The sequence below is a fragment of the Kitasatospora sp. NPDC056181 genome, assembly GCF_042266225.1.
Taxonomy (GTDB): Bacteria; Actinomycetota; Actinomycetes; order Streptomycetales; family Streptomycetaceae; genus Kitasatospora.
The window spans coordinates 1-50,704 of sequence record NZ_JBHJUK010000057.1 but is presented as its reverse complement, the minus strand read 5'-3'; the positions used below and the strand labels follow the sequence as shown (position 1 = coordinate 50,704).

Below are 50,704 nucleotides of genomic sequence, written 5' to 3'. Positions count from 1 at the left end.
GGCTCCCAGTAGACGACTGGGTTGATAGGCCGGATATGGAAGCCCTGTGAGGGGTGGAGTTGACCGGTACTAATAGGCCGAGGGCTTGTCCTCAGTTGCTCGCGTCCACTGTGTTGTTCTGAAACAACGACCCCATGACATGGCCTGTCATGGTGCGGCCGACAGTTTCATAGTGTTTCGGTGGTCATAGCGTGAGGGAAACGCCCGGTTACATTCCGAACCCGGAAGCTAAGCCTCACAGCGCCGATGGTACTGCAGGGGGGACCCTGTGGGAGAGTAGGACGCCGCCGAACAATCATTCCAAAAAGACCCCCTTCCGGACGGAAGGGGGTCTTTTTGCGTTAACGTCTCTGCCAGCACACCCCGGCCGGCGGAAGGCACGAACCGTTGCAGAACCTGACCCTTACCTGGCAGTCCGCCGGGGGCACCGCGGCCGCTCTCTACGGCGGTTCGTACGCGGCGTCGAGGTGGCGGCGGGCCCCGCTGTCGTCGCTGCTTCGGGAGGCCGGCACGCTGCTGGCGCTGTTCGCGCTCTGGCAGTTGGTCGGACACCTCTCCCTGATGAGCAGCGAGCACGCGCTGGACCGGGCGCGTTGGATCCACCGGACGGAGCTGGCGGTCGGATTGCCGGACGAGGCGTCCTGGCAGGCGGCGGTCACGCCGTACCCGGTGGCGGTGAAGGCGGCGAACTACTACTACGCCGTGATGCACTTCGCGGTGATGATCGCCGTCCTGGTCTGGGTCTTCGTGCGGCACCGCGAGCGGTACGCCTGGGTGCGGAACACGGTGGTGATCACGACGGCGATCTGCCTCGCCGTCCAGTTCATCCCGGTGGCGCCGCCCCGGATGCTGCCGCAGAGCGGGTTCGTCGACGTGGCCGCCGAGTACGGCCAGTCGGTGTACGGGGGCGCGGTCGGCGGGGTGGTGGTCGCCGCACAGCTCTCGGCCATGCCGTCGGTGCACGTGGCCTGGTGCGTGCTGGCGGCGGTGGCGGTGATCCGGGTGTCGACGAGTTCGCTGCGCTGGCTGGCGGTGCTGCACCCGGTGCTGACCGTCGCGGTCGTGGTGGTCACGGCGAACCACTTCTGGGCGGACGGCCTGGTCGCGGTGGCGATCCTGCTCTTCGCGTACGCCGCTCAGGCGGCCTTCGCCCGTTGGCGGGCCCGCCGGGCCTCCCGTGCCGTGTCGGCGGCGGTCGACGCACCGGCCGCGGAACGGGCGGGCAGCCGGCGCTAGCCGGACGGACGCGCCGGCGGGCCGGCCTCCCCACCCGGGGGAGGCCGGCCCCTGTGCGTGCCTGCCGTCGGATCCTCGGCCAGGCCCTTACTTGACCGGCAGTACGGCCCGGCCCCAGGCGCTGTTGGTCAGCGACGAGGTGGCCCAGTACCAGGCGACGAGCCCGGAGGCCGCGGCGACCCAGCCGGCGAACTTCGCGAGGCCGCCGGAGGTGTTGAAGGTGGCGAAGGCGGAGAGCACCAGCGAGACGGTCAGCAGACCGTAGACGAGGCGGCTGAACAGGCCCGCGTTCCAGCTGGCGGCGGTGAGGGTGAGGGCGAGCAGGGCCCACAACAGCAGGAACAGGCCCGCCGTGTTCTTTCCGGCCCCGCCGGCCGCGGACCAGGTGGCCCAGAAGGCGCCGAGGCTGGTGAAGGCCGTGCCGCTGAAGCCCTCGCCGCCGCGGAGCTGCCAGAGACCGGCGATGAAGAGGGTGACTCCGCCGAGGAGGTGGGCGAGATGTGCCGAGTCCCCGACCCCGGTGCCGCTGAGGATCCCGGTGGAGAGGAGACCGTAGGCGAGGAGTGTCAGGCCGAGGGCGAGGTAGCCGAGGTTGACGGCGTCGGCACCGGTTGAACGGGCGTTCTGTGCCCCGGAAGCTTCGTTGCTCACCGGAGGCTCCTTTCGGTTTGGGCGCGCGCAGGGCGCGGTCGACCGCAGGTGGGATGTTCGATGAGGTGGATGCGCGCGACCGCGCCGAGGGCGCACGGCTGGAGCGTGCGACGGCTGCGGTCAGAATGACGGCCCAGCGGAGGAACCGCTGGTCGTGTCCCCGCCGGGGGATTCCCCGGTGAGATCGGTGTACCCGGTCGGCAGAGCTTGTACCCTTGTGAATCGTACAATTTGTGCCGTCGTCAGCTGTCGAACGCTCACGGTTGGCTTCCGAGTCGCCCCGGTACGGGCAGCACCGCTCAGACTTCGGACAGCGGCGCTCAACCCGCGTGCGGCAGTGCTCAACTCACCTGCGGCAGTGCTCAACCCGCGTGCGTTGCTCAACCTGCGGGTGGCAGCGCCCGGCCCGCAGCCGGCACCGGTCAGCCCACGCGCTGGGCGGGCACCCGCAGGGTCAGGATGGCCATGTCGTCGGACGGGGGCTCCGGGGCGAACCGCTCGACGGCCCGCTGCACCCGCAGGGCCACCGCACCCGCGGTCAGCCCGGTGCAGCCGGTCAGCACCTCGGCGAGGCCGTCGTCGCCCAGCATCCGCAGCCCCTCCCGGCGTTCGGTGACGCCGTCGGTGACGCAGAGCAGTACCTCGCCGGGGGCGAGCACCAAGTGCTCCGCGGTGAGGTCGAGTTCGTCCATCACCCCGAGCAGCGGCTGCGGGGTGGCGGCCCGGTCCACCTGGCCGTCGGTGCGCAGCCGCAGCGGCAGCGGGTGGCCGGCGCAGACCAGCGACAGCTCGGTGCTGCCGTCCGGGCGCGGCGTCAGCTCGCCGTACAGCAGGGTGAGGAAGCGGCTGCGCGAACCCTCGTCGAGGATGGCGGCGTTGAGCCGGCTGAGGACCTGCGGGGCGTCCAGGCCCTCGCGGGCGAGCAGGCGCAGCGAGTGCCGGGCGAGGCCGGTGACGGACGCCGCCTCGGGGCCGGTGCCGCAGACGTCGCCGATGGCGAAGCCGTAGGTGCCCTCGCGGATGGTGAACAGGTCGTAGAAGTCGCCGCCGACCTCGTTGCCCTCGCCGGCCGCCTGGTAGTAGACGTCGACCTCGACGCCGGGGATCTCGGGCAGGTCCGGCGGCAGCAGGCTGCGCTGGAGGGCCTGGCTGGTGGCGGTGCGCTCGGAGTAGAGGCGGGAGTTGTCGAGTGCGAGGGCCGCCCGGCGGGAGAGGTCCTCGGCGAGCTCCAGGATCTCCTGGCGGAACCGGACGCCGGCCGGGGCGCCGAGGACGAGCAGGCCGATGACGCGGTTGCGGGCGGTGAGCGGCAGGACGACGGTCTCGCCGAGCAGGCCGGAGAGTTCGGGGCTGTCGGTCAGTCCGCCGGCCCGGGCGGTGTCGACCGGGGCGGTCCAGAAGCGGACGCCGTGGGTGGGGCCGGACTCCGGGGCCGGGGTCTTGTCGAGCAGGGCGCGCAGCGGGTCGATGCGGTCCTCGTCCTCGTGGAGGACGAAGGCGAGCGAGGCCGGGGCGCCGTGGTCGCCGTTGGTGTAGACGGCGCACCAGGAGGCGAGGGTGGGGACGGCCATCTGGGCCATCAGGGCGAGCGTCTGCTCGTGTTCCAGGGTGCCGGCCAGCAGGTCGGAGGCCTCGACGAGGAAGGAGAGCGAGCCGCGGCGCAGCCGGTCGAGTTCGGTGAGCCGGGTGCTCTCGATGGCGAGCGCGACGCGGTCGGCGGCGAACTGGAGGCGCAGCGCGTCCTCGTTGTCGTACCGGCCGGGGGCGGCGGCGGCGATGCCGAGGGAGCCGATCAGCCGGCCCTCGACCTTGAGCGGGACGGTGAGCAGGGAGCGCAGGCCGCTGCCGGTGAGCAGGGCGGGGCCGTTCGGGCGGGTGGCGAGGTCCTCGTGGACGGAGGGCAGCCGGGCGGAGTCGTAGCGGTTGCCGGTCTCGACCGGGAAGCGGCTGTGCCGGCGGTGGCCGGTGGTGAGGCCGGTGGCGGCGCGGACCTCGAACTCGGTCTCGTCCTCGGTGGTGAGCAGGACGTAGGCGGCGTCGGCGTCGAGCAGGTCGCGGGCGCGTTCGACGGTGCGCTGGAGCAGGGTGTCGAGGTCGTCGGAGGCGGTGGGGCCGGCGAGCAGGTCGAGCCGGCCGGCGGCCTGGTCGGACCTGTCGCCGGGCAGGGCGCGGGCGGGGGAGCGGAGCACCGCCCGGTCGGAATCGAGCACGAGCAGACAGAGGGTGGACGGGGTGCCGTCGGTGTCGCGGATCCGGACCTGGAGGCCGTACACGTCGACGGTGCGGCCGTCGGCGTGGCGCAGGCCGTAGCCGCCCTCCCAGCGGGCCAGCCGGAGCGTCGCGGCCAGGCCGAGGCCGGGGCCCTGCGGCCAGACGGCGAGGTCGGCCCAGGGGCTGCCGAGGACGGCGTCGGCGGGGTGGCGGAAGAGGGCCTCGGCGTCGGCGTTCCAGGCGAGCACGCGGCCGTCGTCGTCGAGTTGGACCACGGCGACGTGCACCGGGCCGCTGCTGCTGGGCAGTTCGCCGCCCGGGGTGGCGGGGACGGCGTAGCGGGTGCCGGCGACGTGGGCGGGCAGGGCGAGGCGGAACCAGACGGTCTTGCGGCCGGCCGCGTACTCGACGCCCCAGCGTTCGGCGAGGGCGGAGCACATCAGCAGGCCGCGGCCGCCCTCGCCGTCGGGGTCGGCGTAGCGGTCGGAGGCGGTGACGGGGACGTCGGCGAAGGACGGCAGTCCGCGTTCGGGGTGGTGGTCGGTGACCTCGATCCGGACGGTCCCGTCCTCGCGCAGGCAGCAGACCTCGGCGGCGGTGCCCGCGTGCACGACGGCGTTGGTGACGAGTTCGCTGACCAGCACGACGGCGTCGTCGACGACCTCGGGCAGGCCCCACCCCAGCAGGGCGTCCCGGACGAACGAGCGGGCGGCTCCGGCCGACCGGCCGACGGGTTCGAAGGTGGCGGCTGCGCGCGCGGTGACCACGTTGCCACTTCTCCTCTGCTCTGGCCCTGGCTGTCCGGGTGCGGCGCCGACTCCCCGTACGCGCCGGCGGGGTGAGCGGCGGCGCTGGGCGGGGTCGTGGCCCGGTGCAGCGCTCCACCCTACTTTCCGGTTGGTTCCCCGTGGGGGCGGGGCGCCGAAACAGGCACCTGAGGGTGATTCTGCCCACCTGTTTCGGCCGGGGCGGTAACAACCGAGCGCAACCGGCCGTATACCCGGCGCCCGTGCTGCCAGACTGGGGGGTCCGCGACGGCCGGTCGGAGCAGTACGGTCGTGTGGGTTCCGGTGGGCCGCGAGGCCCGCGGGGACGCAGTTGCGCCGGGCCGGTGTCCGGTTGCGGGCCCCGGAAGGGGCGCGGCCGGTCACCGGACATTTCACGATCTGGGAGGGGCCCGTTGAGTTCGGCCACCAAGGACGCAACCGGTACGACGCCGCCCGCTCAGCGTGGTGCGCGGTCCGGGGCCGCGCCGCGGAGCGCGGCCGGCCGGCGAGCGAACCACAACCGGGGAGCCGAGCCGGCCGAGCTGCGCAAGCTGCTGGCCGCGCTGACCGCCATGCGGGACGGCAACTTCCGGCGCCGGCTGACCGTGCCGGGCGACGGGCCGCTGGCCGAGATCGCCGCGGTGTTCAACGAGGTCGCCGAGCGCAACCAGCACCTGACCGGCGAGCTGGCCCGGGTGCGGCGGGCGGTGGGCCGCGAGGGCCGGCTGAACGAGCGGCTGGAGACCGGCGCCGGCGAGGGCGCCTGGATGGCCGCCGTCGACAACTGCAACGCGCTGATCGACGACCTGGCCCGGCCGATGGCCGACGTGGGCCGGGTGCTGGCCTCGATCGCCGAGGGCGACCTGGACCAGAAGATGGAGCTGCGCTCGCTGCACGGCAACGGGGTGAGCCACCCGTTGCGCGGCGAGTACCTGAAGATCGGCCGGACGGTCAACGGCCTGGTGGACCAGCTCTCCGAGTTCACGGACGAGGTGACCAGGGTCGCCATCGAGGTCGGCACCGAGGGCAAGCTCGGCGGCCAGGCCAAGGTGCGCAGCGTCTCGGGCAGTTGGAAGGACCTGGCGGACTCGGTCAACACCATGGCCGGCCGGCTGACCGCGCAGGTGCGCAACATCGCCCAGGTGACGACCGCGGTGGCCAAGGGCGACCTGTCGCGCAAGGTCACGGTCGAGGTGGCCGGCGAGATGCTGGAGCTGAAGAACACCGTCAACACGATGGTGGACCAGCTCAACGGCTTCGCCGCGCAGGTGACCAGGGTGGCCCGGGACGTGGGGACCGAGGGCCGTCTCGGCGGTCAGGCGCAGGTGCCGGGTGTCGCCGGCGTCTGGCGGGACCTCACCGACTCGGTCAACTTCATGGCCGACAACCTGACCGGCCAGGTGCGCAACATCGCCCAGGTGACGACGGCGGTGGCGCGCGGGGACCTCTCGCAGAAGATCGAGGTGGACGCGCGCGGCGAGATGCTGGAGCTGAAGAACACCATCAACACGATGGTCGACCAGCTCTCCGGCTTCGCCGAGCAGGTGACCCGGGTGGCCCGTCAGGTGGGCACCGAGGGGCGGCTGGGCGGTCAGGCGCAGGTGCCCGGCGCGGCCGGCGTCTGGCGGGACCTCACCGACAACGTCAACTTCATGGCGAACAACCTCACCGACCAGGTGCGCAACATCGCCCAGGTGACCACCGCGGTCGCCAAGGGCGACCTGTCGCAGAAGATCCAGGTGGACGCGCGGGGCGAGATCCTCGAACTCAAGAACACCATCAACACGATGGTGGACCAGCTGGGCGCCTTCGCGGACGAGGTGACCAGGGTCGCCCGGGACGTCGGCACCGAGGGGATCCTCGGCGGCCAGGCGAGCGTGCCGGGGGTCTCCGGCACCTGGAAGGACCTGACCAACAGCGTCAACCTGATGGCCAACAACCTGACCAGTCAGGTCCGCAACATCGCCGAGGTGACCACCGCGGTGGCCCGCGGCGACGTGTCGAAGAAGATCACCGTCGACGCCCGGGGCGAGATCCTGGAGCTGGTGACGACCGTCAACACGATGGTCGACCAGCTGTCGGCGTTCGCCGACGAGGTGACCCGGGTGGCCCGCGAGGTGGGCACCGAGGGCATCCTCGGCGGCCAGGCCCGGGTGCGCGGGGTGTCGGGCATCTGGAAGGACCTGACCGACAACGTCAACCTGATGGCCAACAACCTCACCGGCCAGGTCCGCAACATCGCCGAGGTGGCCGGCGCGGTAGCCCGCGGCGACCTCTCCAAGAAGATCGCCATCGACGCGCAGGGCGAGGTCGCGGCGCTCGCCGGCACCCTGAACACCATGGTCGACCAGCTCTCCTCCTTCGCGGTGGAGGTGACCCGGGTGGCCCGCGAGGTGGGCACCGACGGCACCCTGGGCGGCCAGGCGAGCGTGCCGGGCGTGGCCGGCATCTGGAAGGACCTGACCGACAACGTCAACCTGATGGCCAACAACCTCACCGGCCAGGTCCGCAACATCGCGCTGGTGATCACCGCGGTGGCCCGCGGCGACCTCTCGCAGAAGATCGACGTGGACGCGCGGGGCGAGATCCTGGAGCTCAAGACCAGCATCAACACCATGGTCGACCAGCTGGGGTCGTTCGCGGACGAGGTGACCCGGGTGGCCCGCGAGGTGGGCACCGACGGCCGTCTCGGCGGCCAGGCCAGGGTCCCCGGCGTGGACGGCACCTGGCAGGACCTCACCGAGTCGGTGAACGAGCTGGCCAACAACCTGACCCGGCAGGTGCGCGCGATCGCCCAGGTCGCCACCGCCGTGACCAGGGGCGACCTGAGCCTGCGGATCGACGTGGACGCCGCGGGCGAGCTCGACGAGCTCAAGGACAACATCAACCAGATGATCGCCAACCTGCGCGAGACCACCCGCACCAACCAGGAACAGGACTGGCTCAAGACCAACCTGGCCCGGATCTCCGGCCTGCTGCAGGGCCGCCGGGACCTGGAGGCGGTCGCGTCGCTGATCATGACCGAGCTGACGCCGGTGGTCTCCGCCCAGCACGGCGCGTTCTTCCTCGCCCAGCCGGCCGGCCGCACCGCCGAGCTGATCACCGAGGACGACGACGAGAACGACACCGTGCTGCGGCTGATCGGCAGCTACGGCTACCAGCGGCGGGCGATGCCGACCATCTTCCGGCCCGGCGAGTCGCTGATCGGCCAGGCCGCGGTGGAGAAGCGGGCGATCATCCTCAAGGAGGCGCCGCCCGGGTACCTCAAGATCGCCTCGGGCCTCGGGGAGGCCTCGCCGGCCCACATCGTGGTGCTGCCGGTGCTGTTCGAGGGCCGGCTGCTGGGCGTGATCGAGCTGGCCACGTTCAGCTCCTTCACCACCGTGGCACTGGACTTCCTCAACCAGATCGCCGACCTGATCGGCGTCACCGTCAACACCATCAGTGTCAACACCAAGACCGAGGGCCTGCTGCTGGAGTCCCAGCGGCTGACCGCGGAACTCTCGATGCGCTCCGCCGAGTTGGAGGCGCGCCAGGAGGAGCTGGAGCGCACCAACGAGGAGTTGCAGGAGAAGGCCTCGCAACTCGCCCAGCAGAACCGTGACATCGAGATCAAGAACGGCGAGATCGAGGAGGCCCGGCAGGTCCTGGAGGAGCGCGCCGAGCAGCTCGCCCTGGCCTCCCGGTACAAGAGCGAGTTCCTCGCCAACATGTCGCACGAGCTGCGCACCCCGCTCAACTCGCTGCTGATCCTGGCCAAGCTGCTCTCCGACAACAACGAGGGCAACCTCTCGCCCAAGCAGGTCGAGTTCGCCGACACCATCCACGGCGCCGGCTCCGACCTGCTCCAGCTGATCAACGACATCCTCGACCTCTCCAAGGTCGAGGCCGGGAAGATGGACGTCCGCCCGGCCCGGATCGCCCTGGTCCAGCTGGTCGACTACGTGGAGGCCACCTTCCAGCCGGTCGCCCTGGACAAGAGCCTCGACTTCGCCGTCCGGGTCTCGCCCGCGCTGCCGGTCACCCTGCACACCGACGAGCAGCGGCTCCAGCAGGTGCTGCGCAACCTGATCTCCAACGCGGTCAAGTTCACCGACGCCGGCGCGGTCGACTTCTCGATCAGCCCGGCCGGCCCCGAGGTCCCGCAGCACGTCCGGGAGCAGCTGCTGGAGGCGGGCGCGATCCAGGGCCCGGACGACGAGCTGATCGCCTTCTCGGTCTCCGACACGGGCATCGGCATCCCCGGCAACAAGCTGCGGGAGATCTTCGAGGCGTTCAAGCAGGCCGACGGCACCACCAGCCGCAAGTACGGCGGCACCGGCCTCGGGCTCTCGATCAGCCGGGAGATCGCCCGGCTGCTCGGCGGTGAGATCCACGCCGAGAGCGAGCTCGGCAAGGGCTCCACCTTCACCCTCTACCTGCCGCTGCGCACCGAGGCCGCGGGCGTTCCCGCGGGCGCGCAGCCGCCGGCCGCCGGCAGCCCCGCGGTCCGGGCCACGGTCGCCGTGACCCCGGCGGGCACGCCCGTCCCGGTCGGCGAGAACCCGGCCGACCACTGGGCCCAGGAGGTCCGCGAGCTGGCCGAGGAGCGCCGCCGGGGCGCCGTCGAGCGGCGCCGCGCCGCCGCCCTGGACGCCTCCGCCGAGGGCCGCGCCCAGGCCGTCGGCCCCGCCGTCCGTCCGGCCGGGCGGGTGGACGCCCGCTTCGACGGCCAGCAGGTGCTGATCGTGGACGACGACGTCCGCAACGTCTTCGCGCTCACCAGCGTCCTGGAGCAGCACGGCCTGACCGTCCTCTACGCGGAGAACGGCCGCGAGGGCATCGAGATGCTGGAGCAGCACGAGAACGTCGCGCTGGTCCTGATGGACATCATGATGCCGGAGATGGACGGCTACGCGACCACCGAGGCGATCCGCCGGATGCCCCAGTTCGCCGGTCTGCCGATCATCGCGCTGACCGCCAAGGCGATGAAGGGCGACCGGGAGAAGTCCCTGGAGGCCGGCGCCACCGACCACATCACCAAGCCGGTCGAGACCGACCACCTGCTGACGGTCATGCACGAATGGCTGACGGCCCGGAAGGGATAGCCGCCGCGACGCCCCCGCCGGACCGGGAGGACCGGCGGGGGCGTGCGGTACCCGGCCCGCTCCGGGGTTCACGCCCGGGGGGCGGACAGTTTTCTGGCGGTCGGGGGCGGGAACCGGGTAGGGTCACCGATCGTTGCGAACAGTGACCGGACGGCGACTCGCTGCTGAGCGTGCGCCGGGGCACCGGTTGCGTGTCGTTCCGGATCAAGTCCTGACGGAGCGGTGTGCCGGGCGAGGGGGTGCGGCTAGCATGACCGGGGTAGTGGTGGGCAGTACGCGGGTGCCTTCCCCAGGCAGGCAGACGACAGGAGGGCGGGCCGGAATGCAGAAGGCGAAGATCCTCCTGGTCGACGACCGGCCGGAGAACCTGCTGGCGCTGGAGGCGATCCTCTCCGCGCTGGACCAGACGCTGGTGCGCGCGGCCTCCGGCGAGGAGGCGCTCAAGGCGCTGCTCACCGACGACTTCGCGGTGATCCTGCTCGACGTCCAGATGCCGGGCATGGACGGCTTCGAGACGGCCGCGCACATCAAGCGGCGCGAGCGCACCCGGGACATCCCGATCATCTTCCTGACCGCGATCAACCACGGGCCGCACCACACCTTCCGCGGCTACGCGGCCGGCGCGGTGGACTACATCTCCAAGCCCTTCGACCCCTGGGTGCTGCGCGCCAAGGTGTCGGTCTTCGTCGACCTCTACATGAAGAACTGCCAGCTCAGGGAGCAGGCCGCGCTGTTGCGACTGCAACTGGAGGAGGGCGGCGGGCAGCCGGCCATCGGCGGCGCGCTGCTGGGCGAGCTGTCGGCGCGGCTGGCCTCGGTGGAGGAGCAGGCCGAGGCGCTGGTCAAGCAGCTGGACGGCACCGAGGACGGCGGGGTCGCCGCCACCGCGGTGCACCTGGAGCGGAAGCTGACGGGCCTGCGCAGGGCGCTCGACGCGCTGCGCCCCGGTACGGACTAGACGGCGGCCGCCCGCTTGCCCCGTCCGGGTGAAACCGGATCAGCGTGACGGTGTGTCTGCGACACGTCCGGGCACCCCGTACCAGGCGCATGGGCACTGGTGGTCGGCCCCGGTAGGCTGCTGAGCCATGGCCACACGTACGCCCGGAAGCGCGGCACGCAGTTCGAGTCCGGGACCGTCCAAGAAGGCCGCGGCGAAGGCTCCGGCCAAGCCGCCCGCGAAGAAGGCGGCGGCCAAGAAACCGGCCCCGGCGAAGAAGGCCCCGGCCAAGCCCGCCCCGGCGGCGCCGCCCCCGCCCCCGCCGATGCTCTTCCGCGCCGTCCGGGCCGTCTGGCTCGGCCTGGCACACGCGGTCGGCGCGGTCTTCCGCGGCTTCGGCGACGGCGCCAAGAACCTGGACCCGGCGCACCGCAAGGACGGCGTCGGCCTGCTGCTGCTCGCGCTGGCGCTGGTCACGGCCGCGGGCACCTGGTTCAGCCCCCAGGGCTGGCTGGGCGAGGCGGCCACCAACGTGGTCTCCGGGCTGTTCGGCCGGCTGGACGTGCTGGTGCCCTTCCTGCTGGCGGCCGTCGCGATCCGGCTGATGCGCCATCCGGAGCTGCCCGAGGCCAACGGGCGGATCATGATCGGCCTCAGCGCGCTGGTGGTCGGCGTGCTCGGCCTGGTCCACATCGGCTGCGGTGCGCCCATGATGGGCAGCGGTGCGTCCCGGATAAGGGCGGCCGGCGGCATCGTCGGCTGGGCCGTCTCGACCCCGATGATGGCCGCCGCCGGACCGCCGCTCGCGGTGCCGCTCCTGCTGCTGCTGGCCTTCTTCGGCCTGCTGGTCACCACGGCCACCCCCGTCAACCGGATCCCCGAGCGGCTGCGCGCGGCCGGGGTGCGCCTCGGCGTGGTCGAGCCCGGTCCGGACGACGAGCCGACCGGGGGGCGCACGCCGGAGCGCGAGTTCTCCACCGCGCCGCCGGAGGACGCCGACCCGTCGGCGCTGCCGTTCACGGTGGACGCCGACGGCGACTCCCCGCAGGACGAGGTCGCCGCCCGCCGGCGCCGCCGCCGGCGCAAGCAGCCGGACGACCCGGAGCAGGACTCCGCCGCCGCCGCCGCACCGGGCAGGGACCCGTTCGTCAAGGACCTGGCCGACCCGTACGCCACCCGGGACCTCGCCGCCGGCGCCGCCGCCGACCTGGACGGCGCGCTGGTCTACGGCGTGCCCGCCTCCTCGGCGGTGGCGAACATGATGCACCAGGTGCAGGACCGCACCGCCCCGCCCGAGGAGCCCGCCGTCCCGGCCGCCCGCAGCGCCGGGGCCGGCCCCGGCGCACCGGAGGAGCACGGCCCGGCGCCGGTGCGGATGGAGCAGCTCCAGCTCTCCGAGGGCATCACCTACGCGCTGCCCTCGCTCGACCTGCTGGAGCGCGGCGGCCCGGCCAAGGCCCGCAGCGCCCTCAACGACGAGGTGGTGGCGCAGCTCACCAGCACCTTCGGCGAGTTCAAGGTGGACGCCAGGGTCACCGGCTTCACCCGGGGCCCGACGGTCACCCGGTACGAGGTCGAGCTGGGCCCGGCCGTGAAGGTGGAGCGGATCACCGCGCTCGCCAAGAACATCGCGTACGCGGTGGCCAGCCCGGACGTGCGGATCATCAGCCCGATCCCGGGCAAGTCCGCGGTCGGCATCGAGATCCCCAACCGGGACCGGGAGATGGTCAACCTCGGCGACCTGCTGCGCTCGCGCACGGCCGCCGAGGACACCCACCCGATGGTCGTCGGCATGGGCAAGGACGTCGAGGGCCACACCGTGATGGCCAACCTCGCCAAGATGCCGCACATCCTGGTGGCCGGCGCGACCGGCGCGGGCAAGTCGTCCTGCATCAACTGCCTGATCACCTCGGTGCTGGCCCGGGCCACCCCGGACGAGGTCCGGATGGTCCTGGTCGACCCGAAGCGGGTCGAGCTGACCGCGTACGAGGGCATCCCGCACCTGATCACGCCGATCATCACCAACCCCAAGAAGGCCGCCGAGGCCCTCCAGTGGGTGGTGCGCGAGATGGACCTGCGCTACGACGACCTCGCGGCGTTCGGGTTCCGGCACGTGGACGACTTCAACGCGGCGGTGAAGGCCGGGAAGGTGACCCCGCCACCGGGCAGCGAGCGCGAGCTGAAGCCGTACCCGTACCTGCTGGTGATCGTCGACGAGCTGGCCGACCTGATGATGGTCGCCCCGCGCGACGTCGAGGACTCGGTGGTCCGGATCACCCAGCTCGCCCGGGCCGCCGGCATCCACCTGGTGCTGGCGACCCAGCGGCCCTCGGTGGACGTGGTCACCGGTCTGATCAAGGCCAACGTGCCGTCCCGGCTGGCGTTCGCGACCTCGGCGATGGCCGACTCGCGGGTCATCCTGGACCAGCCGGGCGCCGAGAAGCTGATCGGCAAGGGCGACGCGCTCTTCCTGCCGATGGGCGCGAGCAAGGCGATCCGCATGCAGGGCGCGTTCGTCACCGAGGCGGAGATCGCCGCGGTCGTCCAGCACTGCAAGGACCAGCTGACCGCCGTCTACCGGGACGACGTCACCGTCGGCGGCGGGCCCAGGAAGGAGATCGACGAGGAGATCGGCGACGACCTGGACCTGCTGATCCAGGCCGCGGAGCTGGTCGTCTCCACCCAGTTCGGCTCCACCTCGATGCTCCAGCGCAAGCTGCGGGTCGGCTTCGCCAAGGCCGGCCGGCTGATGGACCTGATGGAGTCGCGCGGGATCGTCGGCCCGAGCGAGGGCTCCAAGGCCCGCGACGTCCTGGTGAAGCCCGACGAACTGGACGGCGTGATCGTCGGCATCCGCGGCTGACGGAGCGTCCCGTTCCGGGGTGTTCACCCGTTCGGAGGGGGGTAGGCGCGGTGTACGGAACCGATCGGACGTGCACCGCGTCACACGGCGAAAGCGGCGGCTCCGGTGAACGGCGGCCGACGCCCTGACGGCCGGTCAGTGGCCGTTCGGGAGCGGGACCGGGTGGGTGTGCGCATTCGGGCCTGTTCCGCTTGAGAAACGATCCGCCCGCGCCCCTAGACTGTTCCCCAGCAGGTGGCCATCCGCTCGAAAGGCGTGCCCCGTGACCATCGGCAAGTCCCGCGACCGCGAGAACGCCCCGTCGTCCGCCCAGCCTTCCGGCGGCGCGGAGCAGGCGGCCGATGCCGTGAGCATCGGCCGGGTGCTGTCCGCTGCCCGGATCGACGCCGGACTCACGGTGGACCAGGTCAGTAGCGCCACCCGCGTGCGGGTGCCGATCGTGCATGCCATCGAGGAGGACGACTACGGCCGCTGCGGCGGCGACTTCTACGCCCGCGGCCACATCCGCTCGATCGCCCGCGCGGTCGGCGTGGACGGCGAGGCGCTGGTGGCCCAGTACGACGCCGCGCACGGCGGCGCCCCCGCCACCAAGCGGCCGACCCAGCTGATCGAGAGCGGGCCGATCAAGGTTCCCGGCCGCGGCCGGCCGAACTGGACGGCCGCGATGGTCGCCGCGATCTTCGCGGTGGTCGCACTGATCGGCTTCAACCTGGTCAGCGGCAAGACCACCGGCTCGACCACCGGCTCGGCCAGCGCACCGCTGCCCAGCGGCTCCGGCACCGGCTCGGTCGCCGCGGCGCCCTCGCCGAGCGTGCAGCCGCCCGCCCCGGCGCCCAGCGTCGCGGCGATCGCGGCCGCGCCGGCCGACAAGGTCACCGTGAAGCTGGTCGCCGAGAAGGACACCAGCTGGGTCTCGGCGCTGGACGGCAACGGCAAGTCGCTGTTCCAGAACAACATCGAGGAGGGTCAGGACCAGACCTTCACCGACCCCAAGCAGATCAAGCTGGTGATCGGCAACGCCGGTGCCGTGCACGTGTACGTCAACGGCAAGGACCTCGGTCCGGCGGGCAAGAACGGCCAGGTGGTGCATGTCACGTACACCCCCGGCGACCCGCAGGCTGGCTGACCACGGGCGGTCTGCGACCGGGCGAAGGTCCGGTGAAGATCCGGTAATCCGGGGCGCGCGGCCTCCGGGGCGAACGGCCCCGGCGGCCGCGCGTTAATCTTGGCCCTATGCCTGAACGCCGTACTGTCGCCCTTGTCACGCTCGGATGCGCCCGCAACGAGGTGGACTCCGAGGAACTCGCCGGGCGACTGGAGGCCGACGGCTGGTTGCTGGTCGACGACGCCGCCGAAGCCGACGTCGCCGTCGTCAACACCTGCGGCTTCGTCGAGGCCGCCAAGAAGGACTCGGTCGACGCCCTGCTGGAGGCCAACGACCTCAAGGGGCACGGTCGCACCCAGGCCGTCGTCGCGGTCGGCTGCATGGCCGAGCGGTACGGCAAGGAGCTGGCCGACGCGCTGCCCGAGGCGGACGGCGTGCTCGGCTTCGACGACTACTCGGACATCTCCGACCGCCTCCAGACCATCCTCTCGGGCGGCCACCACGCCCCGCACATCCCGCGTGACCGCCGCAAGCTGCTGCCGCTGAGCCCCGTCGAGCGCCAGGCCGCCGCCGCCGATGTCGCCCTCCCGGGCCACGGCGGCGCCGAGAGCGCGCCGGAGGACCTCCCCGAGGGCGTGGCGCCCGCCTCCGGGCCGCGCACCCTGCGCAAGCGGCTGGACGACAGCCCGGTGGCCTCCGTGAAGCTCGCCTCCGGCTGCGACCGGCGGTGTTCCTTCTGCGCCATCCCGGCCTTCCGCGGCTCGTTCATCTCGCGCCGCCCCTCCGACGTGCTCCAGGAGGCCCGCTGGCTGGCCTCGCAGGGCGTCCGCGAGGTGGTGCTGGTCAGCGAGAACAACACCTCGTACGGCAAGGACCTCGGCGACATCCGGCTGCTGGAGACGCTGCTCGGCGAGATCGCCGCGATCGAGGGCGTCGAGCGGGTCCGGGTCTCCTACCTCCAGCCGGCCGAGATGCGGCCGGGCCTGATCGACGCGATGACCGGCACCGCCGACGTGGTGCCCTACTTCGACCTCTCCTTCCAGCACTCGGCGCCCGCGGTGCTGCGCCGGATGCGCCGCTTCGGCTCCACCGACCAGTTCCTGGAGCTGCTCGGGACGATCCGCGGCAAGGCCCCGCAGGCCGGCGCCCGCTCCAACTTCATCGTCGGCTTCCCCGGCGAGACCGAGGAGGACTTCGCCGAGCTGGAGCGCTTCGTCACGCACGCCGGCCTGGACGCGATCGGCGTCTTCGGCTACTCCGACGAGGACGGCACCGAGGCCGCGACCTACGACGGCAAGCTGCCCGAGGACGTGGTGGCGGACCGGCTCGACCGGCTCACCCGGCTCGCCGAGGAGATGACCGCCCAGCGGGCCGAGCAGCGGATCGGCACCGAGGTCGAGGTGCTGGTCGAGTCCGTGGAGGGCGACCTGGTCGAGGGCCGCGCCGCCCACCAGGCGCCCGAGACGGACGGCCTCACCACGCTCACCGGCGTGGAGGACCCGCAGGTCGGCCGGTTCTACCGGGCCCGGGTGGTCGCCAGCGAGGGCGTCGACCTGGTCGCCGAGGCGCTGGAGCAGGTGCGGGTCGGCCAGGCCCCGGGAGCCGGGGAATGACCAAGGGGCCCGGCGCCCCGGCCGCGGCCCACCCGGGCAGACCGGCGGCCGCGGCGCCGCCGGCGCCGGGGATCTGGAACATCGCCAACATGCTCACGATGCTCCGGCTGCTGCTGGTGCCGGTCTTCGTGGCGCTGCTCTTCGCCGACGGCGGCCACGACCCCAAGTGGCGGGCGGTGGCCTGGGCGTCGTTCGCGGTCGCGATGATCACCGACCTGTTCGACGGCGAGCTGGCCCGGCGCAAGGGCCTGGTCACCGACTTCGGCAAGATCGCCGACCCGATCGCCGACAAGGCGATCATGGGCTCGGCACTGATCGGCCTCTCGGTGCTGGGCGACCTGCCGTGGTGGGTCACGGCGGTCATCCTGGCCCGCGAGCTCGGCATCACCCTGATGCGGTTCTGGGTGATCCGGTACGGGGTCATCCCGGCCAGCCGGGGCGGCAAGCTGAAGACGCTCACCCAGGGCATCGCGGTCGGCATGTACGTCCTGGAGCTGACCGGCTGGCTCGCCACCGCGCGGGCCGTGCTGATGGGGCTGGCGGTGCTGCTGACCGTCGGCACCGCGCTGGACTACATCGGGCAGGCGCTGCGCCTGCGCCGCGAGGGGCTGGCCGCGGAGCGCGCGGGCCGGTGACGGGGGAGGACGGGGTGGAGCGCGTGGTGGACGCCGGGGCGGGGCACGGGCCGCAGGCCGCTGCGGACTACGCGCTGGCGGAGCGGGCGCACGCCGCGCTGCGCGGCGAGGGCAGCACCGTGGCGGTGGCGGAGTCGCTCACCGGCGGGCTGCTGGCGGCGGCGCTGGTGGACGTCCCGGGGGCGTCCGCGACCTTCCGCGGCTCGGTCACCGCGTACGCGACCGAGCTGAAGGCCTCGGTGCTCGGCGTCGACGAGGGCCTGCTGGCCGTGCACGGACCGGTGCACCCGGTGGTGGCGCGGCAGATGGCCGAGGGCGTGCGCCGGCTGCTGGGCGCCACCTACGGGGTGGCGACGACCGGCGTGGCCGGGCCGGATCCGCAGGACGGACAGCCGGTGGGCACCGTACACCTCGCGGTCGCCGGTCCGGGGGGAAGTCTGGTCACTTCGCCCCGGTTGTCGGGCGGGCGTGCCACAATCCGTCGCAGAGCGGTGACCGCCGCTCTGGAGCTGCTCGTCGGGCGGCTCCCGGCCGGTGCGTCCACGCACTGAGCCGTCGCCCGCCCACCGCAGAGGCGTCACGCAGGCCCCGCCCGTCGAGATCTCCACCGAACCGAGATCTGCCGAACTGGCGTACGGGTATGGGCCGGCTGGAGGATCGTGTTACATCGGAGGGCCTGGTTGGGCAGAAACCAGGTGGCGAACGAGTGGCTTGGCGGTGGCCGGGCGCCGCGCGGAGGGTACGACGAGGTGCCAGCCGACCCGGGTACGACACCGAAACAGGGGAGGGGACAGCCTTGCAGCCCAGAGTGAACACGACCATGGTCCCCGCACGCGAAGCGGGCAAGGCGGTACGGTGGGGGCGTGACATCTCGATCCGCAGTCCGAGGAGGGAGGCACCGATGATCCTGCTCCGTCGCCTACTGGGCGATGTACTGCGTCGGCAGCGCCAGCGCCAGGGCCGCACACTCCGCGAGGTGTCGGCAGCCGCCAGGGTTTCGCTCGGTTACCTCTCCGAGGTCGAGCGGGGACAGAAGGAGGCCTCCTCGGAGCTGCTCTCCGCGATCTGCGACGCACTCGATGTCCGCATGTCCGAGGTCATGCGCGAGGTCAGCGACGAACTCTCGCTCGCCGAACTTGCGGCGATGGCCACCCTCTCCGAAGGTGAACTGCTGAGGCCGGTGCTCGAACCGGTACCGCTGCCCGCCCCCGGCACCGACCGGGCGAACCTCTCGCCCAAGGCCGCCGCGATGGACGTGGTCGCCGCCTGACCTGGCCTCGACGCCCGGGCGCCTGGTGCCCGGGGCGAGCGAAGGAGGGCGGTCGTGCGGAGAACCGCGACGGCGTACGCCGAAGGCCGAATACGGATACGGCTGGGGCGTCTGGTGCCCCGGCCCTTGCGTGCGGGCCTGGTGATCCTTGCGGGCGGGCTCGGCTGCTGGGTGCTGGTGGTCCGGGGACAACCGGCCGACGGTGCCGCGCTGGGGCTGCTCGCGGCCGGCGGCTGGGGCCTCGGGCTGATCCCGGTCCACGCCGACCGGTGGGCCACCGGACCGTCGCCGCGCCGGACGGGTGATCCGGCGGCCCGGGTGGAGGCGGAACCTCCGATCGGGTGACGTGCCCGGGTGATCCCCCGGGGAGCCCTCCGGCGTTGCGGGCGGAACGAGTACCTGAGTGTTGCGGTCCGAAGGCCGCGGAGCGGGAAACCCGCCCCGCGGCCTTCGCCGTGTCCGGGGCCGTCGGTCCGGGACGCCCGGGCGTCCCGCGGGGGCCGTCCGCCGGGCCCGTCCGCCGGTGGCCGTCCGTCAGGGCCTCAGCCGCAGGCCGCGCGGGGTGGCGTGGAAGCCGGCCTCCTCCAGGGCGGCGCCGAGCGCCGACCCGAGCGCTGGCTCGCCGTTGGCCCGTTCGACGGTGACACTGCCGAGCGCGCCCGCCCGGACGGCCGAGGCGAGGGCCGAAGCGGCCAGCGCGCGGGTGGCCTCGTCCTCCGGCCAGGCCAGCAGCGACTTGCCGCCGCGTTCGACGTAGAGGGCCAGTTCGCCGTCGACCAGGACCACCAGGGCACCCGCCTTGCGGCCGGGCCGGTGCGCCTTGGCCGCCCTGCTCGCCTTGGCCCCCTCCGCGGCCCCCGCGGCCCCGTCCCGCCCGTCCGCTGCCCCGGGCGGCTCGGGCCAGGGCAGTGCGGCGCCGTAGGCGTTGGCCGGGTCGGCGGCGGCCAGCACCAGCACCTGCGGCGGCTCGGCCGCCGGGCCGGCCGACCATTCGTTGGCCCGGGCGCGCTCCAGCCGGCCGTTGACCGACCGCAGCCGGTCCGCAGCGCCCTCCATAGCGAACTGGGCGCCGCCCAGCCCCTCCACGAAGTAGCCCCGGCGGGCCCGGCCGCGCTCCTCCATCGCGGCCAGCACCCGGTACACCCCGGCGAACCCGCCCGGGACCCGTTCGGCCACCACGGTGCCCCGGGTGAGCAGGCCGTGCCGGTCCAGCAGGTTCTGCGCCCGGGCGGTGGCGCGGACCGTCGGGTCGGCCTCGAAGGCGGGCAGCACCGACCAGCGCCCGGCCACCGTCGGCGGGCCGCTGCGCAGGGCGCCGCCGATCCGGCCGAACGGGCGGCCGGCGCCGCCGTAGCGGCCGCGCGGGGTGGCCCTGGGCGCCCGGTGCGCCGTCGCGCCGGCCGTCCGCCCGGAGCCGAGCAGGGCGCGCAGCGGAGCCAGGGTGTCGTTGCTGACGTACCCGGCCCAGACGAGGTCCCAGAGCGCCTCGACGAGCTCGGCCTCGGGGGTGTCCGGCAGGTGCGCGACGAGCTGGCGGAAGAAGAGCCCGTAGCCGCCCGCCAGTGCCTCCATCAGCGCGGTGTGCACGGGGGTGACGGCCGGCGGGACGGGCTCGGGGCGCAGCAGGTGGGCGGTCTCGGCGAGGTGCAGGCTGATCCAGCCGTCCTTGCCGGGCAGCGCGCCGGCGCCGGACCAGCCGATCTCGCCGGCCGCCATCAGCTCGTCCAGCAGGTTCGGGGAGTAGTCGGCGAGCCGGGCCGGGAGGATCAGCTTCTCCAGTGCGGAGGCGGGCAGGGCGGTGCCCTGGAGCTGCTCGACCACCCGCAGCAGGCCGTCGGGGCCGCGCAGCCGGTGGCCGGCCAGGTGCTGCCACTGCGGGAGGAAGGCGGCCAGCGCACGCGGCGGGACGGCCTCGACCTCCTGGCGCAGGGCGGCGAGCGAACGGCGTCGCAGTCGGCGGAGCACCTCGGCGTCGCACCACTCGACGGTGGCGGTGTGGCCCTCCACCGGTCTGAACTCGCCCTGGACGAGGCGGCCGGCGGCGGTGAGCCGGTGCAGGGTGCCGGTGACCACGGCCGTCCCGAGCCCGAAGCGGGCCGCGGCCTCGGCGGCGGTGAACGGGCCGTGCGTGCGGGCGTGCCGGGCGAGGAGGTCGCCCAGCGGGTCCTTGACCGGTTCGGTGAAGGCCTCGGGCACGCCGACCGGCAGCGGGGTGCCGAGGGCGTCGCGCAGCCGGCCGGCGTCCTCGACGGCCGCCCAGCGCTGCTCGCCGGCGATCCGGACCGCGATCACCCGGCGGGCGGCCTCCAGCTCCAGGGCCCAGAGCGGCTCGGCGCCGCGGACGGTGAGCTCGGCCTCGGTGAGCGGGCCGAGCAGGCGCAGCGCGTCGGCGACGCCCTCGGCGTCCCTGATCCGGCGCTCGGGGGTGAGGCGTTGGAGCTCGGCCTCCAGCTCGGCGAGGACCTGCGGGTCGAGCAGTTCGCGCAGTTCGGCCTGGCCGAGCAGCTCGGAGAGCAGCCGGGAGTCGAGCGAGAGGGCGGCGGCGCGGCGCTCGGCGAGCGGGGAGTCGCCCTCGTAGAGGAACTGGGCGACGTAGCCGAAGAGCAGTGAGCGGGCGAACGGGGACGGCTCGGGGGTGGTGACCTCGACCAGGCGGACGGCGCGGGATTCGAGGTCCCCCATCAGCTCGACCAGTCCGGGCACGTCGAAGACGTCCTGGAGGCACTCGCGGACGGCCTCCAGCACGATCGGGAAGGAGCCGTACTCGGAGGCGACCTCCAGGAGCTGGGCGGCGCGCTGGCGCTGCTGCCAGAGCGGGGTGCGGCGGCCGGGGCTGCGGCGGGGGAGCAGCAGGGCCCGGCCGGCGCACTCGCGGAAGCGGGAGGCGAACAGGGCCGAGCCGCCGACCTGGTCGGTGACGAGCTGTTCGATCTCGCCCGGGTCGAACAGGGCGGCGTCGGCGCCGACCGGGGCGTCGTCGGAGGCCGCCCCGCCGCCCGGGCTCCCGAAGTCGAAGTCGGGGGCCAGCAGGTCGGCGTCGGGCAGGCGGAGCACGATGCCGTCGTCGGCGTGCATGACCTGCGGGTCGAGGCCGTGCTTCTCGCGCAGCCGGGCGGCGAGGGCGAGGGCCCAGGGGGCGTGCACCTGGGCGCCGAAGGGGGAGTGGATGACGATCCGCCAGTCGCCCAGTTCGTCCCGGAAGCGCTCGACCACGATGGTGCGGTCGTCCGGGAGGTGGCCGCAGGCCGTGCGCTGCTCGGTGAGGTAGTCGAGCAGGTTGCCGGCGGCCCAGTCGTCCAGACCGGCCTGCCGGAGCCGGGCGGTGGCGGCCGCGGGCTCCATGGAGCCCAGCTCGCGGGTGAACGCGCCGAGAGCGCGGCCGAGTTCGAGCGGGCGGCCGAGGGTGTCGCCCTTCCAGAACGGGAGCCGGCCGGGGATGCCGGGGGCCGGGGTGACCAGCACCTTGTCGTGGGTGATCTCCTCGATCCGCCAGGAGGTGGTGCCGAGGGTGAAGACGTCGCCGACCCGGGACTCGTAGACCATCTCCTCGTCGAGCTCCCCGACCCTTCCGCCGCCCTTGCGCCCCGTCGTCGAGTCGGCCGCGGTCGAGCCGGCGATGAAGACGCCGAACAGGCCGCGGTCGGGGATGGTGCCGCCGGAGGTGACGGCGAGCCGCTGGGCGCCGGGGCGGCCGGTGACGGTGCCGGCCACGCGGTCCCAGACCAGGCGGGGGCGCAGCTCGGCGAAGGCGTCCGAGGGGTAGCGGCCGGCCAGCATGTCGAGCACGGCGTCGAAGGCGGACTGCGGCAGGCCGGCGAACGGCGCGGCCCGGCGGACCACGGCGAGCAGGTCGTCCACCGGCCAGGTGTCCAGCGCCGTCATCGCGACCAGCTGCTGGGCCAGCACGTCCAGCGGGTTGCGCGGGATGCGCAGCGCCTCGATCCGGCCGGCCCGCATCCGTTCGGTGACCACGGCGGACTGGACGAGGTCCCCCCGGTACTTGGGGAAGAAGACGCCGGTGGAGACCGCGCCGACCTGGTGGCCGGCCCGGCCGACCCGCTGGAGGCCGGAGGCGACCGAGGGCGGTGACTCGACCTGGACGACCAGCTCGACGGCGCCCATGTCGATGCCCAGCTCCAGGCTCGAGGTGGCGACCACGGCCGGCAGCCGGCCCGCCTTGAGCTCCTCCTCGACCAGGGTGCGCTGCTCCTTGGAGACCGAGCCGTGGTGGGCCCGGGCGATCACCGGCGGGGCGCCCCTGGCCGCGCCGGAGCCGCCCATCAGCTGGGCGGGCGCGTGCGCCTCGGCGGGGGCGGTGCCGGTGGCCCGTTCGACGGCGATCTCGTTGAGGCGGTTGCAGAGCCGCTCGGCGAGGCGGCGGGAGTTGGCGAAGACGATGGTCGAGCGGTGGGCCTGGACCAGGTCGACGATCCGCTCCTCGACGTGCGGCCAGATCGACGTTTGCCGGGCCGGATCGCCGTCGGGGGCGCCGCCGACGCCGGGGGCGGCCGGGAGGTCGTCCAGGTCGGGGACGGGGACGACCACCGAGAGGTCGAACTCCTTGGCGGAGGCGGGCTGGACGACGGTGGCGCCGCGCTGCGGGCTGAGGAAGCGGGCCACCTCCTCGACCGGGCGGACGGTGGCGGAGAGGCCGATCCGGCGGGCCGGGCGTTCCAACAGCTCGTCCAGCCGCTCCAGCGAGAGCGCGAGGTGGGCGCCGCGCTTGGTGCCGGCGACGGCGTGCACCTCGTCCAGGATCACGGTGTCGATGCCGCGCAGGGCTTCGCGGGACGCGGAGGTGAGCAGCAGGAAGAGCGACTCGGGGGTGGTGATCAGGATGTCCGGCGGGTGGGTGGCGAAGCGGCGGCGGTCGGCGGCCGGGGTGTCGCCGGAACGGATGCCGACCTGGACGTCGGGCTCGGGCAGGCCGAGCCGGACGGAGGCCTGGCGCAGGCCGGCCAACGGGGCGCGGAGGTTGCGCTCGACGTCGACGGCGAGGGCCTTGAGCGGCGAGATGTAGAGGACGCGGCAGCGGCGCTTCGGCTCGGCGGGCACCGGGGTGCTGCTGAGGCGGTCCAGGGCGGAGAGGAAGGCGGCGAGCGTCTTCCCGGAGCCGGTGGGGGCGACCACCAGGACGTCCGTCCCCTGCCCGATGGCGTGCCAGGCCTCGGCCTGGGCGGTGGTGGGCGCGTGGAAGGCCCCCGTGAACCAGGCCCGGGTGGCCGGGGCGAAACCGGCCAGGGGGTCGGCGGGCGGCTGGGGGTGGGTCTGCGGCGCCATGCCCCCATGGTGCCGGGTGGCACTGACAACGGGCGGGCCGGCGGGCGGTGGGCGGCCGGGGCGTCGTCCGCGCGCCGTCCGGTGGAGTTAAAAAAGGCAAAGAAGACTATCAACTCATATGGTGATGATTCAGACAGAGGGCTCTTCGAGGACAGCCACACCCCCGTGACCACCGGGCCTCCCGTGACCGACCGGGACCGACGAGCGGAGACCGTGCCATGGCGCAGGCGCACCCGTCCGGCAGCGGTCCCGCCCAGGCCGGACCGCACCGGGCCCGCGGCCCCCTGCGGGCACTGCTCGCCATGCTGCTCACCGCGCTGGTGGCCGGCGGCGCCGTCCCGTACGTGGCCGGACCCGGCCGGTCCTACCTCAGCTACCTGGTGCTGGCCGAGCAGGAGGACGCCGCGGGCGCCGCCAGGGCGGGGGCCGAGGCGCGGGCCGCCGGCGGACAGGTCGTCCAGGAGTACCCGCAGATCGGGGCCGTGCTCGCGTACGCCCCCGGCGGCTTCGCCGACAAGGTCCGGTCCCGGCCGGGGGTGGCCGCGGCCGGTGCCACCCGGACCGCGCCGGTACCGAGCCCGCCCCGGCCGCTGGACGGCGCGGGGGACTTCGGCGCGGGGACCGGCGCCGACCGGGCCGGCGGCGACCGCAGCGCCGACGGCGGCCCCGGAACGGGCGGGCGCCGCAGCGCCGACCTCGGGGACGACGCCACCGCCACCGTGGCAGACCCGGGCGAGCACGACGCCTGGAACCTCGCCATGCTCGGCGCGCCCGTCGGCTCGGCCGGCGACACCCCGCCCACCCTGCTGCGCACCCCCTCCCCGAGCCCGGGGGAGCCCTCCGCGGACGCGCTGCGCAAGGTGCTGGTGGCGGTGCTCGACTCCGGCGTCGACGACAGCCACCCGGACCTGCGCGCCGCCGTCGACCCGAAGAGCTCCGCCTCCTGCGCCGACGGCCGCCCCGACGCCCGGACCGGCGCCTGGCGGCCCGACCCCGGCGTCGGCGAGAGCGGCCACGGCACCCACGTCGCCGGGATCGTCGGCGCCGCCCGGGACGGCCACGGCGTCAGCGGCGTGGCCCCCGGCGTCCGGATCGCCGCCGTCCGGCTGCTCGGCCCGCTCGGCCAGTACTACGCGGAGAACATCGTCTGCGGCATGCTCTGGGCCGCCGACCACGGCGCCAAGGCGATCAACAACAGCTACTTCGCCGACCCGTGGAAGTACAACTGCCCGCAGGACCCCGACCAGGCCGCGCTGACCGCGGCGGTCGACCGGGCGGTCGGCTACGCCCGGCGGCAGGGCGCGGTCGTGGTGGCCTCGGCCGGCAACGACGGACAGGACCTCGGCGCCCCCCGCGCCGACGACCGCAGCCCCAACGACCGCGTCTCCGGCCCGGCGCAGTCCCGGTACCTCGGCACCGAGTGCATCCGGCTGCCCGGCGAGCTCCCCGGGGTGGTCACGGTGACCGCCGTCGACCGCGACGGCGGCCCGTCGGCGTACTCCAACTACGGGCGCGGCAAGGTCTCCCTGGCCGCCCCCGGCGGGGACCCGGACGCCGGGGCGCACGGCGCGATCGTCTCGGACTGGCCCGGCGGGCAGTACGCGGCGCTGGCGGGCACCTCGATGTCCGCGGCGCACGTCACCGGCGCGGTCGCGGTGGCCGCCGCGCTCCACCCGGACTGGGGCTCGGACCAGCTCGCGTCCCTGCTGGCCGCCACCGCGGCGGCCGCCTGCCCGCCCGGGCCGCTCGGCTGCGGCGACCGCCAGTACTACGGCGCGGGCCTGCTCGCCCTGCCGCACTGAGCCCGCCCTGCCGCACTGGGCCCGCGCTGCGTACCGGGCCCGCGCTGCGCACTGAGTGCGGGTGCGGACGGCCGGTGGAAAACCAGGTGACGGGCGGGGCACGCCGGGCGAGGATCGGGGGATGACCGTATACCTCGCCACCGAGCGGCTGGTCCTGCGCCGCTTCACCTCCGCCGACACCGACCGCCTGGTGGAGCTCGACGGCGACCCCGAGGTGATGCGCTACCTCACCGGCGGCCGGGCCACCCCGCGCGAGGTGGTCGAGGAGAAGGTGCTGCCGCTCTACCTCGCGCACTACGAGCGGTACGGCGACCTCAGCTGGTGGGCGGCCGAGGAGCGCGACGGCGGGGCCTTCCTGGGCTGGTTCGAGTTCCGCCCGACGGATCCCCAGGACCCGACGGGCCGGAGCGAGGTCGAGCTCGGCTACCGGCTGCGCCGGCCGGCCTGGGGGCACGGGTACGCCACCGAAGGGGCGCGGGCGCTGGTCCGCCACGGCTTCACCGAACTCGGCGTGCGACGGGTGGTGGCCTACACGATGGCGGTCAACAGCGGCTCGCGGCGGGTGATGGAGAAGAGCGGGCTGCGCTACGTCCGGACGTTCCACGAGGACTACCCCGAGCGGATCCCCGGCAGCGAGCACGGCGAGGTCGAGTACGCGCTGGAGGCGGGCGACTGGAAGGCCTGAGCCTGCGGAGCCCGGTCCGGGATACTGGTGGGCATGAGGCTGACGGAGTTCTGGCGACGGATGTACGAGCACTTCGGTGAGGTGTACGCGGAGTCCTTCGCCGCCGATCACGTGATGACCGAGCTGGGCGGGCGGACGGTGCGTCAGGCGCTGGAGGCGGGCTGGGAGGCCAAGGACGTCTGGCGGGTGGTCTGCGACACCCAGGGGGTGTCGGCGCTGCTGCGCTGAACGGGTGACCGGTGCCCGGTGCTCGGACGGGTGTCGGGGATGGGACAGACTGTCCGGGTGACAAGCAGCCCAGAAGCACAGAATTCGGACAGGTCGGCGCGCGCCGTCGACGAGGCCGCGGGCCCGCCGCCCGCCACCGCGCCCGCGGCGGACCCGGCCCGGGGAGTGGCCGACGGGCTCTGGGGCACCGGGATGCCGCGCTGGCTGCCCCGCGCGATGGTGCTGGCGCTGCTCCTGGTCGGACTGTTCCAGCTCGCCGACTGGGCCTTCCACCAGCTGATCGACCTCTTCGTGATGCTGCTGGTCGCCTTCTTCCTCTCGCTGGCCCTGGAGCCGGCCGTGGACCGGATGGCGGCCCGCGGGGTGCGCAGGGGCGTCGGCACCTTCCTGGTCTTCGTCGCGCTCGCGGTCGCGGTCGCGGGCTTCCTGGCCGCGCTCGGCACCCTGCTGGTCGACCAGGTGGCGAAGATCGCGGTGGACCTCCCGCACCTGCTCGACAACCTGATCAACTGGATCAACCGGACCTTCCAGCAGGACCTCTCGCTGGACGAGCTGCAGAAGAAGCTGCTCAAGGACTCCGGTGCCATCGAGACCTACGCCCAGCAGGCGGCCGACAACGTCTGGGGCGTCTCCTCCACGCTGATCGGCGGGCTCTTCCAGGCCTTCACGGTCGGCCTCTTCACCTTCTACTTCACCGCCGAGGGCCCCCGGGTGCGCCGCACGGTCTGCTCGCTGCTGCCGCCCGCCAAGCAGGGCGAGGTGCTGCGGGCCTGGGAGATCGCGCTGGCCAAGACCGGCGGCTACCTCTACTCCCGGGCGCTGCTCGCGGTGGCGTCGGCGCTCGCGCACTGGGTGATGTTCGCCGCGCTGGACCTGCCCTACTCGGTGGCGCTGGCGGTCTGGGTCGGCGTCATGTCGCAGTTCGTGCCCACCATCGGGACGTACCTGGCGGGCGCGCTGCCGGTGCTGGTCGCGCTCACGGTGGAGCCGGTGGACGCGCTCTGGGTGCTGGTGTTCGTGGTCGTCTACCAGCAGGTCGAGAACTACCTGCTGCACCCGCGGATCACCGCCAGGACGGTGGACGTGCACCCGGCGGTGGCGTTCGGCGCGGTGATCGCCGGGGCGGCGCTGCTCGGAGCGGTGGGGGCGCTGATCGCCATCCCGGCGGCGGCCACCCTCCAGGGGTTCGTCGGAACGTACGTGCGCCGGTACGAGGTGGCCACCGACCCGCGGATCGACCGGGGGGCGCAGCGGCGCGCGCGGCGGGAGCTGCGCCGGGAGGCGGCGCGCCGGCTGCGGCGGATGGTCGGGGCCGGGGCGGGCCCGGACGACACGGACCAGGCCTCCGACCAGCGGCCGGGCGCCGACCGGGGGCCGGAGGGCGGGGCCGGGGAGCGGTAGGTCGAACGGGCGAGGTTGAATCGAACAGATGTTCTTTGTACTCTCCGGCGAGGAGTTTTCCACAGGCCGAGCCCGGTCTGGGCCGTTTGTCAGTGGGACGCGCTAGCGTCGAGGACGATGAAGCGCACAGCACAGAACCCGAGGGTGGAAGCCATGGCAGGTACGGACCGCGAGAAGGCCCTTGAGACCGCACTCGCTCAGATCGAGCGGCAGTTCGGCAAGGGCTCGGTGATGCGCCTGGGCGAGAAGGCCAACGAGCCGATCGACGTGATCTCCACCGGATCCACCGCACTGGACGTCGCCCTCGGGGTCGGCGGCATCCCGCGTGGCCGGGTGGTCGAGATCTACGGCCCCGAGTCCTCCGGCAAGACCACGCTGACCCTGCACCTGGCGGCCAACGCCCAGCGGGCCGGCGGCACGGTCGCCTTCGTCGACGCGGAGCACGCGCTCGACCCCGAGTACGCCAAGAAGCTCGGCGTGGACACCGACGCCCTGCTGGTCAGCCAGCCGGACACCGGTGAGCAGGCCCTGGAGATCACCGACATGCTGATCCGCTCCGGCGCGATCGACCTGGTGATCATCGACTCCGTGGCGGCGCTGGTCCCGCGTGCGGAGATCGAGGGCGAGATGGGCGACTCGCACGTCGGTCTGCAGGCCCGGCTGATGAGCCAGGCGCTGCGCAAGATCGCCGGTGCGCTGAACCAGTCGAACACCACCGCGGTGTTCATCAACCAGCTCCGCGAGAAGATCGGCGTCATGTTCGGCTCGCCGGAGACCACGACCGGTGGCCGGGCGCTGAAGTTCTACGCCTCCGTCCGCCTGGACATCCGCCGGATCGAGACCCTGAAGGACGGCACCGAGGCGGTCGGCAACCGCACCCGGGTCAAGGTCGTCAAGAACAAGGTCGCGGCGCCGTTCAAGCAGGCCGAGTTCGACATCCTCTACGGCGTGGGCATCAGCCGCGAGGGCGGCCTGATCGACATGGGCGTCGAGCACGGGTTCATCCGCAAGTCGGGCGCCTGGTACACCTACGAGGGCGACCAGCTCGGCCAGGGCAAGGAGAACGCCCGCAACTTCCTGCGGGACAACCCGCAGCTGGCCGACGAGATCGAGCGGAAGATCAAGGGCAAGCTGGGCATCGGCCCGAAGACGGAGGAGCCGGCCGCCGAGGGCGAGGCACCGGCCGCCGAGGGCGCCGCCAAGCCGATCACCGCGACCGCCGCCAAGACGGCCGCGGCGAAGAAGACGGCGGCGGCCGCCAAGGCCTGAGCCGTTGATGCAGGACGACATGGTGAGCGGAGGCCCGGCGGGCCCTGAGGGCGACGACTACGGCCCGCCGGACTGGTTCGCCGCGGTGGCGGAGCCGGAGCCGGTCTCGTGGTCGGTGCGGCCCGAGCGGCCGGAGCGTCCCGCGCGGCGGGAGCGGCCCGAGCGGTCGGCGGGTCCGGGGGAGCCGGTCGACGGGCTCGGCCTGGTGTCCGCGTCCGAGCTGCCCACCGGGCGGCGCCGGCGTCGCTCGGCGCTCGCGGAGGGGGAGCCCCCCGGCCACCGGGCCGGGGAAGGGGCGGCCGGTCACGGGGGTGCGGCCGCCCCCGCCTCCTCCGCCGCCGGGCCACGCGGTCGTCGCGCCCGGACACGGGCCCGGACGGACGCGGCGGCGCCTGGGGAGGCGTGGGAGCCGGGCCGTGACGGCACGGCGGAGAAGCCGCGCCGGGCCGCGCGTGGGGCCAGGGCCGAGGAGCCGGCCGACCCCGAGGCCCGCGCGCGGGACATCTGCCTGCGGCTGCTCACCGGGGCGGCCAAGAGCCGCAAGCAGCTCGCCGACGCCCTGCGCAAGCGGGAGATCCCGGACGAGGTCGCCGAGCAGGTGCTGACCCGGCTGGAGGAGGTCGGGCTGATCGACGACGCGGCCTTCGCCCGGGCCTGGGTGGAGTCCCGGCACGCCGTCCGGGGCCTCTCCCGGCGGGCGCTGGCCCAGGAGCTGCGGACCAAGGGCGTGGCCGGCGAGCTGGTCGAACAGGCCGTGGCGCAGCTCGACCACGACGACGAGACCGAGGCGGCCCGGGCGCTGGTCGAGCGCAAGCTCCGGGCGACCCGCGGGCTGGAGCGGCAGGCCCGGATGCGCCGGCTGGTCGGCGTGCTGGCTCGGCGCGGCTACTCGGAGGGCCTCGCCTTCCGGGTGGTCCGGGAGGTGCTGGACGACGAGGCCTCCGTGGCGGGCCCGGAGGAAGAGGACGTGGACGGAGCATCCGCCGACGGCTGGGAGTGAGGGCCGCGCGGCGGGGGAGTTCGCCAAGTCCCAGGCCAGTCTTGACCGTTTCGTAACCTGCGCTTAGCCTCGCACTCAGTGCGGGAGCGCGTCGATCACGCCCCGGTCGCGCCGCGGGCAGGCATGCCCGCGCCCGGTCGCGGTTGGTCCCGGACGGCGTGCCGTGCAGGGACGGGGAGTGGCCAGGATGAGGATCGCGCTGAGCACCGCAACGGTCGCCTCCCTGCTCTCGGCGGTGGTGCTGGTCACCGTCGTCGTGTCGGCCTGGCTGATGGTCAGACGCCTCCAGGGCGCGCAGCGGCGCGCCGCGGCCGAGGCCGAACGGGCCCGGCGCTGGGCCGAGGAACAGGCCGGGCGGCTGCGGGCCGAACTCGACCGGCGCGAGCAGCGGTTGACCGAGGAGCTGCGCCGGCTCGCCGCGCGGGAGGGCGAACTCGCCGAGCGGTCGGCCGCGTTGGAGCAGGCCGGGCGCGAGGCGGCCGAGCTGGTGCGGCGCCGTTCGACGGCGCTGGAGCAGGCCGCCGGGCTCTCGGCCGACCAGGCCAGGGCCCAACTCGTCCGGGAGGCCGAGGCGCAGGCCCGGCGCGAGGCCGCCGTCACCGTCCGGGAGATCGAGCGGGCGGCCAAGGAGGAGGGCGAGGAGCGGGCCCGGGGGATCGTCGCCGGGGCCGTCCAGCGGCTGGCGGCCGAGCAGACCGCCGAGACGGCGGTGTCGGTGTTCCGGCTGCCGAACGAGGAGATGAAGGGCCGGATCATCGGCCGCGAGGGCCGCAACATCCGCGCCTTCGAGGCGGTCACCGGCGTCAACCTGATCATCGACGACACCCCGGCCTCGGTGCAGCTCTCGTGCTTCGACCCGGTCCGCCGGGAGACGGCCAGGCTGACCCTGGAACAGCTGGTCGAGGACGGCCGGATCCACCCGCTGCGGATCGAGCACATCCACGAGCGCAGCCGTGAGGAGGTCGCGCGGCGCTGCGTCCGGGCCGGCGAGGACGCGCTGCTGGCGGTGAAGGTCGGCGCGATGCACCCGGAGCTGGTCCGCACCCTCGGCACCCTGCGCTACCGGGCCTCGTACGGGCAGAACGTGCTCGGGCACCTGGTGGAGTCGGCGCACCTGGGCGGCATGATGGCCGCCGAGCTCGGGGTGGACCCGGAGCCGGTACGCCGTGCGGCGCTGCTGCACGACATCGGCAAGGCGATGACGCACGAGGCCGAGGGCAGCCATGCGGCGGTGGGGGCGGAGTTCGCGCGGCGGCACGGCGAGCCGGCGGACGTGGTGCACGCGATCGCGGCGCACCACGGCGAGGTGGAGCCGCGGACGGTCGAGGCGGTGCTGACCCAGGCGGCCGACGCCTGCTCGGGCGGTCGGCCGGGCGCGCGCAAGGAGTCGCTGGAGCTGTACGTCCGGCGGCTGGAGCGGCTGGAGGAGATCGCCCGGGCGCACGACGGGGTGGCCAAGGTGTACGCGATGCAGGCCGGCCGCGAGGTGCGGGTGATGGTGCGGCCGGAGGAGGTGGATGACCTCGGGGCGCAGGTGATCGCCCGCGAGGTCGCCAAGCAGGTGGCGGAGGAGCTGACCTACCCGGGGCAGATCCGGGTCACGGTGGTCCGGGAGAGCCGGGTCACCGAGGTGGCCCGCTAGGCGAGTCCACCGGCCGGACGGCGGGCTCGGCGGAGGGCTCCGGCCCGGACTCCGCGGCGCCGGTCAGCGGCTGCGGCCCGCCCCGGGCACCGTCGGCCAGCGCCTGGAGGTCCTCGGCGGCCGCGCCCTGGGTGACGCCGACCAGGTGGCCGTCGGGCCGGATCAGCAGCACGGTGTGCGGCCCGGCACCCGGGTACTCCTCGGTGACCAGCACCTCGGCCGGCACCGGCAGCGCCGCGGCGACCTCGGCGAGCCGGGGCATCAGCCCGGCGCCCAGCCAGTGCTCGGCGGACCAGACCGCGGTGCCGGGGGCGACCAGCAGCAGGAGGAAGGTCGAGCCGAGCCGGGCGTGCAGCTGGTCCGGCGTGCCGTCGGTGGCGAGCACCGGCAGGTCCGGGACGAGGACGCCGGGGGCGGTGGCGGGCAGCAGTTCGCTGAGCGAGGTGGTGCCGCGTGCGCCGCGCTGGACGGGCACCCGCCCGGGGACGCCGGAGGGGGCGGCCGGGTAGGCGGGGGCGCCGCCGAAGCGGCCGGTGCCGAGCTGGCCGTCGGAGAGCAGCGGCGCGTGCTTGCGGAACGAGCCGCTGATCAGCGAGCGGCGGGTGGCCTGCCAGCCGCGCAGCGGGCGCAGCAGCGGCATGGCCTGGTCGACGGCGCGCAGCCGGGCGCCGACCGCGCCGCGCCGTTCGGCCTCGTACCCGTCGAGCAGGGAGCCGCCGGGCTGGGGGCCGCCCGAGTGGAGGTGCCAGGCGAGGGCCAGCCGCCAGGCGAGGTTGTCGGCGTCGCGCAGCCCGTCGGCGAGGTTCTGCATGCCGAGGGCGCCGTGCAGGTGGGCGGCGTCGCCGGCGAGGAAGCAGCGGCCGTTGCGGAACCGGGCCGCGAGGCGCTGCTGGGCGGTGTGGTCGGCGGCGGCGAGCAGCTCGTAGCGGGGGAGCTCGCCGCACCAGCCGGTGAGGGTGGCGGTGACCCGGGTGAGCAGGGTGTCGCCGGTGACGATGCCGGGCCAGGTGGCGTGCGGGTCGACCGGCTCGGTGGGCGCGGGTCTGCCCGGGGGCAGCCGCCAGTCGAGGCGCCAGACGCCGTCCGGGAGCGGGCGGGCGGAGGCCTCCCGGTCGCCGCGCCACGGCGGCTCGCGGTGCAGCCGGGCCTCGGTGAAGGGCAGGTCGACGCGGACGGTGGCGATCGCGTTGCGGTCGACGGCCGGCCGCCCGGGGAAGCGGATCTTCAGCAGCTTGCGGACGGTGGAACGGGCGCCGTCGCAGCCGACCAGGTGGCTGCCGCGCCACCAGGTCTCGGTGCCGTCCTGCGGGTTGCGGGTGCGGACGCTGACGCCGTCGCGGTCCTGTTCGAGCTCGGTGACCCGGTTCAGCGGGACCAGCCGGACCAGCGGGGTGCCGGTGAGCGCGTCGCGCAGGCCGCGCTGGAGCCGGTGCTGGGGCAGGTGCAGGACGGGGGTGTCGGCGAGGTCGATCCGGAGCACCTCCTGGCGGCGGCGCCAGATGGTGAACGCGTCCCACCGGGCGGCGTCCGAGACGGCCCGCGGATAGCCGATCCGGGTCAGGAAGGCGGCGGTGTCCGCCCCGAGGACGACGCTGCGCGGGCCCTCGGGGCAGAGTCCGGAACCCTCGTCCAGGACTATCGTCGGCACCTCGTGCCGGGCGAGTGCGAGGGCCAGCGCCAGGCCGACCGGCCCGGCCCCGACCACGATCACCGGGTCCATGCCGGGACCTCCGGTCGCGGGCGGGCCGGCGCGCGGTGGCCGCGGACCGGTGCGGAGCCGTCGGGGACCTCCGGGCATGGGCGGGCCGACGGGGTGGCGTCATATGCCGCGAGGATGGTCCCGGATGGTGTCACGAAGAGCAATGCAACAGTTCACCTGCGTGTCCGTCAAGCAGCAGCCGATGTGCGCCGGTTCGCGCCGCGACGGCCGCGTGCTTCGATCCACCGGGCGAGCGCCGTGAGGAGCAGGCACAGCGCGATGTAGATCGGCCCGATCACCAGCACGACGGGGATGTAGGGGAAGCCCGCCGCGTTGATCGGCTGGGTCGCGATGGCCTTACCGATGAACAGCAGCTCGTGGTAGGTGATGATGAAGCCGAGCGAGGTGTCCTTCAGGGTGACGACCAGCTGGCCGATCATCGAGGGCAGCATCGAGCGGACCGCCTGCGGCACCAGGATGGTGGTCATCACCTGGGTCTTGCGCAGGCCGAGTGCGTACGCCGCCTCGCCCTGGCCGCGCGGGACGGCGTTGACCCCGCTGCGGATGATCTCCGCCTGGACGGACCCGTTGTAGAGGGTGAGCCCGAGCACCAGGGCCCACATCGGCTCCTTGGCGAAGAACGCGTAGTAGAGCGCGACGATCAGGATCAGCAGCGGCATCGCCCGGAAGAACTGGACGAAGGAGACGGCCACCCACCGCACCGGCTTGTGGTCGGAGAGCTGCCCGGCGGCGAGCAGGGCGCCCAGGACGAGCGAGAAGAGCGCCGCCAGCCCGAAGGCCTCCAGGGTGGAGAGCAGACCGTCGACGATGCGCTGCTGGACGGTGCTGTACTGGAAGACGTCCCAGAGCTGGGCGTCGAACTGGCCGTTGTCGGCGAGCGTGGCGAAGACGTACCAGATCAGTCCGGCGACGCCGACGAGCGACAGCACCCCGAACAGCCGGTTCCGCGTGCGGGCCCGCGGGCCAGGGGCGTCGTACAGGACGCTGGCCGTGGAGGGCCGGGTGAAGAGGCTGTTCATCGGGCCACCGCCAGTCGGTCTTCCAGGAAGCGGAACAGCAGCGCGACGGTGGCGCTGATCACCAGGTAGGCGCAGGCCACCCAGAAGAAGATCGCGAAGATCGAGTAGCCGCGCTCGGACATCGTCTGCTGAAAGCTGTACAGCTCGGTGACGCTGAACGCGCCGGCGATCGCCGAGTTCCTCGGCAGGGCGATGAAGACGCTGCTCATCGGCGCCAGCACCGTCCGGGCGGCCTGCGGCAGGACTATCTGGGTGAGCGTCTGGCCGAAGGTCATGCCGAGGCTGCGGGCCGCCTCGGCCTGGCCCAGTGGCACGGTGTTGATGCCCGAGCGCAGGACCTCGCAGACGAAGGACGCGGTGTAGCTGCCGAGCGCCAACGTCGCGTAGGTGAGGTAGCTGAGGTGCACGCCGAGCGGAGGCAGTCCGAAGACGACGGCGAAGAACAGCACGGTCAGCGGGGTGTTGCGGAAGAGCGTCACCCAGGCGGTGCCGAAGCCGCGCAGCACCGGGACGGGGGAGACCCGGAAGGCCGCCAGCAGGGTGCCCAGCAGCAGGGCGAGCAGTGCGCTGAGCGCGCTCAGCTCGATCGTCTGCAGGAAGCCGTCGCGGAACAGCGCGAAGTTGCCGTCCTCGAACAGGAAACCCATCCGGCGGCCCTCCTCTCAGGAGTGGTCAGGAATGATGGTCAGGCGGAGGTCAGTACCGCTCCAGGGCCGGCGGCGTGGGCGCGGCCGAGCCGGAGAGGCCGAGGGTGGCGTCGTACGCCTTCTTCCAGTCGCCGTTGTCCTGGTGGGCCTTGATCGCGTCGCTGATCGCGGTCCGCAGCGCCGCGTCGTCCTTGTTCAGGCCGACGCCGTAGTTCTCCTTGGTGAACGGCTTGCCGACCACCTTGAGCTTGGGCGCGAACTTGGAGGCGTAGCCCTTGAGGATGGCGTCGTCGGTCGTGACGGCGTCGACCTCGCCGGACATCAGCTTCTCGACGCAGGCCGAGTAGGTGTCGAACTGGGTGATCTTCGGCGAGTACTGCTGGATGTTCTTGATCGAGGTGGAGCCGGTGGCGGTGCAGACGTTCTTGCCGTTGACCGACTCCGGGCCGGTGATGGCGGTGTTGTCCGACTTCACCAGCAGGTCCTGGCCGGCGATGTAGTACGGGCCGGCGAAGGAGACCGACTTCTTGCGCTCGTCGTTGATGCTGTAGGTGCCGACGTAGAAGTCGATCTGGCCCTTGGAGATGGCCGGCTCGCGCTGCGAGGAGACCAGGGTCACCCACTTGATCTGCTGCGGGGTGAAGCCGAGGTCGGCGGCGATCATCTTGGCGATCTCGATGTCGAAGCCGCTGCGGTCGCCGCTGGCGACGTCCTCGAAGCCGAGGAAGGGCTGGTCGGCCTTGGCGCCGATGATCAGCTGGCCGCGCTTCTTGGCCTCGGTGAACACCGTCGAGTCGACCTTGGCGTCGGTCTTGACCGTGTACGTGGGCAGCTGCGGGGCGTTGCTGGGGGTCGAGGCGGCGCCGGGCGTGCCGTCCTTGCCGCAGGCGGCGGTGGCGGTCAGCGCGACGGCGCAGAGTGCGACGGCGAGGGTGCGACGGGTCTTCATGAGGGGTAGCTCTCCTCGGGCTGGGCCACGGGCAACCGGGCTCTGGCGGCAGGAAGTTGGCCGGGTCGGCGGGGTCGGCGGCGGCGTCCTTGCCGCCGCCCACCAGGTGCCGGCCCGGTGGGTCGGGAAGACCCGGAGGCTCCGGGACGTCCGGGAGGGCCCGGCGGGCCCGGGACGGTCAGTGGTGCAGGATCTTGGAGAGGAAGTCCTTCGCGCGGTCGCTGCGCGGCGCGGTGAAGAAGGCCTCGGGGGTGTTCTGCTCGACGATCCGGCCGTCCGCCATGAAGAGCACGCGGTTGGCGGCGGAGCGGGCGAAGCCCATCTCGTGGGTGACCACGACCATCGTCATGCCGTCCGCGGCCAGCTGGCGCATGACCTCCAGCACCTCGTTGATCATCTCCGGGTCGAGCGCCGAGGTGGGCTCGTCGAAGAGCATCACCTTCGGGTTCATCGCCAGTGCCCGTGCGATCGCGACGCGCTGCTGCTGACCGCCGGAGAGCTGGGCCGGGAACTTCGCGGCCTGCGCGCCGACACCGACGCGCTCCAGCAGTTCCCTGGCGGTCGCCACGGCCTTGTCGCGGGCGATCCCGCGGACCTTGACCTGGCCGAGCACCACGTTCTCCAGCACCGTCTTGTGCGCGAAGAGGTTGAAGCTCTGGAACACCATGCCGACCTCGGCGCGCAGCCGGGCCAGTTCGCGGCCCTCGGCGGGCAGCGGACGGCCGTCGATGGTGATCGTGCCGGAGTCGACGGTCTCCAGCCGGTTGATCGTCCGGCAGAGCGTGGACTTGCCCGACCCGGACGGGCCGATCAGGACCACCACCTCGCCCTGTGCGATCTCCAGGTCGATGTCCTGGAGCACGTGCAGGGCGCCGAAGTGCTTGTTCACCCCGCGCATCACCACCAGGGGGGCGGCTGCGGCGCTGGAGTCCTTGACGAGGCTCTCGGTCATCGCGGCCTGCTTCCTGGAGATCAGCCCGAGAGCTGAACTCCCTTGGGCGGCAATGGTGATAGATGAGCCGGGGGCCGAGGCCGGCGGAGCCGCGGCCCCCGGTGGGGTGACCATAGGAGCGCTGACGATGTCACGTCAGCCGATCTGAGCGGAACTTGAGGATCACGATCCGGCCACACGCCGCGCGCGGCGTGTTCACGAGGCCCGCCGAGGGCACGGTCACAGCGGGCATCCGCCCCGCCGCGCGGCGTCCCGCGGGGTCCCGGGGCGTGGCCGAGCCTGGCGTCCGGCGCCCGGCTGGCCCATACTGCGCAGGACCGGGACCTGCCCGGTGGGGCCCGTGAACATCACGCAACACCCCGGGGAACGTCCGGGAGAGGAGGAACGATGCGACTACTGCTCGTCGAGGACGACGAACGCGTGGCCGCCGCGCTGGTCGCGGTGCTGGGACGCCACGGCTTCCAGGTCAGGCACGCCCGCAGCGGGCACGAGGCGCTCGACGCGCTGGTGCCGGACGGCAACGAGCCGTACCGGGTGGTCCTGCTCGACCTCGGGCTGCCCGACCGCGACGGCTTCGAGGTCTGCAGCCGGATCCGGGCCGGCAGCGGCGTACCGGTGATCATGGTGACCGCGCGCGCCGACATCCGCTCCCGGATCCACGGGCTCAACCTCGGCGCCGACGACTACGTGACCAAGCCCTACGACATGGGCGAACTGCTCGCCCGGATCCACGCGGTGGCCCGGCGCGGCGCCGCGCCCGCCGCCGTCGCGGTGCCCACGCCCGACACCGTGCCGCAGCAGCGGGGGCCGCTGGAGTCGCGCGGCATCACGATCGACCGCGAACGCCGCCGCGTCAGCGTCGACGGCCGGGACGTCCCGCTCACCCGCAAGGAGTTCGACCTGCTGGCGCTGCTCGCACAGAGCCCCGGCGTGGTCTACCGCCGCGAGCAGATCTTCAGCGAGGTCTGGCGCAGCGGCTGGGAGGGCAACGGCCGCACCCTGGAGGTGCACATCGGCTCGCTGCGCACCAAGCTCGCCCTGCCCGGCCTGGTCGAGGCCGTCCGGGGCGTCGGCTACCGCCTGATCCCCGAGTGCCCGGCCGCCGCCGCGGACGCCCCCCAGGCCCGCGCGGAGCGCTGACCGTACGTGCGTACCCGCCTGCTCGGCATCCTGATCGCGCTGATGCTCTGCGTCCTGGCAGCCCTGGGGCTGCCGCTCGCCGCGGCGGTCGCGGCCGCCGAGCAGAGCCGGGTGGTGGTCGACCGGCTCGACGACGCGGCCCGGTTCGCCCAGGACCTGCCCACCTCGGGCGTCTCCGCCCTGGACTCCGCCCTCAAGGGGGACCTGGAGCCGGCACCCGGCGACCTCAGCCGACGCCGCGCGCTGGACGCCGAGGTGGCCCGCTACCACGAGCTGTACGGCGTCCGGCTCGGCATCTTCCAGCGCGACGGCATCCCGATCGCCACCGCCCCGGCCGACTGGCGGGTGCCGGTCGGCGGCTACGGTGCGCAGGCCTTCCAGGAGGCGCTGGACGGGCGGCGCAGCCACAACCCGCCGCAGGTCTGGCCGTGGACCTCCGACCGGACGCTGACCATCGCCACGCCGGTGGTCCGGGACGGCGACGTGGTGGCGGTGGTGCTCAGCGAGTCCCCGACCGGCGCGCTGCGCACCCGGATGCTGCACCGCTGGCTGGTGATCGGGGCCGGCGAGGCGGCCGCCATGATCGTCGCGGTGCTGCTCGCCGTCCGGCTCACCGAATGGGTGCTGCGCCCGGTCAGGACGCTCGACCGGGCCACCCACGACATCGCCACCGGCCGGATGAACGCCCGGGTGGCCCCCGGCGGCGGCCCGCCCGAACTCCAGCGCCTGGCCCGCTCGTTCAACGAGATGGCGGACCACGTGGTGCTTGCCCTGGACCAGCAGAAGGCCTTTGTCGCGGACGCCTCGCACCAGCTGCGCAACCCGCTGGCGGCGCTGATGCTGCGGGTCGAGGTGCTGGGCCTGGAGCTGCCCGAGGGCCACGACGAGGAGCTCGGCGGGGTCCGCGAGGAGGGCGTCCGGCTCGCCCGGGTGCTGGACGACCTGCTCGGGCTGGCCACCGCCGAACACGCCCGCCCGGAGACCGGGCCGACCGACCTGGCCGCGCTCACCCTGGCCCGGACGGACGCCTGGCGGCCGGTGGCCGGGCAGCGCGGGATCGAGCTCGGCTGGGAGGGCCCGGCGCTGGCGCTCGGCATGGCCGACCCGATCGGCTTCGGCAGCGCGCTGGACGCGGTGATCGACAACGCGCTCAAGTTCGGCCCGGCCGGCAGCCGGGTGCGGGTGCTGGTCGCGGTGCGGCGCAGCGAGGTCGCGGTAACCGTCTCCGACGCCGGGCCCGGCCTCACCGAGGAGGAGCTGGTCCGGGCCGGCGACCGGTTCTGGCGCAGCACGCGGCACCAGAACGTGGACGGCTCCGGCCTCGGGCTCTCCATCGCCCGCACCCTGCTCCAGGCCGGCGGCGGCTCGCTCGCCTTCGCCCCGGTGCAGCCGACCGGGCTCGCGGTGACGCTGGCGGTGCCGCGGGCGGAGAAGAAGGGCGGGGACTAGGTCCCGCCCCCGGCCTCCCGCCGGCCCGGCGGCGCCGGGGTACGGCGCGTACCCGGGGGGACGCCGCGTGCGGGGGCCTCGCCGACGGTGCGGGGCCTCACGGGTGGTTCCGGGGGCCTCACCGGTGGTGCGGGGGGCTTCAGGGGCTCAGGGCTTCACCGAGCGGTAGTAGCGTGCCGCGCCCTCGTGCAGCGGGAGCGGGTTGGTGTAGACGGCGGTGCGCAGGTCGACCAACTGGGCCGCGTGCACCTCGGAACCGATCTGGTCACGGCTGTCTATCACCGCCCGGGTCATGCCCTGGACCAGGTCGATGTCCACGTCGTCCCGGGTGATCAGCAGGTTGGGCACGGCCACGGTGGCGACGGCGTCCTCGGGCTGCGCGTTCGGGTAGGTGCCCTTGGGCATGGTGGCCGCCCGGTAGGCGTCGGTGCCGCCGCCCTCGACCCGGTGGACGGCCTCGGCGAGGTCGCCGAGCGGCACGATCCTGATGGGGAAGCGTTCGGAGAGGCTGGTGAGCGCGCCGGTCGGCAGCCCGCCGGACCAGAAGAAGGCGTCCAGCCCGCCCTCGCGCAGCTTCTCGGCGGCGTCGCCGACGCCGAGCATGGCCGGCCGGATGTCGTGGTCGGGGTCGAGCCCGGCCGAGGCGAGCAGCCGCCGGGTCACCAGGTTCACCCCGGACAACTGCTGGCCGACGCCGACCCGCAGGCCCTTCAGGTCGGCCGTCCGGTGGACCGGCGAGGAGGCGGGCACGATCAGCTGGAGGTAGTCGTCGTAGAGCCGGGCGATCGCCCGCAGCCGGTCCCTGCCGGGCCCGGAGTACTGGGCGACGGCGTCGGCGGTGGCGATCGCGAAGTCGTCCTGGCCGCCGGTCACCCGGGCCAGGTTGTCGATCGAGCCCTCCGAGTTGTCCAGTTGCAGCCGCACCCCGGGCATCGCCTTGGCGACGTGGGCCTCCAGCAGCTGCCCGTACCGGTCGTACACCCCGCCCCGGACGCCGGTCGCGAAGCCCACCGGTCCGCGCGGGTAGTCCGGGGAACGGCCGGCCGAGAGCCACCAGCCGCCGAGGGCCGCGGCCACCAGCACCAAGGCCAGCACAGCCCGCCAGAGCGGGCTGCACAGCACCGCGCGGAGGGCGGCGCCGGGTCGGGGCGCGGAACTGGGGGCCATGGAGGGATAGTGCCAGGCGCGCGCACCGAACGGGAGGGGCCGAAGCGCGGCGCCGCCCGGGACGGGTGGGGACCGGCGGGGGAAAAGCGCTTCGCGGCTGCCCGTACCCTGGTCTGGTGAGCGGTGAGAGCGGATTGAAGAGCTACAAGGTCGTTACCTACGGCTGCCAGATGAACGTCCACGACTCCGAGCGGCTGTCGGGCCTGCTGGAGGACGCCGGATACGTGAAGGCCGGGCAGGACGGCGACCCGGACCTGGTCGTGTTCAACACCTGCGCGGTGCGTGAGAACGCCGACAACAAGCTGTACGGCAACCTCGGGCAGCTCGCGCCGGTCAAGAGCCGCCACAAGGGCATGCAGATCGCCGTCGGCGGCTGCCTGGCCCAGAAGGACCGCGACACCATCGTCAGCAAGGCCCCGTGGGTCGACGTGGTGTTCGGCACGCACAACATCGGGCACCTGCCCGCGCTGCTGGAGCGGGCCGCGGTCGAGCGCAAGGCCCAGGTCGAGATCCTGGAGTCGCTGGAGACCTTCCCCTCCACCCTGCCCACCCGCCGCGAGTCCGCGTACGCCGCGTGGGTGGCCATCTCGGTCGGCTGCAACAACACCTGCACCTTCTGCATCGTCCCCGCGCTGCGCGGCAAGGAGGAGGACCGCCGTCCCGGCGACGTCCTCGCCGAAATCGAGGCGCTGGTCGACGAGGGCGTCATCGAGGTCACCCTGCTCGGCCAGAACGTCAACGCCTACGGCTCCGACCTGGGCGACCGCGAGGCCTTCTCCAAGCTGCTGCGCGCCGCCGGGCAGATCGAGGGCCTGGAGCGGATCCGCTTCACCTCGCCGCACCCGCGCGACTTCACCGACGACGTGATCGCCGCGATGGCCGAGACCCCGAACGTGATGCACCAGCTGCACATGCCGCTGCAGTCCGGCTCGGACACGGTGCTCAAGGCGATGCGCCGCTCGTACCGGCAGGAGCGCTTCCTCGGCATCATCCGGAAGGTGCGCGAGGCCATGCCGGACGCGGCCATCTCCACCGACATCATCGTGGGCTTCCCCGGCGAGACCGAGGAGGACTTCGAGCAGACCATGCACACGGTCCGCGAGGCCCGCTTCACCAACGCCTTCACCTTCCAGTACTCCAAGCGCCCGGGCACCCCGGCCGCCGAGATGGAGGACCAGGTGCCGAAGGCGGTCGTGCAGGCCCGCTACGACCGGCTGATCGCGCTCCAGGAGGAGATCTCCTGGGAGGAGAACAAGAAGCAGGTCGGCCGCACCCTGGAGATCCTGGTCGCCGAGGGCGAGGGCAAGAAGGACGACAAGACCGACCGGCTCTCCGGCCGCGCCCCCGACAACCGGCTGGTCCACTTCACGCGTCCGTCGGAGCCGGTCCGCCCCGGCGACATGGTCACGGTGGAGATCACTTACGCCGCCCCGCACCACCTGCTGGCCGAGGGCCCGACGCTCGCCGTGCGCCGCACCCGGGCCGGTGACGCCTGGGAGAAGCGCCAGGCCAAGCCCGCCGCCCCCGCCCCGACGGGCGTGATGCTCGGTCTGCCGACCGTGGGCGTCCCGGCGGCGCTGCCCCTGGCCGCCCCGGCGGGCGGCTGCTGCGGCGACTGACCGTTCCGCGCACGGCGGCCCGGCGGGATCCCCGCCGGGCCGCTTTCGTTCTTCGTTAGAGTGATCCGCATGCTGGTTGCCGCCGCCGTCTGCCCCTGCCCGCCGCTGCTCGTCCCGGAGGTCGCCGCCGGGGCCGCCGCCGAGCTGGAGCCGCTGCGCGCGGCCTGCGACGAGGCGCTGGCCGCGCTGCTCGCGGCCGGGCCGGAGCTGGTCGTGGTCGTCGGCACCGGGCCCGAGGCCGAGGTGTGGACCGAGGGCGGGGCCGGCTCCTTCCACCGCTACGGCGTGCCGCTGGTCGTGAAGCTGCCGGCCGGCCGGGTCGAGGGCCCGGAGCTGGCGCCCTCGCTGACCGTCGGCGCCTGGCTGCTGGAGCGGGCCGGGGCGACTCTGCCGGCACACGCCTGCTCGGTGCCCGCCGACGCGCCCGCCGACCGGATGCTGGGCCTGGGCCAGGGCCTGGCCCAGCTGGCCGGCCGGGTCGGGCTGCTGGTGATGGGTGACGGCAGCGCCTGCCGCTCGGTGAAGGCGCCGGGCTACCTGGACGAGCGGGCCGAGGGCTTCGACGCGGCGCTCGCCGACGCGCTGGGCTCGGCGGACCTGGACGCGCTGGCGGCGCTGGACACGGGCCTGGCCGCCGAGCTGAAGGCCGAGGGCCGCGCCCCCTGGCAGGTGCTGGCCGGCGCCGCGCAGGGCGCCGGCCTCACCGCGCGGCTGGGCTACCAGGACGCGCCGTACGGCGTCGGGTACGTCGTGGCGTCCTGGAGCTGACCGTCCCGGAGCCGGCCGCGCCGGAGCCGACCGCGCCGGAGCCGACCGTCTCGGAGCCGGTGCGGGGGTGCCGCCGGGGCCGGGGCCGGCGCCCGGACGGACGGGCTCAGGCCGAGGGGCCCTGACCGCCGGACGGGCCGCCCGGCGCGGTGCCGTCGCCCGGCTCCTTCGGCTTGTGGGCGAAGTCGTCCACCGCGCCCTTGGCCTTGCCGGCGCCGTGCTCGATCTTCTCGCTGTACTTGCCCTTGGTGGCCTTGTCGATGGCTCCGCCGGCCTTGTCGACCGCATGCTCGATCTGGTCGCTGTGCTTGCCGGCCAGCTCGCTCGCCTTCTCCTTGAGCTCCCCGGCCTTGCCCTTGAGGTTGTCCATCAGGCCCATGGTGTTCTCACCCTTCTCTCTGTCTCCTGCTCAACGTCTCCCGCGGCCGAACCGTTCTCAACTGGGGATATTGCCCGAAACGGTCATATCGTCGCGCAATGGGACCGGCGGGGCGGGGAGGTCTCCGGCGCCGCGGCGGTTTTGCGAGACTGGACCGGTGAGCAGCTCCAGTACCGCCCAGCCCGGTCCCGTCCAGCCCCCCGCCAGCCGTGCCCGGGTCGTCTCCGTGGTGGGCGCGACCGCCGCCGGCAAGTCCGACCTGGCCGTCGCGATCGCCCGCAGCCTCGGCGGCGAGGTGATCAACACCGACTCGATGCAGCTCTACCGGGGCATGGACATCGGCACCGCGAAGCTCACGCCCGACGAGCGCGGCGGCGTCCCGCACCACCTGATGGACGTCTGGGACGTCACCGAGGCCGCCAGCGTCGCCGAGTATCAGCGGCTCGCCCGGGCCGAGATCGACCGGCTGCTCGCGGCCGGCCGCACCCCCGTCCTGGTCGGCGGCTCGGGGCTGTACGTCCGGGCGGCGATCGACGAGATGGAGTTCCCCGGCACCGACCCGGCGGTGCGGGCCCGGCTGGAGGCCGAACTCGACCAGGACGGCCCGTTCGCGCTGCACCGGCGGCTGGCGGAGCTGGACCCGGCCGCCGCCGAGGCGATCCTGACCAGCAACGGCCGACGGATCGTCCGGGCGCTGGAGGTCATCGAGATCACCGGGCAGCCGTTCACCGCCAACCTGCCGGGCAACACCGCCGTCTACGACGCGGTGCAGATCGGCGTCGCCGTGCCCCGGCCCGAACTGGACGAGCGGATCACCCTGCGGGTCGACCGGATGTGGGAGGCCGGACTCCTGGACGAGGTGCGGGAGCTGGAGGGGCTCGGCCTGCGCGAGGGGCGCACGGCCTCCCGGGCGCTCGGTTACCAGCAGGTGCTCGACCACTTCGCCGGCGAGTGCACCGAGGACGAGGCGCGGGCCGAAACCGTCCGCGCCACCAAGCGGTTCGCCCGCCGCCAGGAGTCCTGGTTCCGCCGCGACGACCGGATCCACTGGCTCTCCCGCCCGGCCGGCGCGGACCCCGCCGAGCTCCTCGCCCGCTCGCTGGAGCTGATCGACCGTCAGGAACAGGCCGCGCCGTAGGCGGTATCCGGCCATCGCGGCGGTGCACTTGCGCGCGCAGGTGGGCGTGCAGGACGAACCCGCGGTTACGGCCGGATCACGTGATGGCCACGGATCACCCGATGACCCCGGTCCGGCCCGGAAACGCCCCCCTGGACATGCCATCATCGAGGTCATAAGGGTCGGTCCGCGCGGGCCGGCCACGCCCGGCCGCGAGTCCGCACTCGTGTCGATCTGTCAGGGGAGGCCGCGTGTCCACGGGTACCGGCCCCGAAACCGGCCAGAGCGGCAGGCCCATGAGTGGCGGCGCCACCGCACAGGCCGACGACCTCGACGCGTCGACCCTGCCCGACCTTCCCGTGCTGCCCGGCCTCGACGCACCCACCTCGTACGCGCTCGCGCTGCCCGCGCTGGACACCCGCGCGCCGGCCGGTGCGGTGCACGAGCGGGAGATCCGTCCGCGTCGCCGGCTGCGCTGGTGGCAGACGCTGCCGATCGCACTGCTGGCCACCGCCGGTTCGCTGATGTTCGCCTTCCCGCTGGCGTTCGGCTCGGCCGGGGCCGGATCGGCGATGATCGGGATGCTCGGGCTGCTGCTCACCGCCGCCTCCGTCGGCTGGGGCGCGATGGCCGCCCGGCACGCCGGGTACAAGTGGCCGGGCCTGCCCCGCCGCGGCTCCGGTCAGCGGGCCGGGTGGAAGGCGATCGTGATCTACACCCTGATCGCGCTGGCGGCCTGTGCGCTCGCCCTCTGGCGCGTCGTCCACCTGCACTGAGGCCCGGTCCCACCAGGCGGTCCGCCGGGCCCTCCCGGGCGGCGGCTCAGTACCATCGGGAGGGTGAGCGAATCTTCCCCGCAGCCCGCCGGCCTGCCCTTCCTCAAGGGGCACGGAACCGAGAACGACTTCGTCATCGTGCCCGACCCCGACGGCAGGCTGGTGATCGGCCCCGAGGCCGTCGTCGCGCTCTGCGACCGCCGGGCCGGCATCGGCGGCGACGGGGTGCTGCGCGTGGTGCGCTCGGCCGCCGACCCGGCCGCGGCCGCCCTGGCCGACCGGGCCGAGTGGTTCATGGACTACCGCAACTCCGACGGCTCGATCGGCGAGATGTGCGGCAACGGCATCCGGGTCTTCGCCCGCTACCTGGTCGAGGAGGGGCTGGCCAAGCCGGGCGAGCTCCCGATCGCCACCCGCGCCGGTCTCCGGACGGTCCGGGTCGCCGAGGACGCCGAGGACGGCACGCCCGGCGAGGTCACCGTCGACATGGGCCACGCGGTGCTGCCGGGGCCGGACGGGATCGAGGTGACGGTCGGCGAGCGGCGCTGGCCGGCCCGCAACGTGAACATGGGCAACCCGCACGCGGTCGCCTTCGTCGAGAGCCTGGACCACGCCGGCGACCTGCTGCGGGCTCCGTTCACCAGCCCCGAGGGCGTCTACCCGGAGGGCGTCAACGTCGAGTTCGTGGTCGACCGCGGGCCGCGGCACGTCGCGATGCGGGTGCACGAGCGCGGCTCCGGCGAGACCCGCTCCTGCGGCACCGGCGCCTGCGCCGTGGCTGTCGCCGCCGCCCGACGGGACGGTGCCGACCCGGCCGTCACCGGCGAGGCCGTCAGCTACACCGTGGACGTGCCGGGCGGCCGGCTGCTGATCACCGAGCACCCGGACGGCCGGGTGGAGAAGACCGGGCCGGCGGTGATCGTGGCCCGCGGCGAGATCGACCCGCAGTGGCTGGCGGCCGTCCTGGGCTGAGCGGCCGTCGCGGGCCGGGCGACTGTCCTGGGCCGGGTGACCGTCCCGGGTGAGGGGCCGGAGACCGCCCTGCGCCGACCGGCGCGGGCGGTTTGCCCATTTCGTGCAGTGGCGAATCCCCCCGTTCGGGTGATCCGGCTCACGGACGGGAAGCAGGGCGTCGCGGAACGTGCTCTGCTCGGTAGCATGGACCACCGGGTCGATCGCCCCTCGGCGGGATGGCAACGAGGGCTCGCCACCGGTGACCGCTGCCGGAGGTGCCGATGACCATCGAAGCCGGGCCGCCCCTCGCGGGGCAGCCGACGTCCGCACGGCAGGCCGGGCCCAGGCGGCCCCTCGGGGGGCTCGGCCGGGCCGCACTCGGCCGGGCCGGGCGCGCCGCCCTGCTGGCCACCGGCCGCACGCCGGTGCCCGACGCCCTCGAACCGCTCGTCCAGGCCCACCGCCGGCACCACCCGCAGGCCGACCTCGGCCTGCTCGGCCGGGCCTACCGGCTCGCCGAGGCCAGCCACCGCGGGCAGAAGCGCAAGAGCGGCGAGCCGTACATCACCCACCCGCTGGCCGTCACCATGATCCTGGCCCAACTCGGCGCCGGGACGACCACCTTGGTCGCCTCGCTGCTCCACGACACCGTCGAGGACACCGAGTTGACGCTGGCCCAGGTCGGCGAGGAGTTCGGGCCCGAAGTCGCCTACCTGGTCGACGGGGTGACGAAGCTGGAGAAGGTGGACTTCGGCGCCGCCGCCGAGGCCGAGACCTTCCGCAAGATGCTGGTCGCCACCGGGGACGACGTCCGGGTCATGGTGATCAAGCTCGCCGACCGGCTGCACAACATGCGCACCATCCGGCACATGCGGCCCGCCAGCCAGGTCCGGATCGCCAAGGTCACCCGGGACGTGCTGATCCCGCTGGCCGAGCGGCTCGGCATCCAGGTGCTCAAGGCGGAGCTGGAGGACATCGTCTTCGCCACCCTCCACCCGGAGGAGTACGCCCGCACCCGCGCCCTGCAGGCCGGCCACGAGGCCGAACCGGACGCCCTGCTCGAACCCTTCGCCCGGACGCTGGCCCGCCAGCTCACCGAGGCCGGGGTCGCCGCCGAGGTCGCCGTCCGCCCCCGGCACTGCGTCTCGCTGCACCGGGTGCTGCTCAAGCGGGCCGCCGCACCGGGCCCGGACGGGCGGCCGCAGGGGCCGCAGCCCGCCGACTTCGGGCGGCTGCTGGTGGTGGTCGAGGAGAACGCGGACTGCTACGCCGTCCTCGGCGAGCTGCACACCTGCTGGACCCCGCTGCCCGGCGAGTTCAAGGACTTCGTGGCCGCCCCCAAGTTCAACCTGTACCAGTCGCTGCACACCGCGGTGGCGCTGGAGGGCGGCGTCGTGGTCGAGGTGCTGGTCCGCACCCGGCGGATGCACGAGGTCGCGGAGACCGGCGTGGTCGCCCTGGGCGACCCCCGCCAGCCCGGGGCGAGCGGCGCCGACCAGGGCGGGGACGAGCTCGACCGCACCGACCCGGCCCGGCCCGGCTGGCTCAGCCGGCTGCTGGAGTGGCAGCAGGAGACACCCGATCCGGACGCCTTCTGGTCCGCGCTCACCGCCGACCTGGCCGGGGACCGGGAGATCACCGTCGTCACCGAGAGCGGCGAGACGCTTCAGCTGCGGGCCGGCGCCAGCTGCGTGGACGCCGCCTACCTGCTCGGCGAGGAGACCGGCCACCGATGTATCGGCGCCCGGGTCAACGGCCGGCTCACCGCGCTCTCCACCGTCCTGCGCGACGGTGACCAGGTGGCGATCCTCACCGAGCAGGGCGACCCGGCGGCCCACCCCTCCGGCCCGGCCCCGGAGTGGCTGGCGCACGCCCGGACCCCGGGTGCCCGGCTGGCCATCGAGCGGTGGCTGGCCGACCACCCGGCGCGGGTGCCGGTCGTCCGCACCGGCCCCTCGGCCGGCCAGCCGGCGCCGCCCGCGCACCGGACCGCCGAGCGCGGCGCCGCCCCGGTGGCGGTGACCGGCCGGCCCGGTGCGCCGGTCCGGCTGGCCCGCTGCTGCACCCCGGTGCCGCCGGACGAGGTCAGCGGCTTCGCGATCCGCGGCGGCGCCGTCGCGGTGCACCGCACCGGCTGCCCGGCGGGGGAGCGGATGCGGGCGGACGGCCGCGGCGTGCTGGAGATCCGCTGGCAGCCGGACGGGGCGCCGCCGTCCGGCTACCGGGCGACGCTGCGGGCCGAGGCGCTCAACCGGCCCCGGCTGCTGGCCGACCTCACCGCGGCGATCTCGGGGGAGGGCGTCGGGATCGTCTCGGCCGAGGTCGAGCCGCCGCAGGAGCTGCGGGTGCGGCACACCTACACCGTCGAGCTGCCCGAGCCGGGCGCGCTGACCGCGGTGATGCGGGCGATGCTGCGGGTCTCCGGGGTGTACGACGTGAGCCGCCCGCACGCCCCGGAGGGCGGCGGCACCACCCGCACCCCGGCGGGGGAGGCGGAACCGCAGGGGGAGGACGAGCCGGCGGGGGAGGCGGAACCGCAGGGCGGCGCGGTGTCCGGCGCGGTAAATGGGGATGACCCGTCCGCACCGGGCGTGCGACCATCATGGGGAATTCACGGCCGGTCCGCGGCGTTCACCGGGCACTGAGAGAATTGCCTGAGTGGGGCTGCGGTCCCGAGGGGTGGCTCGCATCTCGCCCGAGCGGTAGACGGGGCGGCAGCTGGGCACACTCCGGGTGTGACCGTCGGTACGGTCGCACCACAGGCCCCATACCAGCGAGCCAAAGGACAGAATGACCTCCACGTTCGACACCCGCGACCACGCCGACGCCCCGCGCCGCCTCGACGGTCTGCGGGCGGAAGCCCTCATGGACGAGGACCTCGCGGCCATCGACGAGGACCTCGGCCACCACTACGACGGCGACCAGTACGACCGCAGCGAGCGTGCAGCCCTGCGCCGAGTCGCCGGCCTCTCCACCGAACTCGAAGACGTCACCGAGGTCGAGTACCGCCAGCTCCGCCTGGAGCGCGTGGTGCTCGTCGGCGTCTGGACCGACGGCACGCTGGAGGAGGCGGAGAACTCGATGGCGGAGCTCGCCGCGCTCGCCGAGACGGCCGGTTCCCAGGTGCTGGACGGCGTCATCCAGCGCCGTGACAAGCCCGACGCCGCGACCTACATCGGCTCCGGCAAGGCGAAGGAGCTGCGCGACATCGTCGCGGCCACCGGCGCCGACACCGTGGTCTGCGACGGTGAGCTCACCCCGGGCCAGCTGATCCACCTGGAGGACGTGGTCAAGGTCAAGGTCGTCGACCGGACGGCCCTGATCCTGGACATCTTCGCCCAGCACGCCAAGTCCCGCGAGGGCAAGGCGCAGGTCTCGCTCGCGCAGATGCAGTACATGCTGCCGCGGCTGCGAGGCTGGGGTCAGTCGCTCTCCCGGCAGATGGGTGGTGGTGGCTCCGGCTCGTCCGGCGGCGGTATGGCCACCCGTGGCCCCGGTGAGACCAAGATCGAGACCGACCGGCGCCGCATCCGCGAGAAGATGGCGAAGCTCCGCAAGGAGATCGCCGAGATGAAGAAGGGCCGCGACACCAAGCGCCAGGAGCGCAAGCGCCACCAGGTGCCGTCCGTGGCCATCGCCGGCTACACCAACGCCGGCAAGTCCTCCCTGCTCAACCGGCTCACCGGTGCGGGCGTCCTGGTGGAGAACGCGCTGTTCGCCACCCTGGACCCGACCGTGCGCCGGGCGCAGACCCCGAGCGGCCGGCTCTACACGCTGGCCGACACCGTCGGCTTCGTCCGGCACCTGCCGCACCACCTGGTCGAGGCCTTCCGCTCCACCATGGAGGAGGTCGCCGACGCCGACCTCATCCTGCACGTGGTGGACGGTTCGCACCCCGAGCCGGAGACGCAGCTGGCCGCCGTCCGCGAGGTCATCGTCTCGGTCGAGGCGCAGAACGTGCCCGAGATCGTCGTGATCAACAAGGCCGACGCCGCCGACCCGCACGTGCTCCAGCGCCTGCTGCGCCGCGAGCCGCACGCCATCGTGGTGTCGGCCCGCACCGGGCTCGGGATGCAGGAGCTGCTGCAGCTCATCGACGACGAGCTGCCGCGGCCCGCGATCGAGGTCCAGGTTCTGGTGCCGTACACGCAGGGCGCCCTGGTGTCCCGGGTGCACGCCGAGGGTGAGCTGATCTCCACCGAGCACACCGCGGAGGGCACCCTGCTGCGCGCCAAGGTGAAGGCCGAGCTCGCCGCCGAGCTGGAGGGCTTCTCGGTCGCGCTGACCTCGCGGGGCTGAGGCCCCGCCGGTCCGGCGATCACGCCGACGGCCCCGGTCTCCTGCACGGAGACCGGGGCCGTCGGCG

Annotated in this window: 36 protein-coding genes and 2 rRNA genes; 28 read left to right on the top strand and 10 right to left on the bottom strand. The window is 73.8% G+C overall.

Annotation, left to right across the window (positions count from 1 at the left end; translation table 11 throughout):
• The 3 genes from ACFC1F_RS22055 to ACFC1F_RS22045 form a co-directional block, all read left to right on the top strand.
• A 23S ribosomal RNA gene (locus ACFC1F_RS22055) occupies positions 1–93 on the top strand; the annotation flags it as partial.
• An 83-nt stretch (positions 94–176) separates the two neighbouring features.
• Positions 177–293, top strand: a 5S ribosomal RNA gene (gene rrf, locus ACFC1F_RS22050).
• Positions 294–387: 94 nt separating this feature from the next.
• The gene (locus tag ACFC1F_RS22045) at positions 388–1,236 is read left to right on the top strand and encodes a phosphatase PAP2 family protein (protein ID WP_376160535.1); all 849 of its coding nucleotides are present in this window, start codon (positions 388–390) and stop codon (positions 1,234–1,236) included.
• An 87-nt stretch (positions 1,237–1,323) separates the two neighbouring features.
• Here the strand turns inward: ACFC1F_RS22045 and ACFC1F_RS22040 are convergent, their stop codons facing one another.
• Entirely contained in the window at positions 1,324–1,887 is a 564-nt protein-coding gene (locus tag ACFC1F_RS22040; protein WP_376160533.1) for an acetate uptake transporter, read from the bottom strand.
• 422 nt (positions 1,888–2,309) lie between these two features.
• Entirely contained in the window at positions 2,310–4,865 is a 2,556-nt protein-coding gene (locus ACFC1F_RS22035; protein ID WP_209415454.1) for a SpoIIE family protein phosphatase, read from the bottom strand.
• 572 nt (positions 4,866–5,437) lie between these two features.
• Here ACFC1F_RS22035 and ACFC1F_RS22030 point away from each other — a divergent pair.
• The 9 genes from ACFC1F_RS22030 to ACFC1F_RS21990 all read left to right on the top strand — a co-directional run bounded on the left by ACFC1F_RS22030 (position 5,438) and on the right by ACFC1F_RS21990 (position 18,720).
• Complete coding sequence (locus ACFC1F_RS22030) at positions 5,438–9,952, top strand: HAMP domain-containing protein (protein WP_376160539.1); 4,515 nt, start codon at positions 5,438–5,440, stop codon at positions 9,950–9,952.
• A 322-nt stretch (positions 9,953–10,274) separates the two neighbouring features.
• Complete coding sequence (locus ACFC1F_RS22025; protein ID WP_209415452.1) at positions 10,275–10,910, top strand: response regulator; 636 nt, start codon at positions 10,275–10,277, stop codon at positions 10,908–10,910.
• Positions 10,911–11,037: 127 nt separating this feature from the next.
• Positions 11,038–13,752 (top strand): DNA translocase FtsK, encoded by a 2,715-nt coding sequence (locus tag ACFC1F_RS22020; protein WP_376160531.1) that lies wholly within the window; start codon positions 11,038–11,040, stop codon positions 13,750–13,752.
• Between the two features lie 262 nt (positions 13,753–14,014).
• A complete protein-coding gene (locus tag ACFC1F_RS22015) occupies positions 14,015–14,878 on the top strand; it encodes a RodZ domain-containing protein (protein ID WP_209415450.1) in 864 nt (287 codons plus the stop codon).
• Positions 14,879–14,985: 107 nt separating this feature from the next.
• Positions 14,986–16,470, top strand: a complete 1,485-nt coding sequence (rimO, locus tag ACFC1F_RS22010) for a 30S ribosomal protein S12 methylthiotransferase RimO (protein WP_209415449.1) — start codon at positions 14,986–14,988, stop codon at positions 16,468–16,470.
• Positions 16,467–17,105, top strand: a complete 639-nt coding sequence (gene pgsA / locus ACFC1F_RS22005) for a CDP-diacylglycerol--glycerol-3-phosphate 3-phosphatidyltransferase (protein WP_148642737.1) — start codon at positions 16,467–16,469, stop codon at positions 17,103–17,105. Before rimO ends, pgsA begins: the two co-directional genes overlap by 4 nt.
• Positions 17,106–17,179: 74 nt before the next feature.
• Entirely contained in the window at positions 17,180–17,656 is a 477-nt protein-coding gene (locus tag ACFC1F_RS22000; protein ID WP_376160537.1) for a CinA family protein, read from the top strand.
• Positions 17,657–18,006: 350 nt separating this feature from the next.
• Positions 18,007–18,375, top strand: a complete 369-nt coding sequence (locus ACFC1F_RS21995) for a helix-turn-helix domain-containing protein (protein ID WP_148642736.1) — start codon at positions 18,007–18,009, stop codon at positions 18,373–18,375.
• 54 nt (positions 18,376–18,429) lie between these two features.
• Entirely contained in the window at positions 18,430–18,720 is a 291-nt protein-coding gene (locus tag ACFC1F_RS21990; RefSeq protein ID WP_376160528.1) for a hypothetical protein, read from the top strand.
• A gap of 189 nt (positions 18,721–18,909) precedes the next feature.
• On the opposite strand, the gene ACFC1F_RS21985 is transcribed toward ACFC1F_RS21990, so the two are convergent.
• Positions 18,910–23,655, bottom strand: a complete 4,746-nt coding sequence (locus ACFC1F_RS21985) for an ATP-dependent helicase (protein ID WP_376160526.1) — start codon at positions 23,653–23,655, stop codon at positions 18,910–18,912.
• A gap of 218 nt (positions 23,656–23,873) precedes the next feature.
• Between ACFC1F_RS21985 and ACFC1F_RS21980 the strand changes: the two genes are divergently transcribed.
• From ACFC1F_RS21980 to rny, 7 genes are all read left to right on the top strand, one after another.
• A complete protein-coding gene (locus ACFC1F_RS21980; RefSeq protein ID WP_376160524.1) occupies positions 23,874–25,457 on the top strand; it encodes a S8 family serine peptidase in 1,584 nt (527 codons plus the stop codon).
• 121 nt (positions 25,458–25,578) lie between these two features.
• Positions 25,579–26,142 carry a GNAT family N-acetyltransferase gene (locus tag ACFC1F_RS21975; RefSeq protein ID WP_209415445.1) on the top strand — a complete coding sequence of 188 codons (564 nt, stop codon included), beginning with the start codon at positions 25,579–25,581 and terminating at the stop codon, positions 26,140–26,142.
• A 33-nt stretch (positions 26,143–26,175) separates the two neighbouring features.
• Complete coding sequence (locus ACFC1F_RS21970; RefSeq protein WP_209415444.1) at positions 26,176–26,370, top strand: DUF3046 domain-containing protein; 195 nt, start codon at positions 26,176–26,178, stop codon at positions 26,368–26,370.
• Between the two features lie 57 nt (positions 26,371–26,427).
• On the top strand, positions 26,428–27,771 hold the full coding sequence (locus tag ACFC1F_RS21965; RefSeq protein ID WP_374106130.1) for an AI-2E family transporter: 1,344 nt from the start codon (positions 26,428–26,430) through the stop codon (positions 27,769–27,771).
• A gap of 153 nt (positions 27,772–27,924) precedes the next feature.
• A complete protein-coding gene (recA, locus tag ACFC1F_RS21960; RefSeq protein ID WP_148642730.1) occupies positions 27,925–29,040 on the top strand; it encodes a recombinase RecA in 1,116 nt (371 codons plus the stop codon).
• Between the two features lie 7 nt (positions 29,041–29,047).
• Positions 29,048–30,040 carry a regulatory protein RecX gene (locus ACFC1F_RS21955; protein WP_376160521.1) on the top strand — a complete coding sequence of 331 codons (993 nt, stop codon included), beginning with the start codon at positions 29,048–29,050 and terminating at the stop codon, positions 30,038–30,040.
• A 187-nt stretch (positions 30,041–30,227) separates the two neighbouring features.
• Positions 30,228–31,682 carry a ribonuclease Y gene (rny, locus tag ACFC1F_RS21950; protein WP_376160519.1) on the top strand — a complete coding sequence of 485 codons (1,455 nt, stop codon included), beginning with the start codon at positions 30,228–30,230 and terminating at the stop codon, positions 31,680–31,682.
• Here the strand turns inward: rny and ACFC1F_RS21945 are convergent.
• The 5 genes from ACFC1F_RS21945 to ACFC1F_RS21925 form a co-directional block, all read right to left on the bottom strand.
• Complete coding sequence (locus ACFC1F_RS21945; RefSeq protein WP_376160517.1) at positions 31,663–33,402, bottom strand: FAD-dependent monooxygenase; 1,740 nt, start codon at positions 33,400–33,402, stop codon at positions 31,663–31,665. The genes rny and ACFC1F_RS21945 overlap by 20 nt on opposite strands.
• A 167-nt stretch (positions 33,403–33,569) precedes the next feature.
• Complete coding sequence (locus ACFC1F_RS21940; protein ID WP_376160515.1) at positions 33,570–34,421, bottom strand: amino acid ABC transporter permease; 852 nt, start codon at positions 34,419–34,421, stop codon at positions 33,570–33,572.
• On the bottom strand, positions 34,418–35,068 hold the full coding sequence (locus ACFC1F_RS21935) for an amino acid ABC transporter permease (RefSeq protein ID WP_148642726.1): 651 nt from the start codon (positions 35,066–35,068) through the stop codon (positions 34,418–34,420). The genes ACFC1F_RS21940 and ACFC1F_RS21935 overlap by 4 nt, the downstream gene beginning before the upstream one ends.
• 49 nt (positions 35,069–35,117) lie before the next feature.
• Positions 35,118–36,017, bottom strand: a complete 900-nt coding sequence (locus ACFC1F_RS21930; protein ID WP_209415439.1) for a glutamate ABC transporter substrate-binding protein — start codon at positions 36,015–36,017, stop codon at positions 35,118–35,120.
• A 178-nt stretch (positions 36,018–36,195) separates the two neighbouring features.
• Positions 36,196–36,969 (bottom strand): amino acid ABC transporter ATP-binding protein, encoded by a 774-nt coding sequence (locus tag ACFC1F_RS21925; RefSeq protein WP_148642724.1) that lies wholly within the window; start codon positions 36,967–36,969, stop codon positions 36,196–36,198.
• A 387-nt stretch (positions 36,970–37,356) separates the two neighbouring features.
• Here ACFC1F_RS21925 and ACFC1F_RS21920 point away from each other — a divergent pair, with 387 nt between their 5' ends.
• Entirely contained in the window at positions 37,357–38,109 is a 753-nt protein-coding gene (locus tag ACFC1F_RS21920; RefSeq protein WP_148642723.1) for a response regulator transcription factor, read from the top strand.
• Between the two features lie 6 nt (positions 38,110–38,115).
• The gene (locus ACFC1F_RS21915) at positions 38,116–39,558 is read left to right on the top strand and encodes a sensor histidine kinase (protein ID WP_376160513.1); all 1,443 of its coding nucleotides are present in this window, start codon (positions 38,116–38,118) and stop codon (positions 39,556–39,558) included.
• 147 nt (positions 39,559–39,705) lie between these two features.
• On the opposite strand, the gene ACFC1F_RS21910 is transcribed toward ACFC1F_RS21915, so the two are convergent.
• Positions 39,706–40,725: a TAXI family TRAP transporter solute-binding subunit gene (locus ACFC1F_RS21910; protein ID WP_209415437.1), complete on the bottom strand. Its 1,020-nt coding sequence runs from the start codon at positions 40,723–40,725 to the stop codon at positions 39,706–39,708.
• A 116-nt stretch (positions 40,726–40,841) separates the two neighbouring features.
• Here ACFC1F_RS21910 and miaB point away from each other — a divergent pair, with 116 nt between their 5' ends.
• Both miaB and ACFC1F_RS21900 read left to right on the top strand, forming a co-directional pair.
• A complete protein-coding gene (miaB, locus tag ACFC1F_RS21905) occupies positions 40,842–42,344 on the top strand; it encodes a tRNA (N6-isopentenyl adenosine(37)-C2)-methylthiotransferase MiaB (protein WP_307853364.1) in 1,503 nt (500 codons plus the stop codon).
• A gap of 69 nt (positions 42,345–42,413) precedes the next feature.
• Positions 42,414–43,112: a class III extradiol dioxygenase subunit B-like domain-containing protein gene (locus ACFC1F_RS21900; RefSeq protein ID WP_376160510.1), complete on the top strand. Its 699-nt coding sequence runs from the start codon at positions 42,414–42,416 to the stop codon at positions 43,110–43,112.
• A 106-nt stretch (positions 43,113–43,218) separates the two neighbouring features.
• Here the strand turns inward: ACFC1F_RS21900 and ACFC1F_RS21895 are convergent, their stop codons facing one another.
• Positions 43,219–43,482 (bottom strand): antitoxin, encoded by a 264-nt coding sequence (locus ACFC1F_RS21895; RefSeq protein ID WP_376160508.1) that lies wholly within the window; start codon positions 43,480–43,482, stop codon positions 43,219–43,221.
• Positions 43,483–43,648: 166 nt separating this feature from the next.
• Between ACFC1F_RS21895 and miaA the strand changes: the two genes are divergently transcribed.
• The 5 genes from miaA to hflX all read left to right on the top strand — a co-directional run bounded on the left by miaA (position 43,649) and on the right by hflX (position 50,637).
• Positions 43,649–44,629, top strand: a complete 981-nt coding sequence (miaA, locus tag ACFC1F_RS21890) for a tRNA (adenosine(37)-N6)-dimethylallyltransferase MiaA (RefSeq protein ID WP_376160506.1) — start codon at positions 43,649–43,651, stop codon at positions 44,627–44,629.
• Between the two features lie 230 nt (positions 44,630–44,859).
• Entirely contained in the window at positions 44,860–45,384 is a 525-nt protein-coding gene (locus ACFC1F_RS21885; protein ID WP_209415433.1) for a hypothetical protein, read from the top strand.
• A 63-nt stretch (positions 45,385–45,447) separates the two neighbouring features.
• Positions 45,448–46,356, top strand: coding sequence for a diaminopimelate epimerase (gene dapF, locus ACFC1F_RS21880; RefSeq protein ID WP_376160504.1), 909 nt, complete (start codon positions 45,448–45,450; stop codon positions 46,354–46,356).
• A 263-nt stretch (positions 46,357–46,619) separates the two neighbouring features.
• Positions 46,620–48,983 carry a RelA/SpoT family protein gene (locus ACFC1F_RS21875; RefSeq protein ID WP_376160502.1) on the top strand — a complete coding sequence of 788 codons (2,364 nt, stop codon included), beginning with the start codon at positions 46,620–46,622 and terminating at the stop codon, positions 48,981–48,983.
• A gap of 145 nt (positions 48,984–49,128) precedes the next feature.
• The gene (gene hflX, locus ACFC1F_RS21870) at positions 49,129–50,637 is read left to right on the top strand and encodes a GTPase HflX (RefSeq protein ID WP_376160500.1); all 1,509 of its coding nucleotides are present in this window, start codon (positions 49,129–49,131) and stop codon (positions 50,635–50,637) included.
• Positions 50,638–50,704: the final 67 nt, after the last annotated feature.

Coding starts and splice junctions, on each gene's coding strand:
- rny (WP_376160519.1), top strand. CDS start 30,228: ATGAGGATCGCGCTGAGCACCGCAACGGTCGCCTCCCTGCTCTCGGCG.
- recA (WP_148642730.1), top strand. CDS start 27,925: ATGGCAGGTACGGACCGCGAGAAGGCCCTTGAGACCGCACTCGCTCAG.
- ACFC1F_RS21980 (WP_376160524.1), top strand. CDS start 23,874: ATGGCGCAGGCGCACCCGTCCGGCAGCGGTCCCGCCCAGGCCGGACCG.
- ACFC1F_RS21875 (WP_376160502.1), top strand. CDS start 46,620: ATGACCATCGAAGCCGGGCCGCCCCTCGCGGGGCAGCCGACGTCCGCA.
- ACFC1F_RS21900 (WP_376160510.1), top strand. CDS start 42,414: ATGCTGGTTGCCGCCGCCGTCTGCCCCTGCCCGCCGCTGCTCGTCCCG.
- rimO (WP_209415449.1), top strand. CDS start 14,986: ATGCCTGAACGCCGTACTGTCGCCCTTGTCACGCTCGGATGCGCCCGC.
- ACFC1F_RS21975 (WP_209415445.1), top strand. CDS start 25,579: ATGACCGTATACCTCGCCACCGAGCGGCTGGTCCTGCGCCGCTTCACC.
- ACFC1F_RS21995 (WP_148642736.1), top strand. CDS start 18,007: ATGATCCTGCTCCGTCGCCTACTGGGCGATGTACTGCGTCGGCAGCGC.
- ACFC1F_RS21955 (WP_376160521.1), top strand. CDS start 29,048: ATGCAGGACGACATGGTGAGCGGAGGCCCGGCGGGCCCTGAGGGCGAC.
- pgsA (WP_148642737.1), top strand. CDS start 16,467: ATGACCAAGGGGCCCGGCGCCCCGGCCGCGGCCCACCCGGGCAGACCG.
- ACFC1F_RS21920 (WP_148642723.1), top strand. CDS start 37,357: ATGCGACTACTGCTCGTCGAGGACGACGAACGCGTGGCCGCCGCGCTG.
- ACFC1F_RS21945 (WP_376160517.1), bottom strand. CDS start 33,402: ATGGACCCGGTGATCGTGGTCGGGGCCGGGCCGGTCGGCCTGGCGCTG.
- hflX (WP_376160500.1), top strand. CDS start 49,129: ATGACCTCCACGTTCGACACCCGCGACCACGCCGACGCCCCGCGCCGC.
- ACFC1F_RS21985 (WP_376160526.1), bottom strand. CDS start 23,655: ATGGCGCCGCAGACCCACCCCCAGCCGCCCGCCGACCCCCTGGCCGGT.
- ACFC1F_RS21910 (WP_209415437.1), bottom strand. CDS start 40,725: ATGGCCCCCAGTTCCGCGCCCCGACCCGGCGCCGCCCTCCGCGCGGTG.
- ACFC1F_RS21970 (WP_209415444.1), top strand. CDS start 26,176: ATGAGGCTGACGGAGTTCTGGCGACGGATGTACGAGCACTTCGGTGAG.
- ACFC1F_RS21895 (WP_376160508.1), bottom strand. CDS start 43,482: ATGGACAACCTCAAGGGCAAGGCCGGGGAGCTCAAGGAGAAGGCGAGC.
- ACFC1F_RS21940 (WP_376160515.1), bottom strand. CDS start 34,421: ATGAACAGCCTCTTCACCCGGCCCTCCACGGCCAGCGTCCTGTACGAC.
- ACFC1F_RS21925 (WP_148642724.1), bottom strand. CDS start 36,969: ATGACCGAGAGCCTCGTCAAGGACTCCAGCGCCGCAGCCGCCCCCCTG.
- ACFC1F_RS22025 (WP_209415452.1), top strand. CDS start 10,275: ATGCAGAAGGCGAAGATCCTCCTGGTCGACGACCGGCCGGAGAACCTG.
- ACFC1F_RS21930 (WP_209415439.1), bottom strand. CDS start 36,017: ATGAAGACCCGTCGCACCCTCGCCGTCGCACTCTGCGCCGTCGCGCTG.
- ACFC1F_RS21935 (WP_148642726.1), bottom strand. CDS start 35,068: ATGGGTTTCCTGTTCGAGGACGGCAACTTCGCGCTGTTCCGCGACGGC.
- ACFC1F_RS22020 (WP_376160531.1), top strand. CDS start 11,038: ATGGCCACACGTACGCCCGGAAGCGCGGCACGCAGTTCGAGTCCGGGA.
- ACFC1F_RS22030 (WP_376160539.1), top strand. CDS start 5,438: ATGCGGGACGGCAACTTCCGGCGCCGGCTGACCGTGCCGGGCGACGGG.